At 70.7% G+C, this 57671-nt stretch carries 50 protein-coding genes, 3 pseudogenes and 1 riboswitch (1 of these 54 running past the window's edge); of the genes and pseudogenes, 30 read left to right on the forward strand and 23 right to left on the reverse strand.

The features are described 5' to 3' along the window. The first annotated feature begins 127 nt into the window (after positions 1-127). Positions 128-409, forward strand: a complete 282-nt coding sequence (locus tag I8N67_RS19370; RefSeq protein ID WP_200304403.1) for a hypothetical protein — start codon at positions 128-130, stop codon at positions 407-409. A gap of 45 nt (positions 410-454) precedes the next feature. Here the strand turns inward: I8N67_RS19370 and I8N67_RS19375 are convergent, their stop codons facing one another. From I8N67_RS19375 to I8N67_RS19405, 7 genes are all read right to left on the reverse strand, one after another. After that, complete coding sequence (locus tag I8N67_RS19375) at positions 455-976, reverse strand: DUF4240 domain-containing protein (protein ID WP_200304468.1); 522 nt, start codon at positions 974-976, stop codon at positions 455-457. Between the two features lie 56 nt (positions 977-1032). Then, on the reverse strand, positions 1033-2028 hold the full coding sequence (locus I8N67_RS19380; protein ID WP_200304404.1) for a helix-turn-helix transcriptional regulator: 996 nt from the start codon (positions 2026-2028) through the stop codon (positions 1033-1035). A gap of 149 nt (positions 2029-2177) precedes the next feature. Next, a complete protein-coding gene (gene aceE, locus I8N67_RS19385; RefSeq protein ID WP_200304405.1) occupies positions 2178-4883 on the reverse strand; it encodes a pyruvate dehydrogenase (acetyl-transferring), homodimeric type in 2706 nt (901 codons plus the stop codon). Positions 4884-5253: 370 nt separating this feature from the next. Next, a complete protein-coding gene (locus I8N67_RS19390) occupies positions 5254-5895 on the reverse strand; it encodes a GntR family transcriptional regulator (RefSeq protein ID WP_200304406.1) in 642 nt (213 codons plus the stop codon). A 319-nt stretch (positions 5896-6214) separates the two neighbouring features. Further along, positions 6215-8020: a 2-oxoglutarate dehydrogenase, E2 component, dihydrolipoamide succinyltransferase gene (sucB, locus tag I8N67_RS19395; RefSeq protein ID WP_200304407.1), complete on the reverse strand. Its 1806-nt coding sequence runs from the start codon at positions 8018-8020 to the stop codon at positions 6215-6217. Positions 8021-8144: 124 nt separating this feature from the next. Continuing rightward, positions 8145-9533, reverse strand: coding sequence for a dihydrolipoyl dehydrogenase (gene lpdA, locus I8N67_RS19400; RefSeq protein ID WP_200304408.1), 1389 nt, complete (start codon positions 9531-9533; stop codon positions 8145-8147). A gap of 276 nt (positions 9534-9809) precedes the next feature. After that, positions 9810-11345: a leucyl aminopeptidase gene (locus I8N67_RS19405; RefSeq protein WP_200304409.1), complete on the reverse strand. Its 1536-nt coding sequence runs from the start codon at positions 11343-11345 to the stop codon at positions 9810-9812. A 497-nt stretch (positions 11346-11842) separates the two neighbouring features. Between I8N67_RS19405 and I8N67_RS19410 the strand changes: the two genes are divergently transcribed. The 5 genes and pseudogenes from I8N67_RS19410 to I8N67_RS19430 all read left to right on the forward strand — a co-directional run bounded on the left by I8N67_RS19410 (position 11843) and on the right by I8N67_RS19430 (position 18570). Beyond that, positions 11843-14167, forward strand: coding sequence for a hypothetical protein (locus tag I8N67_RS19410; RefSeq protein WP_234045943.1), 2325 nt, complete (start codon positions 11843-11845; stop codon positions 14165-14167). Further along, positions 14089-15537 (forward strand): annotated as a pseudogene (pelF, locus tag I8N67_RS19415) (GT4 family glycosyltransferase PelF); the annotation flags it as partial. The gene I8N67_RS19410 and the pseudogene pelF, both read left to right, overlap by 79 nt. Further along, positions 15534-17033, forward strand: coding sequence for a hypothetical protein (locus I8N67_RS19420; RefSeq protein ID WP_200304411.1), 1500 nt, complete (start codon positions 15534-15536; stop codon positions 17031-17033). The pseudogene pelF and the gene I8N67_RS19420, both read left to right, overlap by 4 nt. Positions 17034-17077: 44 nt before the next feature. Next, complete coding sequence (locus I8N67_RS19425) at positions 17078-17758, forward strand: spherulation-specific family 4 protein (RefSeq protein ID WP_307835288.1); 681 nt, start codon at positions 17078-17080, stop codon at positions 17756-17758. After that, the gene (locus I8N67_RS19430; protein WP_200304413.1) at positions 17755-18570 is read left to right on the forward strand and encodes an endo alpha-1,4 polygalactosaminidase; all 816 of its coding nucleotides are present in this window, start codon (positions 17755-17757) and stop codon (positions 18568-18570) included. Before I8N67_RS19425 ends, I8N67_RS19430 begins: the two co-directional genes overlap by 4 nt. Positions 18571-18592: 22 nt before the next feature. Here the strand turns inward: I8N67_RS19430 and I8N67_RS19435 are convergent, their stop codons facing one another. Continuing rightward, entirely contained in the window at positions 18593-19411 is an 819-nt protein-coding gene (locus tag I8N67_RS19435) for an adenosylcobinamide-GDP ribazoletransferase (RefSeq protein ID WP_200304414.1), read from the reverse strand. A gap of 61 nt (positions 19412-19472) precedes the next feature. Between I8N67_RS19435 and I8N67_RS19440 the strand changes: the two genes are divergently transcribed. Further along, positions 19473-20279 carry a hypothetical protein gene (locus I8N67_RS19440; protein WP_200304415.1) on the forward strand — a complete coding sequence of 269 codons (807 nt, stop codon included), beginning with the start codon at positions 19473-19475 and terminating at the stop codon, positions 20277-20279. Here I8N67_RS19440 and I8N67_RS19445 read toward each other — a convergent pair. Further along, on the reverse strand, positions 20180-20923 hold the full coding sequence (locus I8N67_RS19445; RefSeq protein ID WP_200304469.1) for a hypothetical protein: 744 nt from the start codon (positions 20921-20923) through the stop codon (positions 20180-20182). The genes I8N67_RS19440 and I8N67_RS19445 overlap by 100 nt on opposite strands. A 273-nt stretch (positions 20924-21196) precedes the next feature. Further along, a complete protein-coding gene (gene cobT / locus I8N67_RS19450; RefSeq protein ID WP_200304416.1) occupies positions 21197-22312 on the reverse strand; it encodes a nicotinate-nucleotide--dimethylbenzimidazole phosphoribosyltransferase in 1116 nt (371 codons plus the stop codon). 242 nt (positions 22313-22554) lie between these two features. Between cobT and I8N67_RS19455 the strand changes: the two genes are divergently transcribed. Next, entirely contained in the window at positions 22555-23454 is a 900-nt protein-coding gene (locus tag I8N67_RS19455) for a class I SAM-dependent methyltransferase (protein ID WP_200304417.1), read from the forward strand. Here I8N67_RS19455 and I8N67_RS19460 read toward each other — a convergent pair. After that, positions 23443-24648 carry a bifunctional adenosylcobinamide kinase/adenosylcobinamide-phosphate guanylyltransferase gene (locus I8N67_RS19460; RefSeq protein ID WP_200304418.1) on the reverse strand — a complete coding sequence of 402 codons (1206 nt, stop codon included), beginning with the start codon at positions 24646-24648 and terminating at the stop codon, positions 23443-23445. The genes I8N67_RS19455 and I8N67_RS19460 overlap by 12 nt on opposite strands. A 123-nt stretch (positions 24649-24771) precedes the next feature. Between I8N67_RS19460 and I8N67_RS19465 the strand changes: the two genes are divergently transcribed. Next, on the forward strand, positions 24772-24975 hold the full coding sequence (locus I8N67_RS19465) for a hypothetical protein (RefSeq protein WP_200304419.1): 204 nt from the start codon (positions 24772-24774) through the stop codon (positions 24973-24975). Positions 24976-25212: 237 nt separating this feature from the next. Here I8N67_RS19465 and I8N67_RS19470 read toward each other — a convergent pair whose 3' ends face one another. Together I8N67_RS19470 and I8N67_RS19475 are read right to left on the reverse strand one after the other, a co-directional pair. After that, positions 25213-25926, reverse strand: coding sequence for a class I SAM-dependent methyltransferase (locus tag I8N67_RS19470; protein WP_200304470.1), 714 nt, complete (start codon positions 25924-25926; stop codon positions 25213-25215). A gap of 80 nt (positions 25927-26006) precedes the next feature. After that, positions 26007-26636, reverse strand: a complete 630-nt coding sequence (locus I8N67_RS19475; RefSeq protein WP_200304420.1) for a DUF3043 domain-containing protein — start codon at positions 26634-26636, stop codon at positions 26007-26009. Positions 26637-26994: 358 nt separating this feature from the next. Between I8N67_RS19475 and I8N67_RS19480 the strand changes: the two genes are divergently transcribed. From I8N67_RS19480 to I8N67_RS19500, 5 genes are all read left to right on the forward strand, one after another. After that, positions 26995-27786, forward strand: a complete 792-nt coding sequence (locus I8N67_RS19480) for a PspA/IM30 family protein (protein ID WP_234045945.1) — start codon at positions 26995-26997, stop codon at positions 27784-27786. Positions 27787-27806: 20 nt separating this feature from the next. Then, a complete protein-coding gene (gene pspAA, locus I8N67_RS19485) occupies positions 27807-28085 on the forward strand; it encodes a PspA-associated protein PspAA (RefSeq protein ID WP_200304421.1) in 279 nt (92 codons plus the stop codon). 190 nt (positions 28086-28275) lie between these two features. Further along, positions 28276-29532: a sensor histidine kinase gene (locus I8N67_RS19490; protein WP_200304422.1), complete on the forward strand. Its 1257-nt coding sequence runs from the start codon at positions 28276-28278 to the stop codon at positions 29530-29532. Positions 29533-29554: 22 nt separating this feature from the next. Next, positions 29555-30244 (forward strand): response regulator, encoded by a 690-nt coding sequence (locus tag I8N67_RS19495; RefSeq protein ID WP_200304423.1) that lies wholly within the window; start codon positions 29555-29557, stop codon positions 30242-30244. Positions 30245-30792: 548 nt separating this feature from the next. Further along, complete coding sequence (locus I8N67_RS19500) at positions 30793-33504, forward strand: efflux RND transporter permease subunit (protein ID WP_234045946.1); 2712 nt, start codon at positions 30793-30795, stop codon at positions 33502-33504. Between the two features lie 72 nt (positions 33505-33576). Here I8N67_RS19500 and nadA read toward each other — a convergent pair whose 3' ends face one another. Beyond that, positions 33577-34761 carry a quinolinate synthase NadA gene (nadA, locus tag I8N67_RS19505; RefSeq protein ID WP_200304424.1) on the reverse strand — a complete coding sequence of 395 codons (1185 nt, stop codon included), beginning with the start codon at positions 34759-34761 and terminating at the stop codon, positions 33577-33579. Between the two features lie 399 nt (positions 34762-35160). Between nadA and I8N67_RS19510 the strand changes: the two genes are divergently transcribed. Then, complete coding sequence (locus I8N67_RS19510; protein WP_200304425.1) at positions 35161-35517, forward strand: HesB/IscA family protein; 357 nt, start codon at positions 35161-35163, stop codon at positions 35515-35517. A gap of 133 nt (positions 35518-35650) precedes the next feature. Here the strand turns inward: I8N67_RS19510 and I8N67_RS19515 are convergent, their stop codons facing one another. Then, the gene (locus I8N67_RS19515; protein ID WP_200304426.1) at positions 35651-37414 is read right to left on the reverse strand and encodes a hypothetical protein; all 1764 of its coding nucleotides are present in this window, start codon (positions 37412-37414) and stop codon (positions 35651-35653) included. Between the two features lie 84 nt (positions 37415-37498). Further along, positions 37499-37708, reverse strand: coding sequence for a hypothetical protein (locus tag I8N67_RS19520; protein WP_200304427.1), 210 nt, complete (start codon positions 37706-37708; stop codon positions 37499-37501). Between the two features lie 135 nt (positions 37709-37843). Between I8N67_RS19520 and I8N67_RS19525 the strand changes: the two genes are divergently transcribed. After that, positions 37844-38818 (forward strand): carbohydrate kinase family protein, encoded by a 975-nt coding sequence (locus I8N67_RS19525; protein ID WP_200304428.1) that lies wholly within the window; start codon positions 37844-37846, stop codon positions 38816-38818. A gap of 137 nt (positions 38819-38955) precedes the next feature. On the opposite strand, the gene I8N67_RS19530 is transcribed toward I8N67_RS19525, so the two are convergent. Continuing rightward, the gene (locus I8N67_RS19530) at positions 38956-40332 is read right to left on the reverse strand and encodes a cysteine desulfurase/sulfurtransferase TusA family protein (protein WP_200304429.1); all 1377 of its coding nucleotides are present in this window, start codon (positions 40330-40332) and stop codon (positions 38956-38958) included. A gap of 289 nt (positions 40333-40621) precedes the next feature. On the opposite strand from I8N67_RS19530, the gene ctaC reads away from it, so the two are divergent. The 4 genes from ctaC (at position 40622) to I8N67_RS19550 (ending at position 45138) form a co-directional block, all read left to right on the forward strand. Then, positions 40622-41614: an aa3-type cytochrome oxidase subunit II gene (gene ctaC, locus I8N67_RS19535; RefSeq protein WP_372443750.1), complete on the forward strand. Its 993-nt coding sequence runs from the start codon at positions 40622-40624 to the stop codon at positions 41612-41614. Beyond that, positions 41611-43353 (forward strand): aa3-type cytochrome oxidase subunit I, encoded by a 1743-nt coding sequence (ctaD, locus tag I8N67_RS19540; protein ID WP_200304431.1) that lies wholly within the window; start codon positions 41611-41613, stop codon positions 43351-43353. Before ctaC ends, ctaD begins: the two co-directional genes overlap by 4 nt. Further along, on the forward strand, positions 43350-43748 hold the full coding sequence (locus tag I8N67_RS19545) for a cytochrome c oxidase subunit 4 (RefSeq protein ID WP_200304432.1): 399 nt from the start codon (positions 43350-43352) through the stop codon (positions 43746-43748). Before ctaD ends, I8N67_RS19545 begins: the two co-directional genes overlap by 4 nt. A gap of 130 nt (positions 43749-43878) precedes the next feature. Continuing rightward, positions 43879-45138, forward strand: coding sequence for a L,D-transpeptidase (locus tag I8N67_RS19550; protein ID WP_200304433.1), 1260 nt, complete (start codon positions 43879-43881; stop codon positions 45136-45138). A 28-nt stretch (positions 45139-45166) separates the two neighbouring features. Here the strand turns inward: I8N67_RS19550 and I8N67_RS19555 are convergent, their stop codons facing one another. Continuing rightward, positions 45167-45568, reverse strand: a complete 402-nt coding sequence (locus I8N67_RS19555) for a response regulator (RefSeq protein WP_200304434.1) — start codon at positions 45566-45568, stop codon at positions 45167-45169. A 144-nt stretch (positions 45569-45712) separates the two neighbouring features. Between I8N67_RS19555 and ctaE the strand changes: the two genes are divergently transcribed. The 6 genes from ctaE to I8N67_RS19585 all read left to right on the forward strand — a co-directional run bounded on the left by ctaE (position 45713) and on the right by I8N67_RS19585 (position 52977). After that, positions 45713-46333, forward strand: a complete 621-nt coding sequence (gene ctaE / locus I8N67_RS19560; protein ID WP_200304435.1) for an aa3-type cytochrome oxidase subunit III — start codon at positions 45713-45715, stop codon at positions 46331-46333. A 97-nt stretch (positions 46334-46430) separates the two neighbouring features. Beyond that, on the forward strand, positions 46431-47240 hold the full coding sequence (qcrC, locus tag I8N67_RS19565) for a cytochrome bc1 complex diheme cytochrome c subunit (RefSeq protein ID WP_200304436.1): 810 nt from the start codon (positions 46431-46433) through the stop codon (positions 47238-47240). Then, positions 47237-48310 (forward strand): cytochrome bc1 complex Rieske iron-sulfur subunit, encoded by a 1074-nt coding sequence (gene qcrA / locus I8N67_RS19570; RefSeq protein WP_200304437.1) that lies wholly within the window; start codon positions 47237-47239, stop codon positions 48308-48310. Before qcrC ends, qcrA begins: the two co-directional genes overlap by 4 nt. Continuing rightward, positions 48307-49950: a cytochrome bc1 complex cytochrome b subunit gene (gene qcrB / locus I8N67_RS19575; protein ID WP_200304438.1), complete on the forward strand. Its 1644-nt coding sequence runs from the start codon at positions 48307-48309 to the stop codon at positions 49948-49950. Before qcrA ends, qcrB begins: the two co-directional genes overlap by 4 nt. Positions 49951-50079: 129 nt before the next feature. Then, positions 50080-51144, forward strand: a complete 1065-nt coding sequence (trpD, locus tag I8N67_RS19580; RefSeq protein ID WP_200304439.1) for an anthranilate phosphoribosyltransferase — start codon at positions 50080-50082, stop codon at positions 51142-51144. 186 nt (positions 51145-51330) lie between these two features. Further along, a riboswitch (SAM riboswitch) is annotated at positions 51331-51447 on the forward strand. Between the two features lie 168 nt (positions 51448-51615). After that, the gene (locus I8N67_RS19585) at positions 51616-52977 is read left to right on the forward strand and encodes an aminotransferase class V-fold PLP-dependent enzyme (protein WP_200304440.1); all 1362 of its coding nucleotides are present in this window, start codon (positions 51616-51618) and stop codon (positions 52975-52977) included. Here the strand turns inward: I8N67_RS19585 and I8N67_RS19590 are convergent. From I8N67_RS19590 to I8N67_RS42720, 3 genes and pseudogenes are all read right to left on the reverse strand, one after another. Continuing rightward, positions 52938-53411, reverse strand: a pseudogene (locus I8N67_RS19590) (glycerate kinase); the annotation flags it as partial. The gene I8N67_RS19585 and the pseudogene I8N67_RS19590 overlap by 40 nt on opposite strands. Before the next feature lie 4 nt (positions 53412-53415). Continuing rightward, positions 53416-53967 (reverse strand): annotated as a pseudogene (locus tag I8N67_RS42715) (two-component sensor histidine kinase); the annotation flags it as partial. Beyond that, positions 53897-54118, reverse strand: a complete 222-nt coding sequence (locus I8N67_RS42720) for a small secreted hydrophilic protein (RefSeq protein WP_307835289.1) — start codon at positions 54116-54118, stop codon at positions 53897-53899. The pseudogene I8N67_RS42715 and the gene I8N67_RS42720, both read right to left, overlap by 71 nt. On the opposite strand from I8N67_RS42720, the gene I8N67_RS44235 reads away from it, so the two are divergent. Continuing rightward, positions 54048-54218 carry a hypothetical protein gene (locus I8N67_RS44235; protein WP_200304442.1) on the forward strand — a complete coding sequence of 57 codons (171 nt, stop codon included), beginning with the start codon at positions 54048-54050 and terminating at the stop codon, positions 54216-54218. The two genes, I8N67_RS42720 and I8N67_RS44235, sit on opposite strands and share 71 nt — an antisense overlap. An 83-nt stretch (positions 54219-54301) precedes the next feature. Here I8N67_RS44235 and I8N67_RS19605 read toward each other — a convergent pair whose 3' ends face one another. Beyond that, entirely contained in the window at positions 54302-54583 is a 282-nt protein-coding gene (locus I8N67_RS19605) for an Lrp/AsnC family transcriptional regulator (protein WP_200304443.1), read from the reverse strand. Then, positions 54580-55347, reverse strand: coding sequence for a rhomboid family intramembrane serine protease (locus tag I8N67_RS19610; protein WP_200304444.1), 768 nt, complete (start codon positions 55345-55347; stop codon positions 54580-54582). Before I8N67_RS19610 ends, I8N67_RS19605 begins: the two co-directional genes overlap by 4 nt. A gap of 165 nt (positions 55348-55512) precedes the next feature. On the opposite strand from I8N67_RS19610, the gene I8N67_RS19615 reads away from it, so the two are divergent. The 3 genes from I8N67_RS19615 to I8N67_RS19625 all read left to right on the forward strand — a co-directional run. Further along, positions 55513-55752 carry a hypothetical protein gene (locus tag I8N67_RS19615; RefSeq protein ID WP_200304445.1) on the forward strand — a complete coding sequence of 80 codons (240 nt, stop codon included), beginning with the start codon at positions 55513-55515 and terminating at the stop codon, positions 55750-55752. A gap of 33 nt (positions 55753-55785) precedes the next feature. Further along, positions 55786-57135 carry an NYN domain-containing protein gene (locus tag I8N67_RS19620; protein WP_200304446.1) on the forward strand — a complete coding sequence of 450 codons (1350 nt, stop codon included), beginning with the start codon at positions 55786-55788 and terminating at the stop codon, positions 57133-57135. 320 nt (positions 57136-57455) lie between these two features. Then, positions 57456-57671 carry the 5' portion of a C40 family peptidase gene (locus I8N67_RS19625; protein ID WP_200304447.1) on the forward strand. 816 nt of this gene lie beyond the right edge of the window, so 216 of the gene's 1032 nt are visible here — the first part of the coding sequence; it begins with the start codon at positions 57456-57458; its stop codon lies off the right edge, out of view.

The raw sequence follows: 57671 nt of genomic DNA on the forward strand, positions 1-57671 counted from the left end.
TAGACGCTGCTCTCATCTGGTTGAGGCGGTTCTCATGACGTTCACAGACAGCGCGCCGGGCTCTCACAGACTTCTCCAAGATCCGCGCCCTACTTTCGTCATGTCACGCCGACCGGAGGTGGGGAAAATGATCAGCAGTCGTACGAAGAACACGGCCCGCAACCCGAAGAAGTCCTGGTCCTCGGCCCTGTGGAGCCCCTGGACGGTGGCCTGCGCGACCGCCGTCGTCGTGCTCGGCCCGTCCGCCGTCACCGCGTCCGCACTGGAGCGCGCCAACTCCGCGCCGCTGCACGGCGCCTCGGCCCCCGAGCACCCGGCCCCGGGCAGGCACCGCCCGCACGCCCAGCCGCAGACGGCCGAGCAGTACGCGTACCTGCCGCGCGACACGAGCCGCGGGCTGCGGGCCTGAACAGGCCCGAGCGGAACAGATCTGCGGAACAGATCCAGAACAGGTCTACGCCCGGAAGCGTTCCCAGAGTTTCGGATAGCGCTCCGCGAGCGCGGTCTCGTTCTCGAAGTCGATCGGGGTGCCCTCGGGTTCGCCGGGCTGGGGCGGGAGGCCGAGGTCCGGGGCGACCACGCCGGTGAGCTGCTCGTACGCCTCGTCAGCGGCGTAGCCCAGCTCCTCGCCGTCCCCGTCGATCTCCTCGTCGAAGTCGTCCAGGAGGTCGGCGAGCGAGTCCGGGTCGCCGTGCAGGGCGCCCTCGAAGACCTCGCGGCCCTGGCCGATCAGCCAGCACCGGAAGGAGTCGAAGGCGTCGTCACTGGCCCCGTCCAGGAGCAGCCAGGCGGCGCCCCACAGGTCCCAGCGGTATGCGCGGTTGTAGCGGGACTCGAAGTGCCGGGCGAAGTCGAGGACCGAGTCCGGGTCGAGCTGGAGCAGCCGATCGACCAGCAGATCGGCCTGGTCCTCGGGGTCACCCCCGGCGGCCTCACGGGTCGCGTCCACCAGCTCCCAGAACTCCGTCTCGTCCATCACGGGTCAAGCATCGGGCCTGGGCGGGTGGGGCGCACGTGGAGTGTGGCGGATTGTTATGGGCGGGATGACGCGCCCCGGGGGTCGTACAGCGCGGCCAGCCGTATCGCGTCGCTCGCGAACCGCGCCCGCAGTTCCTCCGGCGCCAGTACCTCGGCCTCAGGCCCGAGCGCCGCGAGCTGGGTGTGGGCGACCTCTTCGGACTCCACCGGGAGCGTCAGCGTCACCCACCCGTCCCCGTCCGGGGCGCCGGCCGCCTCCAGCGCCTCCCGCGCGGACTGCGGATCGACGGCGTACGGCAGTCTGCGCACCCCGCCCGGGGACATCCGCACCACGACCTCGGCCAGCAGAATGGACCGCGCGAACTGCTCGGCCCGCTCGTCCCAGAAGCCCGGCAGATCGAACCGCTCGTCCCGCTCGAACCGCTCGTCACCGGAGTCCACGGCGGTGAACCGGTCGATGCGGTACACCCGGTACGACCCGTGTCCCGCGACCCGGGCGCACACGTACCAGACCCCCGCCTTCAGCACGAGCCCGTACGGTTCCAACTCCCGCTCGACCTCGGCCTCCCCGCGCCGGTACTGGGCGACGATCCGCCGGTCGTCCCACACCGCGTCGGCCACGGCGGGCAGCAACTCGGGGGTCTTCGGCTCCTTGAACCAGCTCGGGGCGTCGAGATGGAACCGCTGAGCGGCGGTACGGGAGGCGTCGCGGAGGGAGGGCATGAGGGCCGCCGACACCTTCAGCCGGGCGGCGGAGGCGGCGTCCTCCAGGCCCATCTCCCGCAGCGCCCCCGGCACACCGCTGAGGAACAGCGCCTCGGCCTCGCCGCGGGCCAGGCCGGTGAGGCGGGTCCGGTAGCCGCCGATCAGCCGGTATCCGCCGGCCCGGCCCCGGTCCGCATACACCGGCACCCCCGCCTCCGACAGCGCCTGGGCGTCCCGGGTGACCGTCCGCTCCGACACCTCCAGCTCCCGGGCCAGCTCGGCGGCGGTCATGGACGGACGGGACTGCAGCAACAGCACCATCTTGATGAGGCGGGCAGCACGCATGTGTTCATGATGCCGGGCGGGTGGGTGCGGGTGAGTGGGGGCTGGTCGCGCAGTTCCCCGCGGCCCCAAAGACGAAAGGCAGGGGCGCAGCCCCGTCTTTCAGGGGCGCGGGGAACTGCGCGACCAGCCCCCACCGACCGGCAGTGAAACTACAACCCGTACTTCTCCCGCGCTTCCTTCACCGCGGAAGCCTTCAGCTCTCCGCGCCGCGCGAGCTGCGCGAGGGCCGCGACCACGATGGACTGGGCGTCGACCCCGAAGTGACGGCGGGCCGCCTCGCGGGTGTCGGAGAGGCCGAAGCCGTCCGCGCCCAGTGACGAGTAGTCCTGTTCGACCCACTGCGCGATCTGGTCGGGGACCTGACGCATGTAGTCGGAGACGGCCAGCACCGGACCCTCGGCACCCTGCAGGGCCTGGCGGACGAACGGCACCCGCTCCTCGCCGCGCAGCAGGGCCGCGTCCGCCTCCAGGGCGTCCCGGCGCAGCTCGCTCCAGGAGGTCGCGGACCAGACGTCGGCCGCCACGCCCCACTCCTCGGCGAGGAGTCTCTGCGCCTCCAGGGCCCAGTGGATCGCCGTGCCGGAGCCGAGCAGCTGGATGCGGGGAGCGCTCGCGGCGGACACGTTCAGGCCCGCCGACTCGACCGTGTTGAAGCGGTACAGGCCCTTGACGATGCCCTCGTCGATACCGAGTCCGGCCGGCTTCGCGGGCTGCGGCATCGGCTCGTTGTAGACGGTGAGGTAGTAGAAGACGTTCTGGTCCTCGCCGGGCGCGGCCTCGCCGTACATACGGCGCAGCCCGTCCTTGACGATCGCCGCGACCTCGTAGGCGAAGGCCGGGTCGTACGTCATGGCCGCCGGGTTGGTCGCCGCGATCACCGGGGAGTGGCCGTCGGCGTGCTGGAGGCCCTCGCCCGTCAGGGTCGTACGGCCGGCCGTGGCGCCGACGAGGAAGCCGCGGCCGAGCTGGTCGCCGAGCTGCCACATCTGGTCGGCCGTGCGCTGCCAGCCGAACATCGAGTAGAAAATGTAGAACGGGATCATCGCTTCGCCGTGCGTGCTGTACGCGGTGGACGCGGCGATGAAGTCCGCCATGGAGCCGGCCTCGGTGATCCCCTCGTTGAGGATCTGGCCGTCCTTGGCCTCCTTGTAGTACATCAGCTGGTCGCGGTCGACCGGCTCGTACGTCTGGCCCTTCGGCGAGTAGATGCCGAGGGACGGGAAGAGGCTCTCCATGCCGAAGGTGCGCGCCTCGTCGGGGACGATCGGCACCCAGCGCCGGCCGCTCTCCTTGTCGCGGACCAGGTCCTTGATCAGTCGTACGAAGGCCATGGTCGTGGCGATGTTCTGCGAGCCGGAGCCCTTGTCGAACGACGTGAACGTCTTCTCGGCCGGGGCGGGCAGGGGAGCGAGCGCGTGCGTACGGCGGGCCGGGGCGGGGCCGCCGAGGGCCGCGCGGCGCTCCTGGAGGTAGCGGACCTCGGGGGAGTCCGTGCCGGGGTGGCCGTACGGCACGACTCCGTCGACGAAGTCGCTGTCCTTGATCGGCAGTTCCAGCAGGTCGCGCATTGTCTTGAACTCGTCCACCGTCAGCTTCTTCATCTGGTGGTTGGCGTTCTTCGACGCGAAGCCCTCGCCGAGGGTGTGACCCTTGACGGTCTGGGCCAGGATGACGGTCGGGGCGCCCTTGAACTCGACGGCCGCCTTGTACGCCGCGTACACCTTGCGCGCCTCGTGACCACCTCGGGAGAGGTGGAAGCACTCGAAGATCTTGTCGTCGCTCAGCAGCTTCGCCATCTCGACGAGCGCCGGGTCGGCGCCGAAGAAGTCCTGGCGGATGTAGGCGGCGTCGCGGGTCTGGTACGTCTGGACCTGGGCGTCGGGTACCTCGCGCAGCCGGCGTACGAGCGCGCCCGTGGTGTCGAGCTGGAACAGCTCGTCCCACGCCGAGCCCCACAGCGACTTGATCACGTTCCAGCCGGCGCCGCGGAACTGGGCCTCCAGCTCCTGCACGATCTTGAAGTTCGCGCGGACCGGGCCGTCGAGGCGCTGGAGGTTGCAGTTGATGACGAAGGTCAGGTTGTCGAGACCTTCGCGGGAGGCGAGGGCGAGTGCCGCCGTCGACTCGGGCTCGTCCATCTCGCCGTCGCCGAGGAACGCCCAGACGTGGGAGTTCGAGACGTCCTTGATGTTGCGGCTGGTCAGGTACCGGTTGAAGCGGGCCTGATAGATCGCGGACAGCGGGCCGAGGCCCATCGACACCGTCGGGAACTCCCACAGCCAGGGGAGGCGGCGGGGGTGCGGATACGACGGCAGGCCGTTGCCGGCGGACTCCCGGCGGAAGTTGTCGAGGTGGTGCTCGGTCAGGCGGCCGTCCAGGAAGGCGCGGGCGTAGATGCCGGGGGAGGCGTGGCCCTGGATGTAGAGCTGATCGCCGGAGCCGTCCGCCTCCTTGCCCCTGAAGAAGTGGTTGAAGCCGGTCTCGTAGAGCCAGGCCGCGGAGGCGAAGGTGGCGATGTGGCCGCCGACGCCGTATTTGCTGCCGCGGGTGACCATCGCGGCCGCGTTCCAGCGGTTCCACGCGGTGATCTTCCGCTCCATCTCCTCGTCACCGGGCGCGCTCGGCTCGGCGGCGGTCGGGATGGTGTTGACGTAGTCCGTCTCCAGCAGCTTGGGCAGCGCGATGCCGTTGCCCTCCGCGCGCTCCAGGGTGCGGCGCATCAGGTATGCGGCACGGTGCGGCCCGGCCGCTTTGGTGACGGCGTCCAGCGAGGCCTGCCATTCGGCGGTCTCCTCCGGATCGCGGTCGGGGAGCTGGTCGAGCGCGCTCGGCTGGATGGCGTTGGGGTCGGTCATAGCGCCGCCTTCCTCAGTCGAAGGGGTTCCCTCATCGGTATGGGGTAGGGGGTTGCCCTTTGTCTTTGGCAGGACAGGGCGGCGGGCTTCGGTGGAAGCCCGTCGGTGACTGTAACTCGCTGATCGATGATCGATCAAAGGGTTGCCGGGCAAAACCTCTTGATCACGAGAAAGTCGGCACGGGGTGCCTCCGGCGGAGACACCGGGTGCCGTGGCGGGGTGGGGTTTTTGCAGGTGGGGCGGCGTATCAGCGGGGCCGTCCCTGGGGGCTGCGCATCAATCCAGCCCCTCCGGCGTTTGAGGAGCGGGGTCCGGGGCGGAGCCCCGGGGATGGGAGGGGTAGGGGCGGGCGGGGGCGAGGAAACCCGTGTTACGAGGGGTCGTCGCCCGTGTGCGGGGCGCAGCCCAGGACGTGGGCCTTGACCAGGTCCGCGATACGCGGGTCGCGGCGGCGGAAGGCGGCGACCAACTCCTCGTGCTCCTCGGCGTAGGACTGCTGGACGGTGCCGAGCCAACGGATGGACAGGGCGGTGAAGACCTCGATGCCCAGCCCCTCCCACGTGTGCAGCAGCACCGAGTTCCCGGCCGCCCGCACCAGCTCACGGTGGAACGCCACCGTGTGCCGCACCTGCGCCGTACCGTCGGAGTCCCGGTCCGCCTCGTACAGGGCGGCGACATGCGGCTCCAACGCCGAGCAGTCCCCGGCCAACCGCTCCGCCGCCAGCTCCGCCGCGATCGCCTCGAGCCCGGCCCGCACCGGATAGCTCTCCTCCAGATCCGCCGCCGTCAGATTCCGCACACGTACGCCCTTGTTCGGCGCGGATTCGATCAACCTCAGCGACTCCAGCTCGCGCAACGCCTCCCGCACGGGAGTCTGGCTGACCTCCAGCTCCGTCGCGATCCGCCGCTCCACGATCCGCTCACCCGGCTGCCACCGCCCGCTCACGATCCCCTCCACGATGTGCTCGCGGATCTGTTCGCGCAGCGAGTGGACGACGGGCGCGGTGGTCATGCGGGCTCCTTCGGCGGGGGACAGAGCCCCAAGGGCGTTGACCTCTAGACAATAAAGCCGCGACCCCGCCGGTGAGAGGCGCACGGGGACGCTTTCTCGCAGGTGAGACGAGACTTACACGCCGCCAGGAAAGGCAGTTCTGTAAAGGCCCGTACCGGCCAGGCTTTGGCGCGACCCCGCCCACCGGGCCACCGTCGGCGCACGGCATGACGAAGGTGCCCCCGTCCGGAAGCTCCGGACGGGGGCACCTTCGTACTGTGATCAGAAAGCCCTGACCAACGGCTGATCGGTGGCCGATCAGTGGCTGATCAGCGAGGCTCTACAGGCCGAGCTCGACCTCGAACTCGCCCGCCTCCAGGATCCCCTTGACCGCCGTCAGGTAACGGGCCGCGTCGGCGCCGTCGACCAGGCGGTGGTCGTACGAGAGGGTGAGGTAGGTCATGTCGCGGACGCCGATGACCGTGCCCTCCTCCGTCTCGATGACGGCGGGGCGCTTGACCGTCGCGCCGATGCCGAGGATCGCGACCTGGTTCGGCGGCACGATGATCGTGTCGAAGAGCGCGCCGCGCGAGCCGGTGTTGGAGATGGTGAAGGTCGCGCCGGAGAGCTCGTCCGGGGTGATCTTGTTCGCCCGGACCTTGCCCGCCAGGTCGGCGGTGGCCTTGGCGATACCGGCGATGTTGAGGTCGCCCGCGTGCTTGATGACCGGGGTCATCAGGCCCTTCTCGGAGTCCACCGCGATACCGACGCTCTCGGTGTCGAAGTAGGTGATCGTGCCCTCGTCCACGTTGATCCGGGCGTTGATGGCCGGGTGGGCCTTCAGCGCCTGGGCCGCCGCCTTCACGAAGAACGGCATCGGGGAGAGCTTGACGCCCTCGCGCGCGGCGAAGGAGTCCTTGGCCTGGCCCCGCAGACGCATCAGGCGGGTCACGTCGACCTCGACGACCGAGGACAGCTGGGCCTGCTCGCGCAGGGCCTTGACCATGTTGTCGCCGATGACCTTGCGGATCCGCGGCATCTTGATGGTCTGGCCGCGGAGGGGGGAGACCTCCAGGACCGGAGCCTTCTTCGACGGGGCGGCGGCAAGGCCCCCGGCAGTCACAGCGGCGACCGGGGCCGGAGCCGCGGCAGCGGCCTTCGCGGCCTCGGCGGCGGCGATGACGTCCTGCTTGCGGATACGGCCGCCGACGCCGGTGCCCTTGACGGCGGCCAGGTCGACACCGTTCTCGGCGGCGAGCTTGCGCACCAGCGGGGTGACGTAGGCACCCTCGTCGGTGGCCTGCGCGGCGGCCGGAGCGGCGACAGCCGGAGCCGGGGTGACCGGGGCGGGCGCGGCAACCGGCGCGGCCGGAGCAGCGGCGGGCGCCGGAGCCGGAGCGGCCGGGGCGACCGGCGCGGGGGCCGGAGCGGCCGGGGCGACCGGCGCGGCCGGAGCCGGGGCAGCGGCGGCGGGCGCCGGCGCCGGGGCGGCCGGAGCGGCGGCGGGCGCGGCACCCGGGGCGCCGATGACGGCCAGCTTGGCACCGACCTCGGCGGTCTCGTCCTCGGCGACCACGATCTGCAGGAGCACACCGGAGGTGGGCGCCGGGATCTCGGTGTCGACCTTGTCCGTGGAGACCTCGAGCAGCGGCTCGTCGGCCTCGACGGAGTCGCCGACCTCCTTGAGCCAGCGGGTGACGGTGCCCTCGGTGACGGACTCGCCGAGCGCCGGGAGGACCACGTCGGTGCCCTCGGCGGAGCCACCGCCGGTGGCGGCCTCGGCGGTCGGGGCCGGCGCGGGAGCGGCCTGCTCGGTGGAGGGCGTGGACTGCGGGGCGGGCTCCGGCTCGGCGGCCGGAGCCGGAGCCTCGGCAGCGGCGGGGGCCGGGGCGGCGGCGGGCGCGCCCGTGCCGTCGTCGATGACGGCCAGCTCGGCGCCGACCTCGACGGTCTCGTCCTCGGCGACCTTGATGGACGCCAGGATGCCGGCGGCGGGGGAGGGGATCTCGGTGTCGACCTTGTCGGTCGAGACTTCGAGCAGCGGCTCGTCGGCCTCTACGCGCTCACCCTCGGCCTTCAGCCAGCGGGTGACAGTGCCCTCGGTGACGCTCTCGCCGAGCGCCGGAAGGGTTACGGAAACCGCCATGGTTTCTGTTGCTCCTTAACGATTGCGGAAGTCTGTGGTCGTCGACGCGCCCACTGCGACGCGGTGACTGGGGGCCGGGCGGCCGGCCTGCCCGGGAAAGTCCGGGCGACCGGCCGGTGGCGGGTCAGTCGTGCGAGTGCAGCGGCTTGCCCGCGAGGGCCAGGTGGGCCTCGCCGAGCGCCTCGCTCTGTGTCGGGTGGGCGTGGATGAGCTGGGCGACCTCGGCGGGCAGCGCTTCCCAGTTGTAGATCAGCTGGGCTTCGCCGACCTGCTCGCCCATACGGTCGCCGACCATGTGGACGCCGACCACGGCACCGTCCTTGACCTGGACGAGCTTGATCTCGCCCGAGGTGTTGAGGATCTTGCTCTTGCCGTTGCCCGCGAGGTTGTACTTCAGAGCGACGACCTTGTCCGCGCCGTAGATCTCCTTGGCCTTGGCCTCGGTGATACCCACGGAGGCGACCTCCGGGTGGCAGTACGTCACCCGGGGGACACCGTCGTAGTCGATCGGGACGGCCTTGAGACCGGCCAGACGCTCCGCCACCAGGATGCCCTCGGCGAAGCCGACGTGCGCGAGCTGGAGCGTCGGGACCAGGTCACCGACGGCCGAGACGGTGGGGACGTTCGTCCGCATGTACTCGTCGACGAGGACGTAGCCGCGGTCCATCGCGACGCCCTGCTCCTCGTAGCCGAGACCGGCGGAGACGGGCCCGCGGCCCACCGCGACCAGCAGCAGCTCGGCCTCGAACTCCTTGCCGTCGGCGAGGGTGACCTTGACGCCGTCGGTGGTGTACTCGGCCTTGGAGAAGAAGGTGCCCAGGTTGAACTTGATGCCGCGCTTGCGGAAGGCGCGCTCAAGAAGCTTGGAGGAGTTCTCGTCCTCGAGGGGCGCCAGGTGCTTGAGGCCCTCGATGATCGTGATGTCCGTACCGAAGGACTTCCAGGCGGAGGCGAACTCGACGCCGATGACACCGCCGCCGAGGACGATCGCCGACTTCGGTACCCGGTCCAGGACGAGGGCGTGGTCCGAGGAGATGATCCGGTTGCCGTCGATCTCCAGGCCCGGCAGCGACTTCGGCACGGAGCCGGTCGCCAGCAGGACGTGGCGGCCCTGGACACGCCGGCCGTTCACGTCGACGGAGGTGGGGGAGGACAGCCGGCCCTCACCCTCGATGTACGTCACCTTGCGGGAGGCGACGAGCCCCTGGAGGCCCTTGTACAGGCCGGAGATCACACCGTCCTTGTACTTGTGGACCCCGGCGATGTCGATGCCCTCGAAGGTGGTCTTGACACCGAACTGCTCGCTCTCGCGGGCCTGGTCGGCGATCTCACCCGCGTGCAGCAGGGCCTTGGTGGGGATGCAACCCCGGTGCAGGCAGGTGCCGCCGACCTTGTCCTTCTCGATCAGGGCGACGTCCAGTCCCAGCTGCGCCCCGCGCAGGGCCGCGGCGTAACCACCGCTACCACCGCCGAGGATCACTAGGTCGAAAACGGTGCTGGCGTCGTTCGCCACGTCACGTCCTCCATGCATGTGCGCCGTACGCCGGTCGTCCACGACCGCGCGGCGGCTGGTGTCCGGCCGCTCTTCTTCGGCCCTGTGGTGGGGGCCCTGTCCTGCCGAGCCCCATCTTCGCACTTGTCACCACCGAACGAGACGCCGGGCTGCTGTGTGAGACGTCCCACAGAAAACCCCGCGCCCCTTTTGAGGGGCGCGGGGAACCGCGCGATCAACCACATACGGCCGCGAGCCGCCGTAGCAAGGGCATGGATCGGGCTATCGGGCGCGGCCTCAGCCCAGGTCACCCGAGGCGGCCAACTCCGCCAGCCGCACCAGGGTCCGCACAGCCGTCCCGGTCCCGCCCTTCGGCGTGTACCCGAAGGGCCCTCCCTCGTTGAAGGCCGGACCCGCGATGTCCAGGTGCGCCCAGGTGATGCCCTCGCCCACGAACTCCTTCAGGAAGAGACCGGCGACCAGCCCACCGCCGTACCGCTCGCCCATGTTCGCGATGTCGGCCGTGGGGGAGTCCATCCCCTTGCGCAGGTGGGAGGGGAGCGGCATGGGCCACGCCGGCTCACCGGACTCCTCGGCGGCCTCGTGCACCGCGGAGCGGAAGGTGTCGTCGTTCGCCATGATCCCGAACGTCCGGTTGCCCAGCGCCAGCATCATCGCCCCGGTCAGCGTCGCCACGTCGACGATCGCGTCCGGCTTGTCCTCGGACGCCTTGGCGAGCGCGTCGGCCAGCACGAGCCGGCCCTCGGCGTCGGTGTTCAGCACCTCCACCGTCTTGCCGCTGTACATGCGCAGCACATCACCCGGGCGGGTGGCGGAACCGGACGGCATGTTCTCGGCGAGGGCGAGCCAGCCGGTGATGTTGACCTCGAGGCCGAGCCGGGCGGCCGCGACGACCGCGGCGAACACGGCGGCCGCGCCGCTCATGTCGCACTTCATCGTCTCGTTGTGCCCGGCGGGCTTCAGCGAGATGCCGCCCGAGTCGTACGTGATGCCCTTGCCGACGAACGCCAGGTGCTTCTTCGCCTTGGAGCTGGTGTACGACAGCTGCACCAGGCGGGGCGTGGCCGCGGAGCCCGCGCCGACGCCGAGGATGCCGCCGTAGCCGCCCTTGGCGAGGGCCTTCTCGTCGAGGACGGTCACCTTGATGCCGTGCTCCTTGGCCGCGGCCTGCGCGACGGCGGCGAAGGCCTCCGGGTCGAGGTCGTTCGGCGGCATGTTGATCAGGTCGCGGGCCCGGTTCAGCTCCTCGGCCACCGCGACGGCACGGTCGGCGGCGGCCTTGTGGGCGCGGTCGCGGGACTTGGCGCCGAGCAGGGCGACCTCGGCGAGCGGGGCCTTGCCGTTCTTCGCCTTGGCGGCCTTGTCCGAAGGCGCGTTCCCCTTGTAGACGTCGAAGGAGTACGCGCCGAGCAGCGCGCCCTCGGCGACGGCGCCCACGGCGGCGGCGTCCGCTAGGGGCAGCGTGAACGCGGCCTTCTTCGAACCGGACAGCGCGCGGGCCGCGGCACCGGCCGCCCGGCGCAGCTCCTCCGCGCCGAACGAGCCGTCCTTCTCCGGCACCGCTCCCAGGCCCACCGCCACCACGAGCGGCGCCTTGAAGCCGGACGGCGCGGGCAGCTTCGTCACCTCGCCCTCGGCGCCCGAGGCGCCGAGGGTCTCCAGGACGCCGGCCAGCTTGCCGTCGTACGCCTTGTCCACGGCCTCGGCGCCCGGCGCTACGACCGGCCCCTTGGCGCCCTTCGCGACGCCGACCACGATTGCGTCGGCACGGAGGCCCGACGCGGCGGCGGTGCTGAGAGTGAGAGCAGTCACGGTGGTGAAATCTCGCTTCCGATTGAGTTTCGGTGGCCGAACGGATGGGTTGCCGTGCAGAGAACGAGCCTAGGCCCTGTTCGGCCCATCGGATCTGGGGCGCGAGGCCGGTTCCGTACTCGGCGTCCGCACACGGTCCGCGCGGCGTCCGCAGCGACCAGCCTCCCTGAATTTCGGCGCCGTCCGTGCAGGGAGATCCCCATGTCTTCGCCATAGGGGGATCCCTTGTCGCCGGGCCGGCTTCGCGAGTTCGCAGGTCTTCGCGCGTAGCTTCGAGAGTCTCCGCGCGTAGCGTCGAGGCCCCGATTTCGATCACTCCTGCGGGCGTTCACCCCTATGTGGCGTCATGGTCATTTTCGCGCCCTCGTATGCCATGACCTGGGTCACACTCGTCCCGCCGGTGAGTGATCAGCTCATCGGTTTGCATCATTTCCACAGATTCCCCTCGGCGCGGACGTTCAGTCCGGCCTCGGCGGATCTTCTTGGGAGGGGCGAACATGGCGCACCGCGTGCCCGGATGGAGAAACGCCGCCACCGTCGTGGCGACCGCGAGCCTGCTGGCGGCGGGCCTCGGCATACCGGGGGCGTCGGCGGCCGGCCGGCCCCGTATCGACCTCAAGGTGCTGCTGGTCGACAACGGCGACAGCCCCGTCCAGGCCATCGCCGCCGAACTGCGGAGCACCGGCATCCCGTACACCCGCGTGAACCTCGCCGACGCGAACCGCCCGACCATCGACGCCGCCTTCCTCAGCGACACGGTGGGCGGCACCCCACGCGCCAAGTACCAGGGCGTGGTCCTGCCCAACGAGGCCCCGTTCGGCGCGGACTCGGCCGAGCAGAGCGCCCTGGAGACGTACGAGCGGACGTACGGCGTCCCGCAGGTCGACGCCTACACCTGGGCGCACCCCGGTGTCGGCCTCGACCACACGAGCGAGGGCGGCTGGGCCGGCACCCTCGACGGCCGCGAGGCCGAGGTCACCGACGCGGGCCGGGGCGGCCACTTCGGCTACCTGGACGGACAGCTCGCCTTCGAGGACAACTCGGCCACCCTTCATGAAAGTTACGGCTTCGTCGCCCGGCCCCGGACGGGCTACACCAGCTATCTCGACATCGCGGTGCCCGGCGGCAGCGGCCGGGGCAGCCTGGTCGGCGAGTACGCCCACGACGGGCGCCGTGAACTGGTCGTCACCTTCGCCTACAACCAGCACCAGCGGCAGTTCCGGGTACTGGCCCGCGGGATCGTCGAGTGGCTGACGGGCGGGGTGCACCTCGGGCGGAGCCGGAACTACTTCGCCGTCCACGTCGACGACGTCTTCGCCCCCGACAGCCGCTGGGACACCACGGACAACTGCACGACCGGCGGCTTCGACTGCGGCGGCGGGGAGGCCGGGGACACCGAGCCGATCCGGATGACCGCCGCCGACGCGGTGTACGCCAGGCAGTGGCAGCAGGCCGGCGGCTTCACCCTCGACCTGGTCTACAACGGGGGCAGCGGCGAGGAGTGGAAGGCAGCGCACGGCGGCACCGACGCCCTCACCGACCGACTGCTCGCCGACCGGAACGCCTACCGCTGGGTCAACCACACCTACACGCACCAGTACCTCGGCTGTGTCCAGGACACCTCGACCGTCCCGTGGAGCTGCGCGAAGAACCCGGACGGAACCACCCGCTACCTCGGCCGAGCCGAGATCGCCGAGCAGATCCGCGACAACCACGACTGGGCGGTCGCGCACGGCCTCCCGGTGCGGCAGGGCGAGCTGGTGACGGGCGAGCACTCCGGTCTGCGGACGCTGCCGCAGCAGCCGGACGACAACCCGAACCTCGCGGGCGCCCTCGCCGACAACGGTGTCACATGGATCGCCGCCGACAACTCCCGTGAGTCGGCCCAGCGTCCGGTGGGGCCCGCGCTGACCGTGCCGCGCCATCCGATGAACGTGTACTTCAACGTGGGCACGGCCGCGGAGATGGTCGACGAGTACAACTGGGTCTACACCTCGGCGGCCGACGGCGGCAGCGGGGTCTGCGAGAACAACGCGGCCTCCACCTGTCTGGCCGCCCCGCTCGACCCGGCCACGGGCTACGCCTCGCACATCGTCCCGCAGGAGGCCCGTACCGCCCTGCTGCACGCCGTCGGCAACGACCCGCGACCGCACTACGCGCACCAGTCCAACCTGGCCGAGGACCGGCTGCTCTACCCGGTCCTGGACCGGGTGCTCGCCGACTACCGGGGCCTCTTCGCCGCCGACACCCCGCTGGAGAACCCCCGGCAGAGCGCGATCGGCACCGAGCTGAAACGCCGGGCCGCCTGGCAGAGCGCCGTCGCGAACGGCACGGTGACGGCGTACCGGATCGGCACGACGGTGACGGTGACCGCCCCGTCCGGGACTCAGATCCCAGTGACCGCACCGGAGGGCACCACCAAGCAACTCCCCGTCGGGACCACCGCGTTCGGTACGCCGTACGCGGGAGGGCGCTCAGCTTGGACCACGCCCGCACCGTTGCAGACCGCTGTCGAGCTCAAGCTGCCTCAGCGCGCGACGAGGCCCAGCGGCAGCGCCCCCAAAGGGGCGCGGGGAACTGCGCGACCAGCCCCGATGGACCCGCAGCCGGGGTCCGGGGCCGCAGTTCCCCACACATCATCCGCACAACAGGGGGGAGCGGCGCAGCGATGCGCAACGGCCGTCATGTCACCATGCTCACCGAAGGCACCTACCCGCATGTCCACGGCGGGGTCAGCACCTGGTGCGACCAGCTCGTCAAGGGCATGCCCGACGTCGAGTTCCATCTCGTGTCGCTCACCGGCACCGGCCGCGAACCCGTGACCTGGGAACTGCCGCCGAACGTGTACCGGCACACCTCCGTACCGACCTGGGGCCCGCGCCCCGGCCGCGCACACGCCCCGTACGGCGGGGCCCGCCGCCGCTTCACCGACTCCTACGAACGGCTCCTGCTCGCCGTGCTGGACCCCGACGCGTCCTGCGACTTCGGCGAGGCACTGTACGAACTGGCCGAACTGGCCCGCGCCGGATGCCTGTCGGCGGCCCTGCGCACGGAATCCGCGCTGCGCTCGCTGATCTGGATCTGGACCATGCCGCACCTGACGACCGCCGCCGCGTGCCCCACGGTCCACGACGCGCTCACCGCGACGGACCTGCTGGAACACGCCCTGCGCCCGCTCGGCGCCCGTATCCCCGAGGACTCCGTGGCCCACGCCGTCAGCGGCGGCCTGGCGACGCTGCCCGCGCTCGCCGCCCGCGAGCTGGACGGCGTGCCGTTCCTGCTCACCGAGCACGGCATCTATCTGCGCGAGCGCTACCTCGGCCACCGCGCCGGCGACCAGCGGTGGCCCGTGAAGGCCTTCATGCTCGGCTTCCACCGCGAGCTGACCGCCCTCGGCTACCGCGCCGCCGACCTCATCACGCCCTGCAACCAGTACAACCGCCGCTGGGAGGAGCGCGGCGGCGCCGACGCCGACAAGATCCGTACGGTCTACAACGGCGTCGACCCGGCCGCCTTCCCGCACGCCGGCCCTGAGCCCGACATCCCCACCCTCACCTGGTGCGGCCGCGTCGACCCCGTCAAGGACCTGGAGACGCTGCTGCACGCGTACGCCCTGGTCCGCGCCGAACTCCCCGCGACCAGACTGCGGTTGTTCGGACCCGTGCCGCCCGGCGGCGAGGCCTACCGCACCGAGCTGGAGAAGCTCGCCGCCGAACTGGGCGTCACGGACGGGCTCACCTTCGAGGGCCGCGTCGACGAGGTGTGGCGGGCGTACGCGGCCGGGCACCTCGTGATGCTCTCGTCCATCTCCGAGGGCTTCCCGTTCTCGATCATCGAGGCCATGTCCTGCGGCCGTACGACCGTCTCGACCGACGTCGGCGGGGTCCGCGAGGCGGTCGGCGACACCGGCCTCGTCGTGCCCCCGCGCGAGCCGGAGCAGCTGGCCGACGCCGCGCTCACCCTCCTCCACGACGAGGAACGCCGCCTGGAACTGGGCGCGTCCGCCCGTCGGCGGGTCATCGACCGGTTCACCCTCCGCCGTTCCGTGGACGCCTTCCGCACGATCTACCGGGAACTCGCGGGCCGCGACGAGGCCGTGTACGAGCCCACGCCGGAGACGGTCGCCGACTGGACCGTGGAACTGCGCGACCCCTGGTACCAGACCGGGGCGACGGACGGAAGCGGCTGGTGAGCGGCGGCCTCTCGACGCCCCCGGGTGCCCGGCGGGACACCGGTTCGCCGGCTCCCCGGCAGCGCCGCCGGCCGCCGCGCTGGGACCGGCCCGACCCCATCGACCAACTCGCCGAGCGGTTCCGGGAGTCCGCGGCAGCCGCCGTCCACCCCGACGAGCTGGCCGCCCTGCTGGAGTCCGACGGCATGACGGACGACCAGATCCGCGAACGGTACGGCTGCCGCAACTCCTTCGCCCTCGCCGAGGAGTTGTACGAGCGCGTCGAGCGCGGCCGTCCCGAACCGGACGGCCCGGCCCCCGACCCCTGGCGGATCGATCTGCTGGGCTGCCTGCTGAGAGGCGTGGTCTTCGCCCTCCCCGGCCTCGGCTACCTCCTGGGCGCCCCCCTCCTCACCGGCCCCCACGACGGCTTCGGCCTCCCCGCCGGCACGGTCCCGCTGCTGGCCGGCGCCCTGTGCGGCTGGATGTGGAACCAGGGGCTCGCCCACCGGGCGTACTCCTGGCTCGGGTTGGGCGACCGCGACGCCGCCCGCCGCTCCCTGGCCGTCGGTGCTCCGGCGGGCGTGCTCCTCGGCGCGGTGGCCGCTTTCCTCGCGGCCGGCGGCGGCGCTCCGGGCGCGGTGGCCTTCGCCGCCGGACAGTCCTGCTACCTCGGCGCCGCGACCGTCCTGCTGGTGATGGGCCGTGAACGGGCGCTGCTGTACTGCCTGTCGCCGATGGCGGCGGGCGCGCTCCTCGCCCTGGTACGGCCGGTGCCCGACTGGTCACGACTCGCCCTGCCGGCCGGCTCCCTGGCGGTGGTCGTCATTCTCGCCGGACTCGAAGTAGCGCCTGCGGTGAGGGGGTTGGGCGCAGGGAACCGGGCGGCCGCACTCGTCGCCCTGCTGCGCCTCGGCACCCCCGGCGGCTCTCCCCGGCTCTCCGCCTCCCTCCCGTACGCCTTCTGCGGCCTCGGCACCGGTGTGCTCGTGCTGTACGCGGCGCTCGGGGACCTGATCGCCCACGAGGGACACGGCGCGGTCGCCGCACCCGCCGCCGTGGCACTCACGCTCAGCATGGGACCCGCCGAATGGCTGCTGTACCGCTTCCGCAGCGAAGGCCTGGCCGGACTGCGCTCCACCAGCACAACCGGTGCCTTCCGGCGCGCCGCGTCCGTGACCCTGGTGCAGTGCCTCGCCGGCTACCTCGCCACCCTGCTGATCCTGGCCCACGCCACGGCCGCGCTGTGGCCCGGCGCCCCGGACCTCGACGCGGTCCACCTCGCCGGCCTGCTCCTGCTGGGCGCGGTGCTCTGGACCGGCCTGCTGCTCCAGTCGTTCGGCGCGGTCCCGGGCGCCGCCGCCGTGTGCTGCGCCGCCGCCCTCGCCCAGACCGTCGCCCTGGTGACGTACTCGGGCGACCCGCATCTGACCGGCCTGCTCGTGTACGGCGTCGCGGCCGGCCTCCAGACGGCCCTCGTCTGCGGCCTGCTGGGAAGGGCGACGGCCCACCGATGACAACGCCGGACAGAACACCGAAGAGAACACCGAAGAGAACACCGGTGAAGCCGGCGGTCTCCACCCGCGCCTCCCTCCTCGTCCCCTATTACGAGCACCCCTCCCACCGCCCCGCCGAATGGAACGCCCTCATCGCGGCCGCACCCCTGCTGTACGGCGTCGTCCTGAACCCGGCCGACGGCCCCGGCGACGCCCCCGACCCGGCCTTCATCCAGGTCGCGGGCCGGCTGCGGACCGCCGGCGTACGCCTCCTCGGCTACGCCGACACCGACTACGGCCGCAGACCCGTCACCGACGTCGTACGCGATCTGACCCGGTACCGCGCCTGGTACGGCACCGACGGCACGTTTCTCGACCAAGTGGCCTCGGGGCCGGGCGAGTTCGACTACTACCGGCGGCTCGCGGCGGCCGTCTGGAGCGCGGGCCACGCCACGCTCGCCCTCAACCCCGGCACCCCGCCGCACCCCGCCTACGCCCGTGTCGCCGACCTCATCGTCACCTTCGAGGGCAGCTGGGAGACGTACCGGGACGAGCCGTTCACGCCGTGGCCGGGCGGCCGTGGCGGCCTCGGCGTGCGGGCGTGCCATCTGGTGCACGGGGCGCCGCCGGACGCCGACGTGGCCGCCCTCGCCCGGACCCGCGGCGCCTCCGTGCACTGCGCGGTGCCCGGCGTGGGGGATCATCCCTGGGGTACGTTGCCGCACGCCCTGGAGCCCACCCGATGAGCCGCGTCCTCACCCGCAGCGCCCTGCTGTCCCTCCTCCTGCTGGCCGCGGGCTGCACGGCCGCCCCCGACGACAAGCCGGGCACCGGCCGGGAGACCGGCACAGGCGCGGGCGCCCGCTGGCAGCCGGAGCCCGGCACGGACTGGCAGTGGCAGCTCAGCGGGCGCCTGGACACCTCCGTCGACGTCGCCGTCTACGACATCGACGGCTTCGACCGGTCCGCCGACACGGTCGCCGAGCTGCACGACGACGGCCGCAAGGTCATCTGCTATCTGTCGACCGGCGCCTGGGAGGACTGGCGCCCGGACGCCGACGAGTTCCCGAAGTCGGTCATAGGCAAGGGCAACGGCTGGGAGGGCGAACGCTGGCTCGACATCCGCGAGACCGACGTCCTCGAACCCCTCATGGCCGCCCGTATCGACATGTGCGCGGAGAAGGGCTTCGACGCGGTCGAGCCGGACAACATGGACGGCTACCGCAACGAGACCGGCTTCCCCCTCAAGGCCACCGACCAACTGCGCTACAACCGCCTCATCGCCCGCCTCGCCCACGAACGGGGCCTCGCGGTCGGCCTGAAGAACGACCTCGACCAGATCCCGGAACTCGTCGACGACTTCGACTTCGCGGTCAACGAGCAGTGCGCCCAGTACGAGGAGTGCGAGGACCTGACGCCCTTCATCGACGCCGGCAAGGCCGTCTTCCACGTCGAGTACGAGAGGGAGACGGACGACTTCTGCCCCGAGGCCCGGCGCCTGGAGCTCAGCTCGCTGCTGAAGAAGTGGGAGCTGGGGGTGTGGCGCGAGGCCTGCTGATCACCCGAGGGCCCCTAGGGGATCACCCGAGGGTGAACACGACCAGCGCCGCCGTCGCCGCGGTCTCCGCCAGCCCGCCGAACACATCACCGCTCACCCCGCCGAACCGCCGCGTGCAGTGCCGAAGCAGCGACTCGGCGGCACCACAGGCGAGGACGACCGCGACGACCGTACGGCCCATGTCGTACGGCCCGAGAAGCGCCGCCGTGCCCGCCGCCGCGCAGAGGACCAGGCCGGCGACGAGCAGCGCTCGCCGTACCGGCACCACGCCCGCCACCGCCGCCCCGAGACCCTCGGGCCGGGCGGCCGGAACACCCCCGCGCGCGGCCAGCGTCAGGGCCAGCCGGGCGGCGGTCGCCGAGACGGCCGCCGCGAGCGCGCCCAGCGCCCAGGACTGCCCGTACGCCTCGGCGAGCGCGGCGACCTGGGCGAGCAGGACGAGCACGAGGGCGATGACACCGAACGGCCCGATGTCCGACTGCTTCATGATCCGCAGGGCGTCCTCGGCCGGCTTGCCGCTGCCGAGCCCGTCGGCGGTGTCGGCGAGCCCGTCCAGGTGCAGGCCCCGGGTGAGCACGGCCGGTACGGCGACGGAGGCCACGGCGGCGAGCAGCGGCCCCGCGCCCAGGAGCAGGAGGAGGCCGCCGAGCGCGGCCGAGACCAGGCCGACGACCAGCCCGGCGACGGGCGCGCAGAGCATCCCGACGCGTGCCGCCTCGCGGTCCCAGCGGGTCACGCGGACCGGCAGCACGGTCAGGGTGCCGAAAGCGAAACGGAGGCCGTCGCAGAGCGTGGGGCGGGCGGACGGATCCGTCGGCTCGGGCTCGGGGGTCGTGGACACCGGCGCAGGCTATCCGGCGGGCTCGGCGGCGCCCGGAGCCGGTGGTGGATAAAGTTCACATATGGGTCACTGGTGGGAACGGAACGTCATCGAGCCGGGCAAACTGCCGCTGCTCCTCGCCCTCACGGCCTTCATCCTCACCTTCCTGATCACCAGGCTCATCACCCGGCTGATCCGAGCGGGCAAGGGCCCCTTCCGCAACGTCAGCGGCAGCGGCGGCGTGCACATCCACCATGTCGTCCCCGGCGTCGTCCTCACCGTCGCCGGCGGCTTCGGCTCGGTGGCCGGCGACGGGCACGGCCTGGGCACGCTGATCTCCGCCGTGCTCTTCGGCATGGGGGTGGGCCTGGTCCTCGACGAGTTCGCCCTGATCCTGCACCTCGACGACGTGTACTGGAGTGAGGCGGGCCGCCAGAGCGTCGAAGTGGTCGTACTCACGGCCGCCCTCGTGGGCCTGATGCTGGTCGGCTTCGTCCCGCTCGGCGTCAACGACCTCAGCGACGAGGAACTCCAGAACCGCGGCGCCGTCCTGCTCAGCATGGGGACGAACTTCGCCATCGCCCTGATCGCCCTCAGCAAGGGCAAGGCCCGCACGGCGATCTTCGGCGTGATCATCCCGTTCATCGCCGTCATCGGCGCGATCCGCCTGGCCCGCCCCACCTCCGCCTGGGCCCGCCGCTTCTACCGACGCCGCCCGCGTGCCCGCGCCCGCTCCTGGCTGCGCGCCTACCGCCACGACCGCCGCTGGATCGGACCGAGCCGCCGCCTTCAGGACTGGATCGGCGGCACCCCGGACGTGACACCGGCACCGGAACTGGAGCCGGGAGCCGGTCGGGCGGGACCGTCCGGCCCGGCGGAACGCCGCTGACGTACGGCGACGACCCCGCACAGCACCAGCACCGCCCCGATCGCCGCCAGATGCTCCTTGCCCGCCAGGTTCTCCTTCACCAGCACCTCGACGACCATCGCCACGACCACCGCGCCCGCCGTCACATACGCCCGGCAACGCCACCCCACGAACACGGCGAGCCCGACCACCGCCGCCGACGGCCCGGTGTCCACGACCCGCGCGTCCGACGCGGGCAGCCCCACGAAGAAGACGTCCGGCCCGAGCGCGATGCCCACCCGCGCGTACAACGTGCCGGCCAGCGTGGCGAGGTACGCGACGGCCAGTGTCCGCCGTCTGCCCAGGCAGATCTCCGCGATCCCGAACACGACCAGGATCTGCGCGAGCGCACCCCACACGGGCAGATCCAGCGCCGGTACGAAGAGGGAGAGCGGCGTGCGCAGCAGTGCGAGCCGGAGCGGGTCCTCGGCGCGTACGGCACCGACGTTCTCGACGAGCCGGTAGCCCCAGGACTGGTTGTGCACGAGGTGGACGACAGTCGTCAGACAGACGGCGGCGACCGTCATGGGCACCGCCCGCAGGCGCCGGTGGACGACGGCCGGGCGCACGGCCCCGTACAGGAGCCCCCATTCGACGCGGGCCCAGCGGACGACGGCCCCCTTCATGTACACGCCCTCATCCGTGATCCCCACAGCCGCAGCACCGACCCCGCGTCGAGGTGCCCACCACATTCGAAGACCGACCGGAACACGGCGAAGTTGAGCGAGACCTGCGTGATCCCGATCTCGCTATGGGGCCGCGTCCCGTAGGCGGTGCGTGGGCGGGCCCTCAAGGCGGAAGCCTGGGGGCACCCCCTGCTTTTAAGGGGCGCGGGGAACTGCGCGACCAGCCCCCACGCACCCGCAGCCGAAGAGCGCACCCCTCGGGCGCCGCGGAGCCTACGTCGCGTCGTACTCCTCGGCCGGCTTCCGCTCCGGTTCAGCCTCCGGCTCCGGCTCCGCCGACTCCCGCTCCCGCTCGGGAATTTCCGCGGCCAGCGCCGCCGCGGCCTGCACCAGAGGCAGCGCCAGCAGCGCCCCCACCCCCTCGCCGACCTTCACCCCGTGGTCGAGCAGCGGCTCGATGGCCATCCGGTCCAGCGCCTTGGCCTGGGCCGGCTCCCCGCTGCTCTGCCCGGCGAGCCACCAGTCCGGCGCCCGGAACGCGACCCTCTGCGCGACCAGCGCACACGCCGCCGACACGACCCCGTCGAGGATCACCGGCATCTTCCGCACCGCGCTCTGCAGCAGGAACCCGGTCATGGCCGCGAGATCCGCGCCGCCCACGGTCGCCAGCAGCTGCAACTGGTCCCCGAGCACCGGCCGGGCCCGCCGCAGCGAGTCCCGTACGGCCGCGCACTTACGCATCCACGCCAGGTCGTCGATCGCCCGGCCGCCTCGCCCGGTGACGACGGACGCGTCGGTCCCGCACAGCCCGGCGACGAGGACCGCCGCCGCCGTGGTCCCGCCGACACTCACATCACCGAGGACGACGAGGTCGGTGCCGGAGTCCGCCTCCTCGTCCGCGAGGGCGACGCCCACCCGGAACGCGGCCTCCGCCTCCTGCGCCGTCAGCGCGTCCTCGACATCGATCCGCCCGGACCCACGCCGCACCCGGTGCCGTACGACCTCCGCGGGCAGCGCGTCCGGGTCGCAGTCGAGCGCCAGGTCCACCACGCGTACGGGTACGTCGAGCCGCCGGGCCAGCACCGACACCGGGCTGCTGCCGTCGAGGACGGCCCGCACCAGCTCCTCCGCGGTGCCCGCCGGCCGCGCCGAGACGCCGAGTTCGGCGATCCCGTGGTCGCCCGCGAACAGCACCACCCGGGCCTGGCTGATCGGCCGCACCGGCACGGCCGACTGCGCCGCCGCCAGCCACTCGCCCAGTTCGTCGAGGCGGCCCAGCGCCCCGGGCGGCACGATCTGCCTCTCCCGCCGCGCCTCGGCGTCGCGGCGCACCCCACCGTCGGGGCGCTCGATCAGATCGGTGAAGTCGTCGAGATTAAGCGAGCTCATTCGCCGAACAGTACCGGCAGCGATCGAACACGACCGCGCCACACCGAGACCCCGGGACGTACGAACGCCGCACCGCGCCACCGGCACGTCATTGCACCAGGGATCACGACCACGTACGTACCTTTTAGGGGCGAATGTCCATGCACGCTTGTCGTCCCCGTCGTCCCCGTCGTCCCCGCCTCCCCTCCCCTCGCCTCCCCTCCCCATCCCTCCCCTTCCCGTTCTTCTCAGGAGTCGCCGCCATGTCCCCCACTCCGCGGCCGGACCCCGGCCCGCTCGCCCCGGGTGCCGACCCCTTCCACGAACCGCGCCGGGACGACTGCCCGTGGTGCGGCTCGCGGCAGTTGCGTACGCGGGTGCGTGCGCCGGAGGGGAAGCGGCGCACGCCGGGCACGTTCGTGTTCGACGAGTGCCGGGACTGCTCACACGCCTTCCAGAACCCCCGGCCCACGCCGGACGGGCTGCTGCTCCGCCATCACCAGCACCCCACCCAGGCCCACATCCGCTCGAACCTCGCCGGCCGGCTGCGCCGCAGGCACCACCGCGTCGCCGCCCGCGCGATGCTGCCGTACCCCGAGCCGGAGAGCTGGCTCGACGTCGGCACCGGCCACGGGTACTTCCCGGAGGCCGCGCGCGAGGTGCACCCGTACACCTCCTTCGACGGCCTCGACCCGACCCCGCGCGTCGAACGGGCGCTGGCGGCCGGGCGGATCGAGGAGGCGCACGAGGGCCTGCTCACCGACCCGGCGATCGTCGCCCGGCTGCGCGCCCGCTACGACGTGGTCAGCATGTTCCACCACCTGGAACACACCGCCGACCCCCGCGAGGAACTCCGCGCCGCCCGCGCCGCGCTGCGCCCCGGCGGCCACCTCCTCGTCGAAGTCCCGGACCCCGCCCGTCCGTTCGGCACCCTTCCCGTCGGCGGGAGGTGGCCCTGGAAGCAGTCCGAACGCCCCCGCCCCCTCCACCTCATGCCCCTGCGCAACCTGCTCGCCGAACTGGAGTCACTGGGCTACGAGGTGCTCACCACCCGCGCCTGCGCCCCCCTCCCGCCCCGCGCACACCGCATCATCGCGCGCCGCGCGACACAACCGTCCGCCCCCTCGGCCCCATCGGTCCCCTCAGGTCCCTCAGGTCCGTAGGGGCAGCGACTGCCCCGCCACCACCAGCAGCACGTGCTCGCACTCCGCCGCGAACGCCGCGTTCAGCCGCCCGAGTTCGTCCCGGTAGCGGCGCCCGGAGGCGGTGGCCGGCACGATCCCGGAGCCCACCTCGTTGGAGACGGCGACCACCGTGCGGCGCGTGTGCCGTACGGCGTCCGTCAGCTCGGTGACACGCGCCCGGAGCGCGCGCTCCCCACCACCGGCCCACTCCGCGTCGTCCCAGGCACCCACCGAGTCCATCGCATCGGTCAGCCACAGCGACAGACAGTCGACGAGCAGCGGCGCCCCCTCGTCGTCCTTCAACAGCGGTACGAGGTCGCAGGTCTCGACCGTGCGCCAGGATCCGGGCCGCCGTTCCCGATGAAGCGCGACCCGCGCGGCCCACTCCCCGTCCCCGTTGCGCAGCCCGCCCGTCGCCACGTACAGCACGTCCGGGAACGCCTCCAGCCGCCGCTCCGCCTCCACCGACTTCCCCGATCGCGCCCCGCCGAGCACCAGAGTCCGACGCGGCACATCCGGTACGTCCTCGTAGACGCCCACCGTCAGCGTCGTCCCGTCCGGCACGGCGCGCGCCCCCGCCGCCGCGAGCCGGCGCAGCAACTCGCCGCCCGGCGGCACCTCGTGGCCGATGTGCACGGCGACGACATCGGTCGTCGGCCCCACGGCCCCCGCCGCCCGCAGCCGCGCCAGCGCGTCCGGCCGCCCCAGCACATCGCCGAGCACCATGTCGTACGGCTCCACCGACTGCTCCTCCACCCCGGCCGGCCCGCCCCCCGGCGGCAGATACAGCACCCGTTGCCCGTCGGGCCCGGTCACCGCGTACCCCGTCCCCGGCGCGTCCAGCGCCAGCGCCCGCACCCGGTGCCCGGTCAGCAGCGCCAGCTCCCTTCCGTCCGGCACCCGCCCCGGCTGCGGCAGCCCCGCCGGCACCTCCACGGCGGGCCCGTCGTGCGGATGAGACAGCAGCACCTGCCGTACGCCGGTCAGTGAGCGCCCGGCGCGCGCGGCCGCGAGAGCGGCGCCCGGCGTGAGATCGAGCAACAGCGTGCCGTCCACAAGCAGCGCGGTCGCCCCGCGCGCGGCAGCGCCGAGCGCGGTCGCGCACACCGCGCACGGACAGTCGGGGCGGGGGAGTCCCGCCGGGGCACCAGTGCCGAGCAGAGTCATTTCCACGCCCCGATTTTCGCGTGTCTTCATGAACACCCGCAGGTCTTGCGCGTCCGACTAGGCTCGGGGGGAACCGGATCTTGCTCGGTGCCGTGCGTACGGTGCCCGGCGATACTTACGGAGGCTCACATGGCGGCATGGATGTGGCGGTTCGAGAAGGCCGACGGGGCGGAAGTCCAGCCCGCGGTCCAGCCCGAGGAGTTCACGACCCAGGGGGATGCCGAGTCGTGGATCGGCGAGTACTGGAAAGACCTCCTCGAAGGCGGCGCCGACCAGGTACGGCTCTTCGAGGACACGACGGAGATCTACGGGCCGATGAGCCTCCACGCGTAGCGCTCCGCGGGGCGGGGCCTGTGTACGGGGCTCCGCCCCGATCCCCGCGCTCTTGCTCGGGGGGTGCGGGTGCGTTGGCGGGTGCGGGTTCGGTGGGGGCTGATCGCGCAGTTCCCCGCGCCCCTGAAACGCAGGGCGTGCCCCCGGGCCCTTGTTTTTCAGGGGCGCGGGGAACTGCGCGATCAGCCATGAACCACCCGCACATTCGTACCCACCGCAGACAGAACGGCGCGCCTCTCAGCCCCGCACACCGCACAGATGCAGCAGAGCCGCCACCTGCCGATAGGGATCCGTCCGCCCGGCCCGCTCCTCCGCGCAGAGCAACCCCTCCAGGTCACCCTGACCGTCGGGGACCCCCGCGTCGTCGGCCGCCAGATCCGTGAACACCCGCACCCCGTACCAGGCGTGCAAGGGCGCCCCGATGCCCGCGAGCGTGTCGGTCAACGCGCCCAGCCGGTCCGCCCGGACATCGAGGCCGAGCCGATTCCGGTACGCGGTGGTGTCGAAGGCGACCAGCGCCCCCGCCCAGTCCCCGGCCAGCCCCGGCCGCATCGCGAGCGCGTCCGCGTTCCGCACGAGCAGCGAGAGCAGCCCGCCGGGCGCCAGCATCCGGGCCAGCCCGGCCAGCAGCGCGTCGGGCTCCTCGACGTGCATCAGGACACCGTGGCAGAGGACCACGTCGAAGCTGCCCGGCAGGAAGTGGACGCCCGTGTCGCGGCCGTCGCCCTCGACGATCCGCACCCGTCCCCGGATGCCCTCGGGCTCGGCGGCGACCGCCTCCCGCGCCACGGCGATCAGCTTCGCCTCGCGCTCGATGCCGGTCACCGCGTGCCCGGCCCGGGCGAGCCGCAGTGCCTGCGTGCCCTGCCCCATGCCGACGTCGAGCACCCGGAGCCGCTGCCCGACCGGGAAGCGTCCGGCTATCTGCTCGTCCAGCTGGCGGGCGACCAGCTCCTGTCGTACGACCTCGCGCAGCGTGCCCAGCCGGTTCAGCCAGGCCTGAGCGGCACCTCCGGAGAAAGTGGTCGTGCTCAGGGCCGCTCTCCGCGCTTGACCTGCGGCTTCGGCAGCCGGAGGCGACGCATCTGGAGCGTGCGCATCAGGGCGTAGGCCACGACGCCCTTCTTGTTCGCGTCGGGGAAGCGCGCGTTCAGCTGCTTCTTCAGACGGATGCCGAGGCTGATCGAGTCGACCACGATCAGGATGATCACGAAGAGCCACAGCAGCAGCGCGATGTTCTGCAGCGAGGCCACCCGCACCATGCTCAGTACGAGGATGATCACGGCCAGCGGCAGGAAGAACTCCGCGATGTGGAATCGCGAGTCCACGAAGTCGCGGGCGAACTTACGCACCGGGCCCTTGTCCCTCGCGGGCAGATAGCGCTCGTCACCGGTGGCCAGCGCCTGGCGCTGCTTCTCCATCACGGTGCGACGCTCTTCGCGGGAGCGTTTGGCGGCCTCCTTGCGCGTCGTGGGCGTATTGGCCACGCTACGGCGCTGGGACTGGGCCTCACTCCGCTTGGGAGTGGGCCGCCCCTTGCGGGCCTGCGGGTCACGGGTCGACTTGGAGTCGGTCACCGGCGCCTGATCGGCGGCCGATGCCTTCTCGTTCTTGGCGCGGCTACGAAACACAAAACCCAAGGGTACGGGGTGCCGGGGCATGGACCCCAGCCGAGTGGGGAACGATCCGGCAACACCCGACGTCTGTGCTGGAGACAGAGCGGGGACGGAAGTGGCCTGAACACTCGGGAACACTTTGAGAAGTCGGAGAAGAAGGGGGACGGCGGTGACGGTTCGCCCGTAGTGGGGCTGAGGTATTCCGGGGATCGGCCCGTACGTAACCCCGGGAGCCATCTACTCCCTGCGCCGGAGCGATGCCGTACACAGTCGTCCTTGGGGATGAGCGCATCGGTCCCCGAACAGTGCGGTAATAGATGCAGGGCCCGTACTGTGGGTTCTGTCGCAGACCTGTGAGCTGGAGTCCGTCAGAAGGGGGCGCGCGAAGCCCATGAGCGGTGTCATGAAGCGTATGGGGATGATCTTCCGCGCGAAGGCGAACAAGGCCCTTGACCGGGCCGAGGACCCGCGCGAGACCCTCGATTACTCGTACCAGAAGCAGCTGGAGCTGCTCCAGAAGGTGCGCCGTGGTGTGGCCGACGTGGCCACGTCCCGTAAGCGCCTGGAGCTCCAGCTCAACCAGCTCCAGTCGCAGTCCTCGAAGCTGGAGGACCAGGGCCGCAAGGCGCTCGCGCTCGGCCGCGAGGACCTGGCCCGCGAGGCCCTCTCGCGCCGGGCCGCCCTCCAGCAGCAGGTGACGGACCTGGAGACGCAGCACTCCACCCTCCAGGGCGAGGAGGAGAAGCTCACCCTCGCCTCCCAGCGCCTTCAGGCCAAGGTCGACGCCTTCCGCACGAAGAAGGAGACGATCAAGGCGACGTACACCGCCGCCCAGGCCCAGACCCGGATCGGCGAGGCCTTCTCCGGCATCTCCGAGGAGATGGGCGACGTCGGCCTCGCGATCCAGCGCGCCGAGGACAAGACCGCGCAGCTCCAGGCCCGCGCCGGCGCCATCGACGAGCTCCTCGCCTCCGGCGCTCTCGACGACTCCTCCGGCCTGCACAAGGACGACATCCAGACCGAGCTGGACCGCCTCTCCGGCGGTACGGACGTCGAGCTGGAGCTCCAGCGCATGAAGGCCGAGCTGGCGGGAGGTCCGTCCGCGCAGAAGCAGGCCATCGAGGGCGGCGCCGGCCAGTCGGCCCCCCAGCAGCAGTCCCAGCAGCAGGACACCCCCCGCTTCGACAAGCAGTAGCCACGCCTGAGGAGGGCGACATGATCGTACGGATCATGGGGGAGGGGCAGGTGGAGCTGGCCGACAGCCACTTCACCGAGTTGAACAAGCTGGACGACGTACTCCTGGCGGAGATGGAGGTCGGCGACGGCCCGGGCTTCCGCCACACCCTCCACGCCCTCCTGGACAAGGTCCGGGAACTGGGCACGCCCCTCCCGGACGACTCCCTGCAACCCTCCGAACTGATCCTCCCGGCGCCGGACGCGACGCTGGAGGAGGTCAGGGAAATGCTGAACGACGACGGCCTGATCCCGGGCTGAAGGCCGGCGCAGGCCGGTGCGGGCATCGGCCCGAAGTGCCCTGCAGGGCGCGGGGCTGTATCCATGTGCGGCTGAGCCGCGTGGGCGCGACCAGCCACGGACGACCCGCGGCCGAACGAATACCGACCCTCGCCCCCGGTACCGCTACCACCGTTCCCCCACCTGCGAGAACCCCGTACGGTTGGCAACCGTGAGCACCTTCCAGCGCGCGAGGGCATGGCTGACGGCGCACCCCATGGCGCTGGACGCGGCCCTCGCCCTCGGCGTCCTCGTCACGATGATGGCGGGCTCGTTCATCGACCCGCACGCCGAGCACGGCGGCAAATGGGGCGCCCGCACCCCCGACGCGCTCAGCATCGCGCTCATGGTGGCCGCCGCCGCCCTCCTGGTGGCCCGCCGCCGGGCCCCCATGCCCGTACTGGCGGCGACCTCCGCCCTCACCATCGCCGAGCTGGTGACCGGCGACCCCCGCGCCCCCGTCGCGATGTCCGCCGTCGTCGCCCTCTACACCGTCGCCTCCACCACCGACCGCCCCACCACCTGGCGCGTCGGCCTGCTCACGATGACGGTCCTGACCGGCACGGCCATGCTCGCCGGCCCCCTCGCCTGGTACGACCAGGAGAACCTCGGCATCTTCGCCTGGACCGGCATGGCCGCCACGGCGGGGGACGCCGTACGCAGCCGCCGCGCCTTCGTGCACGCCATCCGGGAACGCGCCGAACGGGCGGAACGCACCCGCGAGGAGGAGGCCCGCCGCCGGGTCGCCGAGGAACGCCTGCGGATCGCCCGCGACCTGCACGACGTCGTCGCCCACCACATCGCCCTCGTCAACGTCCAGGCCGGAGTCGCCGCCCACGTCATGGACAAACGGCCCGACCAGGCCAAGGAAGCCCTCGCCCACGTCCGCGAGGCCAGCCGCTCCGCACTCAACGAACTCCGCGCCACGGTCGGCCTGCTCCGCCAGTCCGGCGACCCCGAGGCCCCCACCGAACCCGCCCCCGGCCTGGAACGGCTCGACGAACTCGTCGGCACCTTCCACAGCGCGGGCCTCGCCGTCGAGGTGGCCCGCACCGACGAGGGCACCCCCCTCCCGGCGGCCGTCGACCTCGCCGCGTACCGCGTCATCCAGGAAGCCCTCACCAATGTGCGCAAGCACGCGGGCCAGGAGGCGAAGGCCGAGGTCAGCGTCGTACGCGTCGGCCCGAACATGGAGATCACGGTCCTCGACAACGGCACCGGCCTCGACACGAGCACCGGTCAGGACGACGCCGCCGAGGGCGCCGGCGGTGGCCACGGCCTGCTCGGCATGCGCGAACGCGTCGCCGCCCTCGGCGGCGCCCTCACCACCGGCCCCCGCTACGGCGGCGGCTTCCGGGTCCATGCGATCCTGCCGCTCAAGACCTCAGCGACCGCCGTGGAAGAAGCGGAAGCAGCCGTACGACCGTGACCAGCGCCCCGGGGGACCCCGTATGACCATCCGTGTCCTGCTCGCCGACGACCAGGCCCTGCTGCGCAGCGCCTTCCGGGTGCTCGTCGACTCGGAGCCGGACATGGAGGTCGTGGGGGAGGCCGCGGACGGGGCGCAGGCGGTGCGGCTCGCGAAGGAGGAGCGCGCCGACGTGGTGCTGATGGACATCCGGATGCCCGGCACCGACGGACTCGCCGCCACCCGCATGATCAGCGCCGATCCGGCCCTCGCCCATGTCCGGGTCGTCATCCTCACCACCTTCGAGGTCGACGACTACGTCGTGCGGTCGCTGCGCGCGGGCGCCTCCGGCTTCCTCGGCAAGGGCTCCGAGCCGGACGAACTGCTCAACGCGATCCGGGTCGCCGCCGGCGGCGAGGCGCTGCTGTCACCCACCGCGACCAAGGGCCTGATCGCCCGTTTCCTCGCCCAGCCGGACGACTCGGCCGACGGCGAGGGCGGTGCCGCCGCCCGCTCCCAGCGGCTCGGCACGCTGACGACCCGGGAGCGCGAGGTCCTCGTCCAGGTCGCGGCCGGGCACTCCAACGACGAGATCGCCGAGCGTCTCGCGGTCAGCCCGCTGACGGTGAAGACACACGTCAACCGGGCCATGGCCAAGCTCGGCGCGCGCGACCGCGCCCAACTGGTGGTCTTCGCGTACGAGTCGGGACTGGTACGCCCAAGGGTGGACTGAAAGCCGCCCCGCTCTACTGCGACCGGAGTATGCGCCGGATAAGGAAATGGACCTGGGGAGCGAGGGATCGGGGCCCTCCCATGGCCCAGGGTGTGGAGTGAGCGCGCACAACTGCGTCACAGAGACGACACAGGTGCGCTCGGCACGCTCGTCCTCCGCTCACGCCACACGCCACAGAAGAGAGACCCTGACCCATGTCCTGGCTGTCTCGGTTCAGCGTCTCTGATCGGCTTGGTTTCCTGGGTCGTCCTGGGTGATCCGGGGCGACGTCGGGTGGTCGGCTCGCGGTGGTGCCAGGCGGGGGTTGGAGTCCCGTCGGGTGCGAGCCGGTTTCCGGCCGCGAGGCGCGGGGCCGGTGCCGATCGCGTTCGGCTCCTGCTGCTGTTCACGTCGCTGGCGGCGACGTGTCTGGCGCGGTGGAGGCCGCCCTGCCGGACGCTTTCCGTTCCGGTGTGGACCCGGATGGGGATGGGATCCCGCGTCGCTTCCCGGGCGCGGGGTGTTGTGTTGCGGGAGCGGTGTTTCCGGTCCCTGAAAGCGCCGCCGGTATGGAGACTTGGCGACCTGCTAACCAACCTGACGCCGACCGCCTCGCCCGCCACCCCGGCCCTGGACGCACCACTCGAATCGGTCGCGCCCTGAACATCCGTGCGATCATCCGAGGCCAGGTCACCGTCGCCGGCGTCCGGGACGTCCAGGTCGCCGTCACCCCCGACGACGCGAAGCTGGCGAAGGCGGGCCTGACCACGATGGCGCTCTCGCAGGCCCTCCAGGTCGGCGGCGTCACCGTCCCCGCGGGCTCCTTCGACGAGGACGGCGCCAACCGCACGGTCCAGGTAGGCGGGGGCTTCACTTCGCTGGAGCAGATCGAGGACCTGATGGTGCGGGGCGAGGGCGCCAAGAAGCCCGTACGCCTCGCCGACGTCGCCACCGTCAAGGAGGAGCAGGCCAAGGCCGACTCCATCACCCGGACGAACGGCGAGCCCAGCCTCGCGATCACGGTCACCATGGACCGGGGCGGCAGCGCGGTCGCCATCTCCGAGGCCGTCGAGGACAAGCTGCCGGACCTGCGCCGCGACCTGGGCTCCGACGCCACCGTCACCGTGGTCAGCGACCAGGGCCCGGCGGTCTCCAAGTCCATCGACGGCCTGACCACCGAGGGCGCGCTGGGCCTCCTCTTCGCGGTCCTGGTCATCCTGGTCTTCCTGGCGTCGATCCGCTCCACGCTGGTGACGGCGGTGTCGATCCCGCTGTCGGTGGTGCTGGCCCTGATCGTCCTGTGGACCCGCGACCTCTCCCTCAACATGCTGACGCTCGGCGCGCTGACCATCGCCATCGGCCGTGTCGTGGACGACTCGATCGTCGTCCTGGAGAACATCAAGCGCCACCTCGGCTACGGCGAGGAGCGCCAGGAGGCCATCCTCAAGGCGGTCCGCGAGGTGGCCGGCGCGGTCACCTCCTCCACCCTGACGACGGTCGCGGTCTTCCTCCCGATCGGCCTGACCGGCGGCATGGTGGGCGAGCTGTTCGGCAGCTTCTCCCTGACCGTGACGGCGGCCCTGCTGGCCTCCCTGCTGGTCTCGCTGACCGTGGTCCCCGTCCTGTCGTACTGGTTCCTGCGCGCCCCGAAGGGCACGCCCGAGGACGCCGACGAGGCGCGCCGCAAGGCGGAGGAGAAGGAGGCGAAGAGCCGCCTCCAGCGCTTCTACGTCCCCGTCCTGCGCTTCGCCACGCGTCGCCGGCTGACCAGCGTGGCCATCGCGGCCGTCGTCCTGATCGGCACGTTCGGCATGGCCCCGCTGCTGAAGACGAACTTCTTCGACGCGGGCGAGCAGGAAGTCCTCAGTCTCAAGCAGGAGTTGAAGCCCGGCACCAGCCTGGCGGCGACGGACGAGCAGACGAAGAAGGTCGAGAAACTGCTCGCCGGCACCGAGGGCGTCAAGGACTACCAGGTCACCATCGGCTCCTCCGGCTTCCTGGCCGCGTTCGGCGGTGGCACGGACTCCAACCAGGCGTCGTACTCCGTCATGCTGGGCGACTCGGCCTCGGCGTCGGACGTCCAGGACCGCGTCGAGAAGGGCCTGGCCGGACTCTCCGGCGTCGGTACGACGACCGTCGTGGCCGGTGACGGCTTCGGCAGCCAGGACCTGAGCGTGGTCGTGACGGCCGCGGACGCCGAGGTGCTGCGCAAGGCGGCCGAGCAGGTCCGCGACGCGGTCTCGACCCTGGACGACGTCACGGACGTCACGAGCGACCTCGCCCAGAGCGTGCCCCGCATCTCGGTCAAGTCCACCGACAAGGCGGCCGCGGCCGGCTTCGACGATCAGACCCTCGGCGCTGCCGTCGCCCAGGCCGTACGCGGTACGACCAGCGGCCGGGCCGTCCTGGACGACACCGAGCGGAACGTCGTCATCAAGTCGGCGAAGCCCGCCGAGACCCTTCAGGAGCTGCGGGACCTGCGGCTGGGCGCGGTGCGGCTGAGCGACATCGCGGATGTCGAGCTGGTGGACGGCCCCGTCTCCATGACCCGTATCGACGGCCGGCGGGCCGCGACGATCACGGCGAAGCCGACGGGCGACAACACCGGCGCGGTCAGCTCGGACCTCACGGCCAAGCTGAACGCCCTCGACCTCCCCGAGGGCGCCACCGCCGACATCGGCGGCGTCTCCCAGGACCAGGACGAGGCCTTCGCCTCCCTCGGCCTCGCGATGCTCGCGGCGATCGCGATCGTCTTCATGCTGCTGGTGGCGACCTTCCGGTCCCTGATCCAGCCACTGATCCTGTTGGTCTCCATCCCGTTCGCCGCCACCGGCGCGATCGGTCTGCTCATCATCACCGGCACCCCGATGGGTGTCCCCGCGATGATCGGCATGCTGATGCTCATCGGCATCGTGGTGACCAACGCGATCGTGCTCATCGACCTCGTCAACCAGTACCGGAGTCAGGGCTACGGCGTTGTCGAGGCGGTCATCGAAGGCGGCCGCCACCGGCTCCGCCCCATCCTGATGACAGCCCTCGCGACCATCTTCGCGCTCCTCCCCATGGCCCTCGGCGTCACCGGCGAAGGCGGCTTCATCGCCCAACCCCTGGCCGTGGTCGTCATCGGCGGCCTCATCACCTCCACCCTCCTCACCCTCCTCCTGGGCGCGACCCTCTACACGATGATCGAGCTCCGGAAGGAACGACGGGCGAAGCGGAAGGCCCTGAAGGGCGCCGACACGCCGTCTCCGTCACCGGAGCCGGAGCCCGCGGGGGTCTAGCCGGGGGAGATTCGCCCCCCCCCGAAATGAAAAAGGGGTGCCCCTCACACAGAGGGGCACCCCGAATTCGCGTTACGGCAGAGCCAACATCCGCTCCAGCGCCAGCTTCGCGAACGCCTCCGTCTCCTTGTCGACCTCGATGCGGTTGACGAGATTGCCCTCGGCGAGGGACTCCAGAGCCCACACCAGGTGAGGAAGGTCGATGCGATTCATGGTGGAGCAGAAGCAGACCGTACGGTCGAGGAACACGATCTCCTTGCCCTCGGGCGCGAAACGGTTCGCCAGCCGCCGCACCAGGTTCAGCTCGGTCCCGATGGCCCACTTGGACCCGGCGGGAGCGGCTTCGAGCGCCTTGATGATGTATTCGGTCGACCCGACATAATCCGCCGCCGCCACGACCTCGTGCCGGCACTCGGGATGGACGAGGACGTTCACCCCCGGAATCCGCTCCCGGACGTCGTTCACGGACTGCAGACTGAACCGCCCGTGCACGGAGCAGTGCCCCCGCCACAGAATCATCTCGGCGTTCCGCAACTGCTCGACCGTGAGCCCCCCACCCGGCTTGTGCGGGTTGTAGAGGACACAGTCGTCGAGCGACAGCCCCATGTCCCGCACGGCGGTGTTGCGCCCCAGGTGCTGGTCCGGCAGGAACAGCACCTTCTCACCCTGCTCGAAGGCCCAGTCCAGCGCCCGTTTCGCGTTCGACGAGGTGCAGATCGTGCCGCCGTGCTTGCCGGTGAAGGCCTTGATGTCGGCGGAGGAGTTCATGTACGAGACGGGCACGACCTGCTCGGCTATGCCCGCCTCGGTCAGTACGTCCCAGCACTCGGCGACCTGCTCGGCGGTGGCCATGTCGGCCATGGAGCACCCGGCGGCGAGGTCGGGCAGCACGACCTTCTGGTCGTCGCCGGTCAGGATGTCCGCCGACTCGGCCATGAAGTGCACACCGCAGAACACGATGTACTCGGCCTCGGGCCGCGCCGCCGCGTCCCGGGCCAGCTTGAAGGAGTCGCCCGTGACGTCCGCGAACTGGATGACCTCGTCGCGCTGGTAGTGGTGGCCGAGCACGAAGACCTTGTCCCCGAGCTTCTCCTTGGCCGCGCGGGCGCGCTCCACCAGGTCGGGGTCGGACGGGGAGGGGAGGTCGCCGGGGCAGTCGACACCGCGCTCGCTCCTCGGGTCGGCCTCCCGGCCGAGCAGCAGCAGGGCGAGGGGCGACGGCTGTACGTCGAGCTCCTGGGTCTGGGCGGTGGTCACGACACGCACCCTTTCTGTTCTGCGGCTCGCCGGCCCAGAGATGGGCCGGCGGGACATTCGGGCTAGCCTTTTCGTCGAAATGACGCTATCTATCATAACCGCTTCACGTCACGTTGACGATGCCCATAGCGTCGATGTGACGTGAATCCCGGTGGTGTGAATCCCGACGGCGCCATGAGCGTGCCCGGCTCGGCGCCATGACCGTGCCCGGCGCGGCGCGGCGACCATGCCCCACGTGGCGTTGTCCACAGTGGCCGGCGACCCGGTGCCCACTCCCCGGGCCATGTGCGAGCATGAAGAGTGACGCGAAGGAAATCCGCTTGGCCCCGGAATGAATGCGGGGCCCCGGCGGTTGCACTCGTCGGAAAGCAGTCTCCGTACAACCCGGGAGAGATGTAGATGTCCGTATCGGACGAGTCCACCACCGTCACCGACGGCATCGTCCTGTCCGACGCCGCGGCGGCGAAGGTCAGGGCCCTGCTCGACCAGGAAGGCCGTGACGACCTGGCGCTGCGTGTCGCTGTTCAGCCCGGCGGCTGCTCCGGCCTGCGCTACCAGCTCTTCTTCGACGAGCGCTCCCTCGACGGTGACGTCGTCAAGGACTTCGACGGGGTCAAGGTCATCACCGACCGCATGAGCGCTCCCTACCTGGGCGGCGCCTCCATCGACTTCGTCGACACCATCGAGAAGCAGGGCTTCACCATCGACAACCCCAACGCGACGGGCTCCTGCGCCTGCGGTGACTCCTTCAACTAGAGTCCCCGCGCACGCGACGCGAGTACGGCACGACGAAGGCGGCGTCCCCCTCCGACGGGGACGCCGCCTTCGTACGTCTGGTTGGTAGGTCCGGACACCGGAACGCGGTGGAGACGGTGTGCGGCGGAGCCGCCTACCGCGGCTCCAGCTCCGCGATCCCGCCCTTCGCGATCTCCTTGCCGTCCGACCCGACCACTTCGCGGTCGCCGAGCGGCTCGTCCAACTGCACGGTCCGCTCCATCGCCTTGGCGATCATGATGCAGACCTTGCCCTCCCACGGTGTGTCGGTCACGGTGACCGTCACCTCGCCCGACTCCTCGCTCACCGAGGCCGCGTAGTCGCTGCACACGCCGCCCCAGAAGGTGACGGTCAGCTTCTCGCCGTCGACCTCGTAGCCCTGGACGCGTACATCCCGCGAGGACGGACCCGTGGAGGGCGTGTCGCCCGGTTCGGCGGACTCCTCGGTCGGCTCCGCCGGCGGCTCGGGGGCGGCCAGATACGTCGGGTCGATCGCCGGATGCGTCACCGTGAAGGTGGCCTCGGCCCCCTGCGGCCGTACCTCGAACATCCAGGACGGCACCAGCGCCGGCCGGCCGTCCACCTGGTGCGAGGCGAGCCCGAACACCGCGTCCTCGACGGTGACCGCCTCCGGCGTCGGCGCCGTGGTCACCCGCTCGCACGGCGTCCCGGTCGCCACGGCCGTCCCGCCGTCCGCACCCTCCAGCGGTACGGGACCGGTGCAGCCGCCCACGCCCCCGCGCGCGGTGCCGGCGCCCTGACCCGAGCCGTTCATCAGCTCCAGCGCCCGCTCCGCGTCGACCACGGGATACGTGTCGCTCTTCACCGGCGTCTTCAGGTTGCCGCTGCCGCCGAGCACTTGGCCGTCGGCGCCGACCTGGACACCGGTCGACCAGCCGTACGTGGGCAGCCCGCCGACCTCGGGATCGGCGTTCACCACCCGTATGGCGCCCAGGAGTTGCGTCGCGTCGAGCTTGGCCTCGTCCTGGCCGGCGGCCTTGAGCACCGGGGCCGCCGCCTTCTTGGCCGCCGCCTCACTCACCGCCTCGCCGCCCTCGGCCACGCTGCCGGAGGTGCAGACATCGACCTTCTGGCAGTTGTCGGTGCCCGGCGTGTACCGGTTGAACGTCCAGGTCCCCGGTGACCGCTTGTCGACCCGGAGAACCGGTCCCGAACCGTCGCCCGCGCTCCCCACCCGCCAGGCCTCACCCTCGGCCGTCGGCGTACCTTCCACACCGAGCGCCTTCGCGAGCCGGGCCACCTCGGCGGCCGTCACGTCGCCCTTGACCGAGTACACGGGAGCGGAGCCGGGACCGTCGGGCAGATCGCCGGCCGCTCGATAGGTCACGCCGTTCGGGTTCGGCTCGCCCGGAGCGATGCCGGCCGAACCGCCGTCGGTGTACCCGTCGAGCGCCAGCGGCGGGGGAGTGCCGTCCCCGCCGGGCGAACCGGTCCCTTCGGACCCACCGGAAGCGGTGGCGGCGAGCAGCGCCCCGCCACCCCCGACCAGCAGCACCGCGGCGGCCACCGACGCCACGACCACCCGGGAACGCCGGCGGCGCGGCCGCTCGGCACCGCCGACTTCTACGACGTGACTCTCATCGCCACGTTCATCGCTGCTCTCGTCGCCATGCTCATCGCCACTCTCGCCGCCGCTGTCGTCAGCGGCCCGCGCATCCTCGTCCCTCTCGGAGCCCGCACCGTCGTCCGCGTCACTCCCCGCAGCCGCATCGGCCTTGTTGTCACCGGCGGCCTCGTCGGCTTCCTTGGCCCCCTCGGCCTCAGTGACGTCATCCCCGGCAGCCCTGAGCTCCTCGGTGGCTTCGGGCTCGGTGCCCTCGTCCGGGTTCTCGGGGTTGTCGGGTCGCTCGGAGTTCACCGCATCGCTCCTTCGGCAGGTCGTACACCGCATCCCCTATACGGGGGACAGCGATGGGACGCGGCGGAGGAGCCGACGGTTCCCTCAGTCGCCGTAGTCGGACATCGCGTCCACCAGTCGCGCGGAGGTCACCGGCACCGTCACCCCGTGAATGAGCGAAGGGGACACCGGAGCCGTAATGACCTTCGCGGGGGCCGCCCAGTGCGGAGCCATCCGCGCGCAGTCGCCGCGCAGCGCCGCCAGGCCCGCGTCCGGGTCGAACGGGACGGTGCCGGGGATCTTGGGGTTCGTCATAACCGCACCGTATGCATCGCGAACCCCACGAAGAAAGACCTACTATCGGGTAGTTTTGCCTGCTTCAGAGCGAGTGGACGACCCGGTAGCGTGAACTGTCAATCCCCTCTTCCTTCGCAGGAGCGTGTCCTCGCCGTGCGTATCGCAGTCTCCGGCTCCATCGCCACCGACCATCTGATGACCTTCCCGGGCCGCTTCGCCGACCAACTCGTCGCGGACCAGTTGCACACGGTCTCCCTCTCCTTCCTCGTCGACCAGCTCGACGTACGCCGGGGCGGTGTCGGCGCGAACATCGCGTTCGGCATGGGACAACTCGGCACGCGCCCGATCCTGGTCGGCGCGGCGGGCTCGGACTTCGACGAGTACCGCGCGTGGCTCGACCGGCACGGTGTGGACACCACCTCCGTGCGTATCTCCGAGACGCTGCACACGGCCCGCTTCGTGTGCACCACGGACGCCGACCACAACCAGATCGGCTCCTTCTACACGGGCGCCATGAGCGAGGCCCGCCTCATCGAGCTGAAGACCGTCGCCGACCGCGTCGGCGGCCTCGACCTCGTCCTGATCGGCGCGGACGACCCGGAGGCGATGCTGCGCCACACCGAGGAATGCCGTTCGCGCGGCATCCCCTTCGCCGCCGACTTCTCCCAGCAGATCGCCCGCATGGACGGCGACGAGATCCGGATACTGCTGGACGGCGCCACGTACCTCTTCTCCAACGAGTACGAGAAGGGCCTCATCGAGTCCAAGACCGGCTGGTCGGACGCGGAGATCCTCGCCAAGGTCGGCCACCGGGTGACCACCCTCGGCGCGCAGGGCGTACGCATCGAGCGCGTCGGACACGACCCGATCGAGGTCGGCTGCCCCGACGAGGAGCGCAAGGCCGACCCCACGGGTGTCGGCGACGCGTTTCGCGCGGGGTTCCTCTCGGGGCTGGCCTGGGGCGTCTCGCTGGAGCGCGCCGCGCAGGTCGGGTGCATGCTCGCGACGCTGGTCATCGAGACGGTGGGGACGCAGGAGTACCAGTTGCGGCGCGGCCACTTCATGGAGCGGTTCACCAAGGCGTATGGGGATGAGTCCGCGGAAGAGGTTCGCGCGCACCTCGGCTGAGGCGTGCCCCCTCGGCGACGTCCGGGTCGCCCCGGACGGTGCGTTGTCGGCCGCGGGTTCGTCGTGGCTGGTCGCGCGGTTCCCCGCGCTCCTTTTGGGCCTTCGGCCCTCAAGGGCGCGGGGATTCCCGTCTCGGCTCAGCTCACCCTTCGCACCACATACGCCGAACCCCGTTCCGCCGGTTCCTCGCCCACGTACTCCTGGCCTCGCATCTCGCACCACGCCGGGATGTCCAGGCGGGCGGCCTCGTCGTCGGAGAGGACTCGGACCGTGCCGCCGACCGGTACGTCGCCGATCACCTTCGCCAGCTCGATGACGGGGATCGGGCAGCGCTTGCCGAGGGCGTCCACGACGAGTACGTCCTCGTGCACGACGGTCGCGGGCACCGGTGCCCCCAGCTTCTCCCGCACGGCCGCGACCGCCCCCGGCAGCACCGTCAGGAATCGCTCGACGTCGTCCGCGGGCGTCCCCGGCGGCAGCGACACCCGGACGTTCCCCTCGCTGAGCACCCCCATGGCCTTCAGGACGTGGCTGGGCGTCAGTGTGCTGCTCGTGCAGGACGAACCCGAGGAGACGGAGAAGCCCGCACGGTCCAGTTCGTGCAGCAATGCCTCCCCGTCGACATAGAGACAGGAGAAGGTGACGACGCCCGGCAGCCGGCGCTCCGGGTCCCCCACCACCTCCACGTCCGGCACCAGCGACACCACCCGCGCCCGGATCCGCTCCGTCAACTCCCGCAGCCGTACGGCCTCCGCGGCGGCCTCCGCCCGTACGGCGCGCAGCGAGGCGGCGGCCGCCACGACGGCCGGGATGTTCTCGAACCCCGCGGCCCGCCCCGACTCCCGCTCGTCGGCGGGCCCTTGCGCCGCGAACCGCACACCCTTGCGTACGACGAGCAGCCCCACCCCGGACGGGCCACCCCACTTGTGGGCGCTGCCGGTCAGCACCGACCAGTCCCCGTCCACCCGCCCCCACCCGAGCGACTGCGCCGCGTCCACCAGCAACGGCACCCCGGCCGCCCGGCACGCCGCCGCCACCTCGGCCACCGGCTGCTCGGTCCCCACCTCGTGGTTGGCGGACTGCAGACACGCGAGCGCGGTGTCCTCCCGCAGGGCCTCGGCGTACGAGGACGCGGCGACCGCCCCGGTACGGCCCACGGCCACCTGGGTGACCGTCCCACCCCCGGCCTCGTGGGCATCCGCCGCATGCAGCACCGAAGAGTGTTCGACCGCCGACACGATCAGGTGACCGCCGACCCGCCGCCGACCCGCCAGCACCCCGGCGATCCCGGAGTGCACGGCCCGCGTCCCCGACGACGTGAACACCAACTCGTCGGCCCGGCATCCCACCGCCTCGGCAGCCGCCTCCCTGGCGGCGTCCAGCAGCAACCGGGCCCGCCGGCCTTCCTTGTAGAGCCGCGCGGGATCGGCCCACCCCTCCTCCAGCGAGGCGAGAAGTGCCTGCCGGGCAACGGGATGCAGGGGAGCGGAGGAAGCAGCGTCGAAGTAGACCACAGGGCAACGCTATAAGCAGGGGCCGAGGGGAGCGCCCTCAAGGGACGCGGGGAACCGCGCGAACAACCACAACGCACGCGCAACCGCCAAACCACCCGAACTTCCGAGCTATTAGGCGCCCGGAATGACCCACGGAGTGTTGGCACCCCCTCCCCGCGCGACCCCAAATCGCGTCCAGTAGGGTTTGGTCCGCATAAACATCCAAACCCCTGCCCGTCGCAGGGCGGCGACCGACCAGCGAGAAGGCCGCAGCCATACCGCGCGGGCGAGACTCTCGGGAAGGCGCTACGTGAGTCCCAACGGCTCCGACCTCCCCCGCTGCCTAAAGGGCGCGGGTGGTACCCCCATGCCGCGGCGCCCGATGCGGCGGAAGCTGCTGCAGGCACTGACTGCGGGCCTGGTCCTGGCGACCGCCACCGGTTGCACATACAAGGACTTCCCCCGTCTTGGTATGCCCACGCCGACCACGGAAGAGGCTCCGCGGATCCTCTCCCTGTGGCAGGGCTCGTGGGCCGCCGCGCTCGCCACGGGCGTACTGGTCTGGGGCCTGATCCTGTGGAGTGCCTTCTTCCACCGGCGTAGCCGCACCAAGGTCGAAGTTCCCCCACAGACCCGGTACAACATGCCCATCGAGGCGCTGTACACGGTTGTCCCGCTGATCATCGTCTCGGTGCTCTTCTACTTCACCGCCCGCGACGAGTCGAAGCTTCTCGACACGTCGAAGAAGCCCGACCTCACGGTCAACGTGGTCGGCTTCCAGTGGAGCTGGTGCTTCAACTACATCGAGAACGTCGACGGCTCCGAAGGCGACGCGAAGACCGACGAGAACCTGGCCGCCATCCCGGACCGGTTCAAGACGGCCTTCCCGGACAACGCCGGCGGCGTGTACAACTGCGGCATTCCCGGCGACGAGAACCCGCAGACCGGCAACCCCGGCCCGACCCTCTGGCTCCCCAAGGGCAAGACGGTCCGCTTCGTCCTCACCTCGCGTGACGTCATCCACTCCTTCTGGGTGGTGCCGTTCCTGATGAAGCAGGACGTCATCCCGGGCCACACCAACGCCTTCCAGGTGACCCCCAACCAGGAGGGCACCTTCCTGGGCAAGTGCGCCGAACTGTGCGGCGTGGACCACTCCCGGATGCTCTTCAACGTGAAGGTCGTCTCTCCCGAGCGCTACGAGCAGCACCTCAAGGAGCTCGCGGAGAAGGGACAGACCGGTTACGTCCCGGCCGGCATCGAGCAGACGACCCACGAGAAGAACCGGGAGACGACGAACCTGTGAGCATCCTCAACGAACCCCAGGGTGCTGCCGCCGAGAGCTCGTACGAAGACGAGTTGCCGGTCCGGCGCAAGCAGCCCGGCAATGTCGTGGTGAAGTGGCTGACGACCACCGACCACAAGACGATCGGCACGCTGTACCTGGTCACGTCGTTCGCGTTCTTCTGCATCGGCGGAGTCATGGCGCTCCTCATGCGCGCCGAGCTCGCCCGCCCGGGTACGCAGATCATGTCGAACGAGCAGTTCAACCAGGCGTTCACGATGCACGGCACGATCATGCTGCTGATGTTCGCGACGCCGCTGTTCGCCGGTTTCGCCAACTGGATCATGCCGCTGCAGATCGGCGCGCCCGACGTGGCGTTCCCGCGGCTGAACATGTTCGCCTACTGGCTCTACCTGTTCGGCTCGCTCATCGCGGTCGGTGGCTTCCTCACCCCGCAGGGCGCGGCCGACTTCGGCTGGTTCGCCTACAGCCCGCTGTCGGACGCGGTCCGCTCGCCGGGCATCGGCGCCGACATGTGGATCATGGGTCTGGCCTTCTCCGGCTTCGGCACGATCCTCGGCTCGGTCAACTTCATCACCACGATCATCTGCATGCGCGCGCCCGGCATGACCATGTTCCGCATGCCGATCTTCACCTGGAACGTGCTGCTGACCGGTGTCCTGGTCCTGCTCGCCTTCCCGGTCCTCGCGGCCGCGCTGTTCGCCCTGGAGGCGGACCGCAAGTTCGGTGCGCATGTCTTCGACGCGGCGAACGGCGGCGCGTTGCTATGGCAACACCTCTTCTGGTTCTTCGGCCATCCAGAGGTGTACATCATCGCGCTACCGTTCTTCGGCATCATCTCCGAGGTCATCCCGGTCTTCTCCCGTAAGCCGATGTTCGGCTACTTCGGCCTGATCGGCGCGACCATCGCGATCGCCGGCCTCTCCGTGACGGTGTGGGCGCACCACATGTACGTCACCGGAGGCGTGCTCCTACCGTTCTTCTCCTTCATGACGTTCCTCATCGCCGTACCTACCGGCGTGAAGTTCTTCAACTGGATCGGAACGATGTGGAAGGGCTCGCTGTCCTTCGAGACACCGATGCTCTGGGCGACCGGCTTCCTGATCACCTTCACCTTCGGTGGTCTGACCGGCGTCATCCTGGCCTCGCCGCCGATGGACTTCCACGTCTCGGACTCGTACTTCGTGGTGGCGCACTTCCACTACGTGGTGTTCGGCACCGTGGTGTTCGCGATGTTCTCCGGCTTCCACTTCTGGTGGCCGAAGATGACGGGCAAGATGCTCGACGAGCGTCTCGGCAAGATCACCTTCTGGACGCTGTTCATCGGCTTCCACGGCACGTTCCTCGTCCAGCACTGGCTGGGCGCCGAGGGCATGCCGCGCCGGTACGCGGACTATCTCGCGGCCGACGGCTTCACCGCGCTGAACACGATCTCCACGATCGCCTCGTTCGTACTCGGTCTGTCGATCCTCCCGTTCCTCTACAACGTGTGGAAGACCGCCAAGTACGGCAAGCCCGTCGGCGTCGACGACCCGTGGGGCTACGGCCGTTCGCTGGAGTGGGCGACCTCCTGCCCGCCGCCGCGGCACAACTTCCTCACCCTGCCGCGGATCCGCAGTGAATCCCCGGCGTTCGACCTGCACCACCCTGAGGTCGCCGCGCTCGAACAGCTCGCGCACGGCGGCCCCGCCGCCGGCGAGCTGGCGAGCAGCGGCAGCGGCAAGGAGGCCGGCAAGTGAAGATCCAGGGCAAGATGTTCATCTGGCTGAGCGTCTTCGTGCTCGCCATGGCGATCGTCTACGGCTACTGGTCGAAGGAGCCGGCCGGAACCACGGCGCTCTTCCTGGCCTTCGGCCTGTGCATCATGGTCGGCTACTACCTGGCCTTCACGGCCCGGCGGGTCGACGTGGGCGCGCAGGACAACAAGGAGGCCGACGTCGCGGACGACGCCGGTGAGCTGGGCTTCTTCAGCCCGCACAGCTGGCAGCCCCTCGCCCTCGGCGTGGGTGGCGCGCTCGCTTTCATGGGCGTCGTCTTCGGCTGGTGGCTGCTCTACTTCTCGGCCCCGATCCTCCTGATCGGCCTGTGGGGCTGGGTCTTCGAGTACTACCGCGGCGAAAGCCAGAACCAGTAACACGCGCTCGACACACGGAAGCCCGGACACTCCGACAGGAGGTCCGGGCTTCCCCCGTTTGCCACGCCGCACGTACCTCACTCGGATCACCCGGCGCGCCACGCTTGACTACGGTTCCTACGTTGAACTCATGAGCACCTCACCCCGACACCGCACGCTCGTCAGCTGCATCCTGCTTGTCGCCTCCCTGGGAACGGGCGCCATAGCCTGCGGTTCCGGCGGCCACCCGCTCTCGGCCGAGCCGTACGACGCGGCCGACCAGATCTCCTTCAACACCGCCTCCGGCGACAGCGCGAAGGCCGATCCGGACAAGCCGCTGGAAGTCACCGCCGACGACGACGGACGCATCACCGACGTCACCGCCGTGGACGCCGCAGGACGGTACGTGGCGGGCGAACTCTCCGCCGACGGCACTCGCTGGCACTCGACCTCACCGCTCGCCGCCAACGCCCGCTACACGGTCCGGGTGAGCACCGAGGACGAGGACGGTGCCCCCGGCCGCGAGGGCCTCGTCTTCGACACCGGCCGCCCCCTCACCAAGAAGCGCCTGAACGTCACCTTCGGCCCCAAGACGGGCACGTACGGCGTCGGCCAGCCCGTCACCGCCACCCTGAACGTTCCGGTCAAGGACAAGGCCGCCCGCGCCGTCGTCGAACGCGCCCTGAAGGTCGACTCCACGCCCTCCGTGGAAGGCGCCTGGCACTGGGTGGACGACAAGGAGCTCCACTACCGGCCCAAGGAGTACTGGCCCACCGGCGCCACCCTCCAGGTCCGCAGCAACCTGGAGGGCATCAAGATCGGCGACCGTCTCTGGGGCGGCAGGGCCAAGCCGGTGAAACTCACCACCGGCGACAAGGTCGTCGCCGTCACCGACGCCGCCACCCACCAGATGACCGTCTACAAGAACGACAAGGTCATCAACGAGATCCCGATCACCACGGGCAAGCCCGGTTTCGACACCCGCAACGGAGTCAAGGTCGTTCTGGGCAAGGAGTACTTCGTACGCATGCGCGGCACCAGCATCGGTATCGCCCGCGGCAGCGCCGACGACTACGACCTGCCCGTCTACTACGCCACCCGGGTGACCTGGAGCGGCGAATACGTCCACGCCGCCCCCTGGTCCACCGGCTCCCAGGGCTACGCCAACGTCAGCCACGGCTGCACCGGCATGAGCACCGGCAACGCCGAGTGGTTCTTCGACAACGTACGCGAAGGCGACATCGTCAAAGTAGTCAACTCACACGGCGCCACCATGGCCCCCTTCGGCAACGGCTTCGGTGACTGGAACCTCGACTGGCAGAAATGGCGCGAAGGCAGCGCCCTGGCCGGCGGCACGAAGGAAGCACCGAGCCCGCAGCAGCAGGCCCGCCTGAGACCGGAGTCGGCCTGAGGGGGCGCGCACCGAAGGGCTGGGGCGCTTAGGCGTTCAACGCCTGCTTCCTGCGGAGCAAGGACGCCAACGCCGAGGCGAACTCCACCGGCTCCACCGGCAACGTCACCGCCGCGTCGGCCCGACTCCAGGTCGCCAGCCACGCGTCCTGCGGCCGCCCGATCAGCACCAGCACCGGCGGACACTCGAAGATCTCGTCCTTGATCTGCCGGCAGACCCCCATGCCCCCCATGGGTGCGGCCTCACCGTCCAGCACACAGACATCGATCCCGCCCCTGTCCAGCTCCTTGATGACAGCGGCGGGCGTGGCGCACTCCAAGAACTCGACCTGCGGTACATCAGGAGCCGGTCGTCGGCCCGCGGCCAACCGCACCTGCTCGCGGGTGTTGGAATCGTCGCTGTAGACCAGCACCGTGGCGGTCGGCTGCATTGTTCCTCCGTGACGTCAGCGTCGTAAGGACAGGCCCGATGCGCGGATGCTACTCCCTTGAACACCACGTCAACAGCGGTACGGAAGGGAGCAACACTCCGAACGGCACCCCCCGGAGTGAGGGCGGGATAAGCGACCGACATAATGTCGGTCGTGGCGACAGCAACGACAGTAGAAACCGGGCACGCGCACCCGTCGGTCAACCGGCCGAACCTCACCAGCGTCGGAACCATCATCTGGTTGAGTTCCGAGCTGATGTTCTTCGCGGCCCTCTTCGCGATGTACTTCACCCTGCGATCGGTGACCGGTCCGGAGTTCTGGCACGAGAAGGCCAGCACCCTGAACTTCCCGTTCTCGGCGACCAACACCACGATCCTGGTGCTCTCCTCCCTCACCTGCCAGCTCGGCGTCTTCGCCGCCGAGCGCGGGGACGTGAAGAAGCTCCGGATGTGGTTCATCGTCACGTTCGTGATGGGTGCGGTCTTCATCGGCGGTCAGGTCTTCGAGTACACCGAGCTGGTCAAGCACGAGGGCCTGTCGCTCTCGTCCGATCCGTACGGCTCGGTCTTCTACCTGACCACCGGCTTCCACGGCCTGCACGTGACGGGCGGCCTCATCGCCTTCCTGCTGGTCCTCGGACGCACCTACGCGGCCAAGAGGTTCACCCACGAGCAGGCGACCGCGGCCATCGTCGTGTCCTACTACTGGCACTTCGTCGATGTTGTCTGGATCGGCCTCTTCGCCACGATCTACATGATCAAGTAATCGGGCGGCCGGGCCGGGCGGACCGAACGCTCGCCGTGACCCGAGAACGACCCTTCCAGAAGCACCGACGCAGAAGATCCTGACACCGGGGTAATCCGTGAAAAAGCTCTCCGCACGACGACGCCATCCGCTGGCGGCGCTCGTCGTCCTATTCATCGCGCTGGCGACCACGGGGGTGCTGTTCACCGCCTTCGCGCCCGCGGACCGGGCCGTAGCCGATGAAACCGCCCAGACCCTCACCATCGAGGAGGGCAAGAAGCTCTACTCCGTGGGCTGCGCCAGCTGCCACGGCACCGGCGGTCAGGGCACCACCGACGGGCCTTCCCTGGTGGGCGTGGGCGCGGCAGCCGTCGACTTCCAGGTCGGCACCGGCCGTATGCCGGCCCAGCAGCCGGGCGCGCAGGTCCCGGACAAGCCGACCATCTACTCGCAGGCCGAGATCGACCAGCTCGCGGCGTACATCTCCTCCCTGGGCGCCGGCCCGGAGGTACCGACCGAGAACGAGTACAACCCCGAGGGCGCGGACATCGCCGAGGGTGGCGAGCTGTTCCGCACCAACTGCGCTCAGTGCCACAACTTCACCGGCAAGGGTGGTGCGCTGTCCGAGGGCAAGTACGCGCCGTCTCTTGAGGGTGTCGACCCGAAGCACATCTACGAGGCCATGCAGACGGGCCCGCAGAACATGCCGTCCTTCCCCGACACCACGCTGTCGGAGGAGAACAAGAAGGACATCATCGCGTACCTCGAAGCGGTCAACGGCGATGACACCGTGGAGCCCGGTGGCCTCAGCCTCGGCGGACTCGGTCCGGTCAGCGAGGGCCTGTTCGGCTGGGTCTTCGGTCTCGGCGCGCTGATCGCCGTCGCTGTATGGGTCGCCGCTCGGACCGCAAAGGCCAAGAAGTCATGAGTAGCCAAGAGATTCCAGAAGAGAACCTGCCTGCTGAGCAGTCCGCGGGACTGGATCAGCAAGAGCATGGCGCGGTGAAGGTCGCGGACGAGAAGAACCCCTTCGCGGACCCCGGCCTCCCGCCCCACGAGCACCGGATCCAGGACATCGACGAGCGGGCCGCCAGGCGGTCCGAGCGCACGGTCGCCCTGCTGTTCACGGTGTCCATGCTCTCCACGATCGCGTTCATCGCCGCCTATCTGGCGATCCCCGTGGACAAGGCGATCTACGTCTTTCCGATCGGGCACATCAGCGCGCTGAACTTCGCGCTGGGCTGCACCCTCGGTCTGGCCCTGTTCAGCATCGGCGCGGGCGCGGTCCACTGGGCCCGCACCCTGATGTCGGACGAGGAGATCGCCGACGAGCGGCACGCGATCGAGGCCCCGCCCGAGGTCAAGGCCAAGGTCCTGGCCGACTTCAAGCAGGGCGCCAAGGAGTCCGCGCTCGGCCGTCGCAAGCTCATCCGCAACACGATGTTCGGTGCGCTGGCCCTGTTCCCGCTCTCCGGTGTCATGCTGCTGGGCGGCCTCGGTCCGGCGCCCGGCACCAAGCTGCGGCACACCACCTGGGCCAAGGGCAAGAAGCTCGTCAACATGAACACCAACGAGCCGCTGCGTCCCTCGGACGTCGCGGTCGGGTCGCTGACCTTCGCCATGCCGGAGGGCCTGGACGAGCACGACCACGACTTCCAGAAGAACATCGCCAAGGACGCCCTGATGATCGTCCGGATCCAGCCGGACGACATCAAGGACCCCCGCGAGCTGGAGTGGTCGCACGAGGGCATCGTGGCGTTCTCGAAGATCTGCACCCACGTGGGCTGCCCGATCTCCCTGTACGAGCAGCAGACGCACCACGTCCTCTGCCCCTGCCACCAGTCCACCTTCGACCTCGCCGACGGCGCCCGGGTCATCTTCGGCCCCGCGGGTCACGCTCTTCCGCAGCTGAGGATCACTGTCGGTGAAGACGGCTACCTCGAAGCGGTCAGCGACTTCGAAGAGCCCGTCGGTCCTGCCTTCTGGGAGCGCGGATGAGTACTGCGACCAACACCGCCACCGACTCGCGTTCGCGTGAGAAGGCACCGGCCGGCGAGCGAGTCGCCGACTGGGCCGACGGTCGGCTGGGGATCTACTCCCTGGCCAAGTCCAACATGCGCAAGATCTTCCCCGACCACTGGTCGTTCATGCTGGGTGAGATCTGCCTGTACAGCTTCATCATCATCATCCTCACGGGTGTGTACCTGACGTTGTTCTTCCACCCCTCGATGAACGAGGTGGAGTACCACGGCCCGTACGTCCCGCTGCAGGGCCAGCTGATGTCCGAGGCGTTCAACTCGACGATGCACATCTCGTTCGAGGTCCGCGGTGGTCTGCTCATCCGGCAGATCCACCACTGGGCGGCGCTGATCTTCCTCGCCGGCATGTTCGTGCACATGATGCGCGTGTTCTTCACGGGTGCGTTCCGCAAGCCGCGTGAGGTCAACTGGCTGTTCGGCTTCCTGCTGTTCGTCCTGGGCATGTTCACCGGCTTCACCGGTTACTCCCTCCCGGACGACCTGCTCTCCGGCACCGGTGTCCGCTTCATGGAGGGCGCGCTCCTGTCCGTGCCGATCGTCGGCACGTACCTGTCGTTCTTCCTCTTCGGCGGCGAGTTCCCGGGCGGCGACTTCGTGGCCCGCTTCTACTCGGCCCACGTCCTGCTGCTGCCGGGCATCATGCTCGGCCTCGTGGTGGCGCACCTGATCCTGGTCTTCTACCACAAGCACACGCAGTTCGCGGGCCCCGGAAAGACGAACAACAACGTCGTCGGCATGCCGCTGCTGCCCGTGTACACGGCCAAGGCCGGAGGCTTCTTCTTCCTGGTCTTCGGGGTCATCTCGGTCATCTCGGCGATCGCCTCGATCAACCCGATCTGGAGCATGGGCCCCTACCGTCCGGACCAGGTGTCGACCGGCGCCCAGCCCGACTGGTACATGGGCTTCTCCGAGGGTCTGATCCGTGTCATGCCGGGCTGGGAGATCGACTTCTGGGGTCACACGCTCGTCCTGGGCGTGTTCATCCCGCTGATGGTCTTCCCGCTGGTCCTGGTCGCGATCGCGGTCTACCCGTTCATCGAGTCGTGGGTCACCGGCGACAAGCGCGAGCACCACATCCTGGACCGCCCGCGCAACGTCCCGACCCGTACGGGCTTCGGCGTCGCGTGGATCACCTGGTACATGGTTCTGCTGATCGGTGGTGGAAACGACCTCTGGGCGACCCACTTCCATCTGTCGATCAACGCCATCACCTGGTTCGTCCGGATCGCGTTCTTCGTGGGCCCGGTCGTCGCGTTCATCGTCACCAAGCGGATCTGCCTCGGCCTGCAGCGCCGGGACCACGACAAGATCCTGCACGGTCGCGAGACCGGCATCATCAAGCGTCTGCCGCACGGTGAGTTCATCGAGGTCCACGAGCCGCTCAGCCAGGAGCAGCTGCACACGCTCACGGCGCACGAGCAGTACGTGCCGGCCGAGATCGGTGCCGCGGTCGACGAGAACGGTGTCGCCCGCAAGGTCACGCGCCGCGAGAAGGTCCGCGCCAAGCTGAGCAAGGGCTACTACGGCGGGGACAGCCAGATCGTCAAGCCCACCGTCGAGGAGTACAAGGAGATCACGAGCGGCCACGGCCACCACTGATCGCCTCGCTTCGCCACACCACGGTCGAAGGGCCCCCGTCCGATCTTCGGACGGGGGCCCTTCGCCGTGCCCGTGGCTGGATAGGGTGGGGTTCACACTGTTCTGATCTACGGCAACCAGGAGCGACTCATGAGCGCTGTGACCCCCGCTGGAGGCGACACCGCGGCGGGCCGTTCCTGGCCCGCGGTGCTGAACGCGCTGCTGTCCGGACACGACCAGGACGCCGGGGCCACGTTCTGGGCGATGGACCAGATCATGCGCGGCGAGGCGACGGACGCGCAGATCGCCGGGTTCGTGGTGGCGCTGCGGGCCAAGGGCGAGACCGTCGAGGAGATCACCGGGCTGGTCGAGGCGCTGTACGAGCACGCCAATGTGATCGAGGTGTCGGGCAGGACGGTCGACATCGTCGGTACGGGCGGCGACGGCGCCAAGACGGTCAACATCTCCACGATGTCGTCGATCGTCGTCGCCGGTACGGGCGCGAAGGTCGTCAAGCACGGCAACCGGGCCGCTTCGTCGGCGTCCGGCGCGTCCGATGTGCTGGAGAAGCTCGGCGTCAATCTGGAGCTGACTCCGCAGCGGGTGGCCGAGGTCGTCGAGGAGGCCGGGATCACCTTCTGCTTCGCCGTGAAGTTCCACCCGGCGCTGCGTCATGTGGCCGCAGCACGCGGGCAGTTGGGCATCCGCACCGTCTTCAACGCGCTGGGGCCGCTGGCCAACCCGGCGAAGGTCAGAGCCCAGGCGGTCGGCGTCGCCGACCCCCGGATGGCCCCCATCATGGCCGGCGTCCTCGCCGAGCGCGGCCACTCGTCCCTCGTCTTCCGGGGCGACGACGGCCTCGACGAGCTGACGACCACGGCGACCTCGCGGGTGTGGATCGTACGGGACGGCAAGGTCACCGAGGAGGCTTTCGACCCCCGCGATGTCGGACTCGACCTGGTGCCGGTGGAGGCGCTGCGAGGCGCTGACGCGTCCTACAACGCGGATGTCGCGCGGCGGTTGCTGGGAGGGGAGACGGGGCCGGTGCGGGATGCGGTGCTGTTGAACTCGGCGGCGGCGTTGGTGGCGTTGTCGCCGGGCGCGGGGTCGTTGGCCGAGCAGCTACGGGACGGCATGGAGCGGGCCGCGGAGGCGATCGACTCGGGGTCGGCGAAGAGGGTGTTGGAGCGGTGGGTGGCGGTCAGTAACAGGTAACGCCTGCGGCGGGCTGGGGGTGTGTTTTCGGGTGCGGGTCCGGTGGGGGCTGGTCGCGCAGTTCCCCGCGCCCCTGAAAAGCAGGGGCTGCGCCCCGTGCTTTTCGCCACCCGACAACGCGCCGCAGGGTCCCGCAATGCGGACACGAGTTGCGGGCCGGTGATCGGTACGCGTACGTTTCTGGCAGGTCATGAGTGACAGCCACAAGGCCCCGGCCGGCTGTCCGGCAACCCTCCGTCCGTGGCGGGGTGCCCCGGGTGAAGACCAGGTCGTAGGCAGAGAGGTCTGCGACAAGCGCGGACCCCTCGTGAACCCAGGGGTCCTGGTCGTTCGAGGGAGCCTCCCGTGAGCAAGCGAATGCGATAGGGCCGCAGAGCCCCGCTTCGGCTTTTCCCCTTTCCCCTCACCGTCGCCGAGCCGTGTCATGCCCGCTCACCGGTGAATTCCGCCTGCCTTCACGGGAGTCCCGCCATGTCTGTCTCCACCCTTGCCGCTGACCGTTCCGTTTGTGCCCCGCTGCCCGTTCTGGGCCGGGATGTCACCGTCCCGCTCGTGACCGGCGGTGAGGTCACGTACGCCGCGCTCGACTACGCGGCCAGCGCCCCCGCGCTCCAGCGGGTCTGGGACGACGTGGCGGCGTACGCCCCGTACTACGGGAGCGTGCACCGGGGGGCCGGGTACCTGTCGCAGCTGTCCACCGATCTCTTCGAGAACGCCCGCCGTACGGTCGCCGAGTTCCTCGACTGCCGGGAGGACGACCAGGTGGTGTTCACCCGGTCGACCACCGACTCCCTGAACCTGCTCGCCGCCGCGCTGCCCGCCGACTGCCAGGTCTTCGTCTTCGAGACCGAGCACCACGCCTCGCTGCTGCCGTGGCGGGACGCGCGGGTCACGTACCTGGACGCGCCCCGGACGCCGCGGGAGGCCGTCGCCGCGCTGGAGGGCGCCCTCGCGGCCCGTGACCCGCAGGGGCCGGCGCTGGTCTGTGTCACCGGTGCCTCCAACGTCACCGGGGAGATCTGGCCGGTGCGCGAGCTGGCCGCCGCCGCGCACGCGAGCGGCGCGCGGATCGTGCTGGACGCCGCCCAGCTCGCGCCCCACCACGCCGTCTCCGTGCAGGAGTTGGACGTCGACTGGATCGCGTTCTCGGGGCACAAGTTGTACGCGCCGTTCGGGTCCGGTGTGCTCGCCGGGCGGGCCGACTGGCTGCGTGAAGCGGACCCGTACCTCGCGGGCGGCGGCGCCAGCCGCAAGGTGACCCGGCGCGGGGACGGGGGTGTGGACGTCGAGTGGCAGGAGAGTGCCGCCCGCCACGAGGCCGGCTCGCCCAACGTCATCGGCGCCTACTCCATCGCCTCCGCCTGCAAAGCCCTCACCGAGGCCGGGTTCGAGACGCTGGTCGCGCGTGAGCGGTACCTGATCGACCGCGTCCGCGCCGGGCTCGCCGAGGTGCCCGAGGTCCGGGTCCTCTCCCTCTTCGGGGACGACGCCCCGCGCGTCGGCGTCATCTCCTTCGTCGTCGAGGGCTGGAACAGCTCCCACTTCGCCGCCGCCCTCTCCGCCGAGTACGGCATCGGCGTACGCGACGGCCTCTTCTGCGCCCACCCGCTCGTCCGCAGCCTCCTCGGCAGCGACCCGCAGTCCCAGGGCGAGTGCGGCGCCCCCGAGGCCGCGCCCGGTGAGCGGTCCCTCAACGCGATCCGGGTGAGCTTCGGGGCCGGTACGCCCGACGAGCACGTGGAGCGGTTCGTGGGCGCGGTGAAGGAACTCGTGCGGGACGGCGCCAAGTGGAACTACCGCACGGAGGACGGCCGTTGCGTCCCCGCCGTCTGATCCGGCGCTGTCCCGTCCGTCGCCGCCCGAGCCCCTGAGCTGTTCACCCGCGCCCCCAGCACCATCATCCGCAGGGCCCGTTCGGTGGCGTCCGTGAGGAGTTCGCTCGCGCGGAACATGGCCTCGGCGAGGGCCATCGGGGCGGGCAGGATGCCGGTGCAGGCGTCCACACCCGGTACCTCGTGCGCGCCCTCGCCCAGGGTGCCCGCGAGGGCGAGGACCGGGCGGCCGTGCAGCTTGGCGCGGCGGGCCACCTCGGCGGGGATCTTGCCGCGGGGGGTCTGGTGGTCGAGGGCGCCCTCGGCCGTGATGACCAGGTCGGCGCGGGCGAGCCGGGCGTCGAGGTCCAGGTGGCTGAGGAGTACCTCGAAGCGGGGGAGGAGGCGGGCGCCCAGGGCGGCCAGGCCCGCACCGAGGCCGCCGGAGGCGCCGGTCCGCGTCGTCCCCGTACCGGGCCACCTCCACCTTCGCCCAGTGGATCTCCCCGGCCGCCCGCTCCAGCGTCCCCGTGGAGTCGGGCGAGTCGAAGATCCGCTGCCGGTCGGCGGTGTCCTTGTGCAGGGGCAGCGGGACGGGGATGTCCCGCTGCTGGATGATCTGCGTGGGGGCGCCGCCGGTCCGGCCCACGAGCCCGATCAGTTCCTCGTCGAGGTCGGCGTTCTGCCGTTGCAGGAAGACCCGCAGCAGCCGCGACGGTTCGGTGAACGGCCGCCCGGTCTCCGGGTCGACCCCCTGGGCCTGGAGGTTGGTGAGCTCCCCGGCCTCCTGCACGAGCAGCTCGTTGATCCGCTGGTCCACGTCCCGCAACAGGATCGAACGTGTCGTCGTCGCCACCGAGGCCAGCGCCACCGCCACCGCCATCACCAGCAGCAGCCACAGCAGAATCCTGACCCGGGCCGAGACCCGCCGGGCCGGCGCCTCAGCCGTCGTCACCGGCTCCGTCGTCGTCGCCTTCGGCGTCCTGTCCGTCCTGCCCGGGGTTGTCGTCATCGTCATCACTCGCCGGGCTGTCGGTCACCGGAGGCCGCGACACGACCTCGTCACTCGGTGTGGGTTTCGCCCGTGAGGGCGTGGGGCCCGGCGACCCACTCTCCAACTCCACCCTGGGCGGCACCTTCGGCGCCTGGGGGCTGTCGGTCAGGGCGAAACTGGTGGCGGCGATCCCCAGCGGAATCGCCACGACGGCGGCCAGGGCCGCGATCCGGCGAGAGAAGACCATGGGCACGATCCTGCGAGGGTGACCGGTCGGCGAGGATGAGCGCAGGATGAGGACTTCTTCATCTTCTTCGACTTCTTCGTCTTCGGGGCGTGCCGAACGGAACCCTCAGCCGTCCAGCCCGATGGCGAACGCGGCTTCCAGGTCGTGCTGGGAGTAGGCGCGGAACGCGACATGCGTGTCCGTACCCAGGACCCCGGGAATCTTGCTGATACGGCCGGGGATCACATCGGCGAGGTCCTCATGGGCCTTCACCCGCACCATGGCGACCAGATCGTACGTACCGGTCACGGAGAACACCTCGGTCACGGACTCGATGGCGGCGATCGACTCCGCGATCTCCGGAATCCGGTCCACGCTGGTCTTGATGAGCACGATCGCGGTGATCACGGTTGGTGTTCTCCCTCGGGGGCCGGCGCTGAGGCATGCGCTGTCACTCTAGCCCTACGCCCATAACGCACCCACGCGTAGACGAACCCCAGTCCGAACCCCACCAGATGCGCCAGATAGGCGACCCCCGGCCCCGAGGTCTGCCGCCCGGCGGCCAGCCACTGAAGGCTCACCCAGAACGGCAGGGTCACCCAGGCCGGGAAGCGCAGCGGAAGGAAGAAGAGGAACGGGAAGAGGCTCGTCACCCGCGCCCCGGGGAACAGGAAGAGGAACGCGCCGAGGACGGCGGAGATCGCCCCGGACGCGCCGACGAGCGACTGCGGGGACCCGGCGTGCGCGGCGGCGTACGCGACCAGTGCGAGATAGCCGCAGCCCACATAGAAGAGGGCGAACTCCACGTGGCCCATGCGCTCCTCGGCCATCGCCCCGAAGACGTAGAGGAAGAGCATGTTGCCGAGGAGATGCAGCCAGCTGCCGTGGACGAAGAGCGCGGAGAGGGGGGTGAGCGCGGCGCGGGGGGAGCCGTCGAAGAGTTCGACGGGTACGACGCCCCAGCGGCGGAAGTAGGCCCGCTGCGCGGCGAGCAGCTCGTCGCCGGTGCCGTGGACGGGGTTCAGCCCCGCCGCCGGACCGATCAGGAAGATCAGACAGCAGACGATGATCAGCCCGTACGTCACCGGCCCTGCCTCGTTCCGCGCCGGCACCGACTCGTTCCGTACCCCGTCGCCGGCCCTCACACCCCGTACGCTCCACTTGCCGATCATGATCAGAGCATGACGTAACCGGACCGAACCGCCCAGACCGCCTCGCCGGAGGCCCCGCGCGTCGCGGTCGGAGGCGATGGGTACCGGTCAGGCCGTAGGGTTACGAGCCACACGCACCGGGCGGCCGGTGCATCACGGAGACTGGAAGAAGGAAGAGCAGCCACGATGACGGTTCCCCTGCCGACGGACACGACCCGCTGGCGCTGCGCCCTCTGTGGCAACCTCACGCGGTTCGACGTGACCCGCTCGTCGAAGGTCGTCGAGTACGTTCACCTCGACCTCGCCGGGGAGCCCGAAGTCGAGGAGCGCGAGGTGGTCAGTGAGACCATCGAGTCGGTGCGCTGCCGCTGGTGCAACGCCGTGGACCAGGTGGAACTCGTGGACAGGCCGGGCGCCGGCTCCTGAGGGAGCGGGCCCGCACAGACATTGGGGTGACGGATGGTGGAGACCGCGGGCGGGGGGCCGGGCGACGGCGCCGCTGAGGTGCTCGACCGTCCGCTGCCCGAGGGCGTGCGCAAACGGGTCGTGCAGATCGTCTCGGACGGCTTCGGCGGGCTGACGGTCGCCGAACTCCCCGCGCAGCTCAGGCAGTACGCCCGGTTCACCCCGAACCGCCGGGTGAAGTTCGCCGGCAACGCGATGGCGGCCGCCGTGGAGAGCGACACGCTTTTCAGGCAGCGCATCTCGGAGCGGTTCCGGGAGGCCCACCCGGAGCTGGCCGGCGCCCTCGACACGGCCGCACCGCCGCCGGCCGCGGACCCGCTGGACGTGGCGGCCGCCGCCTACGTCCTGCGCCCCACCGGCTGGGTGAAGCTGGTCACCGCAGCCGGCGAGGAGGCCCAGCGGGCGGACGCCGAGCGGGCCGACGAGGAGAGCCGCGCCGAGCTGGAGCGGCTGCGTGAGCAGCTCGCCGAGGCCCGCGGCCACACCAAGACCGAGACGGAACGGCTGCGCGCGGAGCTGGATTCGGCCAAGAAGGACGCCGACTCGCTGCACCGCAAGCTCCGGGCCGCTTTCAGCGACGTCAAGCGCGGCGAGGCCGCCCTGCGCAAGCTGCACGCCGAGATGGACACCGTACGCGCGGAGAGTCACGCCCAGGTGTCCGCCGCCGAGAGCGAGTCCCGGCGCCTGAAGGCCCGGCTCGGCGAGGCGGAGGCCGCCCTGGAGGCCACCCGGCGGGCCGCCCGCGAGGGGCGCAGCGTCGAGGACATGCGCGTACGGCTGCTGCTGGACACCGTGCTGGACGCGGCCCAGGGGCTGCGGCGGGAGCTGGCGCTGCCGCCGGTCTCCGTGCGGCCCGCCGAGACCGTCGACGCGGTCGAGCCGGGACGGATGACGCCGAAGGACATCGCCGCCCGCGCGCTGTCCGAGAACGACCCCGCGATCCTGGACCAGCTGCTGGCGCTGCCGCAGGCGCATCTCGTCGTCGACGGCTACAACGTCACCAAGACCGGCTATCCGCAGATGCCGCTGGAGAAGCAGCGGCTCCGGCTGCTCGGGCAGCTCTCGCAGCTCGCCGCGCAGACCGGCGCCGAGGTGACGTGTGTCTTCGACGGGGCCGAGCTGGCCGCGCCGGTGCTGCTCGCGCCGCCGCGCGGGGTCAGGGTGCTGTTCTCCAAGCCGGGTATCACCGCCGACGAGTTGATCCGCCAGCTGGTGCGTGCCGAGCCACCCGGGCGGCCGGTCATCGTGGCGTCCACCGACCGTGAGGTGGCCGACGGGATCGCCAAGGCGGGCGCCCGGCCGGTGGCCTCCGTGGTGCTCCTCAAGCGCCTGACGCGCGGCTGAAATCCGACCCCGGCCGTAAAGTCCCGTACGTCCCATTGGGTTCGTATGCGCCAAGCGCAACATCCGTCGCTTGTGCCCGAATTGGCGAAACCTTCACGCAACGTACGGTCAATCGGCCATTACCACACGTGATTCGGGCGCGAAAAACTCATCACGTGGCAGAGATTTTTCACGCGGGGATTTGAACTGATCACAACAGGGTCACTAGGGTCAGGCGTCGAACCCTCCGCTCGGTTGATCGCTTCATGGGAAGTGACGGTGGAGGGGCACCGCCCACCGGCGTGTCGGTAGGCGGCTGAAGGAAGAAGGAGCTCGCCTCCGTGGCGTCCCACCGTCGACCGAAGCAGCCGAGCCGCACCCGCGTGACCGTGCTCACCACCGCGGCGGCCGCCGCCGTGGCCCTCACCTCGCAGGCGGCCAACGCCGCGCCCAGCGAGAAGCCGAGCAAGGACGAGGTCAAGTCCAAGGTCGACAAGCTCTACGAAGAGGCGGAGAAGGCCACCGAGAAGTACAACGGGGCCAAGGAGAAGCAGGAG

Origin of the sequence: Streptomyces adelaidensis (genome assembly GCF_016598475.1) — a bacterium.
Classification (GTDB): domain Bacteria; phylum Actinomycetota; class Actinomycetes; order Streptomycetales; family Streptomycetaceae; genus Streptomyces; species Streptomyces adelaidensis.

Bases quoted from the DNA above. Each gene is read 5' to 3' on its own strand.
- I8N67_RS19370 (WP_200304403.1), top strand. From the start codon at position 128: ATGATCAGCAGTCGTACGAAGAACACGGCCCGCAACCCGAAGAAGTCC.
- I8N67_RS19375 (WP_200304468.1), bottom strand. From the start codon at position 976: ATGGACGAGACGGAGTTCTGGGAGCTGGTGGACGCGACCCGTGAGGCC.
- I8N67_RS19380 (WP_200304404.1), bottom strand. From the start codon at position 2,028: ATGCGTGCTGCCCGCCTCATCAAGATGGTGCTGTTGCTGCAGTCCCGT.
- aceE (WP_200304405.1), bottom strand. From the start codon at position 4,883: ATGACCGACCCCAACGCCATCCAGCCGAGCGCGCTCGACCAGCTCCCC.
- I8N67_RS19390 (WP_200304406.1), bottom strand. From the start codon at position 5,895: ATGACCACCGCGCCCGTCGTCCACTCGCTGCGCGAACAGATCCGCGAG.
- sucB (WP_200304407.1), bottom strand. From the start codon at position 8,020: ATGGCGGTTTCCGTAACCCTTCCGGCGCTCGGCGAGAGCGTCACCGAG.
- I8N67_RS19410 (WP_234045943.1), top strand. From the start codon at position 11,843: ATGGCGCACCGCGTGCCCGGATGGAGAAACGCCGCCACCGTCGTGGCG.
- I8N67_RS19430 (WP_200304413.1), top strand. From the start codon at position 17,755: ATGAGCCGCGTCCTCACCCGCAGCGCCCTGCTGTCCCTCCTCCTGCTG.
- I8N67_RS19440 (WP_200304415.1), top strand. From the start codon at position 19,473: ATGGGTCACTGGTGGGAACGGAACGTCATCGAGCCGGGCAAACTGCCG.
- I8N67_RS19445 (WP_200304469.1), bottom strand. From the start codon at position 20,923: ATGAAGGGGGCCGTCGTCCGCTGGGCCCGCGTCGAATGGGGGCTCCTG.
- cobT (WP_200304416.1), bottom strand. From the start codon at position 22,312: ATGAGCTCGCTTAATCTCGACGACTTCACCGATCTGATCGAGCGCCCC.
- I8N67_RS19455 (WP_200304417.1), top strand. From the start codon at position 22,555: ATGTCCCCCACTCCGCGGCCGGACCCCGGCCCGCTCGCCCCGGGTGCC.
- I8N67_RS19465 (WP_200304419.1), top strand. From the start codon at position 24,772: ATGGCGGCATGGATGTGGCGGTTCGAGAAGGCCGACGGGGCGGAAGTC.
- I8N67_RS19475 (WP_200304420.1), bottom strand. From the start codon at position 26,636: ATGCCCCGGCACCCCGTACCCTTGGGTTTTGTGTTTCGTAGCCGCGCC.
- I8N67_RS19480 (WP_234045945.1), top strand. From the start codon at position 26,995: ATGAAGCGTATGGGGATGATCTTCCGCGCGAAGGCGAACAAGGCCCTT.
- pspAA (WP_200304421.1), top strand. From the start codon at position 27,807: ATGATCGTACGGATCATGGGGGAGGGGCAGGTGGAGCTGGCCGACAGC.
- I8N67_RS19495 (WP_200304423.1), top strand. From the start codon at position 29,555: ATGACCATCCGTGTCCTGCTCGCCGACGACCAGGCCCTGCTGCGCAGC.
- I8N67_RS19500 (WP_234045946.1), top strand. From the start codon at position 30,793: ATGGAGACTTGGCGACCTGCTAACCAACCTGACGCCGACCGCCTCGCC.
- I8N67_RS19510 (WP_200304425.1), top strand. From the start codon at position 35,161: ATGTCCGTATCGGACGAGTCCACCACCGTCACCGACGGCATCGTCCTG.
- I8N67_RS19520 (WP_200304427.1), bottom strand. From the start codon at position 37,708: ATGACGAACCCCAAGATCCCCGGCACCGTCCCGTTCGACCCGGACGCG.
- I8N67_RS19550 (WP_200304433.1), top strand. From the start codon at position 43,879: ATGAGCACCTCACCCCGACACCGCACGCTCGTCAGCTGCATCCTGCTT.
- I8N67_RS19555 (WP_200304434.1), bottom strand. From the start codon at position 45,568: ATGCAGCCGACCGCCACGGTGCTGGTCTACAGCGACGATTCCAACACC.
- ctaE (WP_200304435.1), top strand. From the start codon at position 45,713: ATGTCGGTCGTGGCGACAGCAACGACAGTAGAAACCGGGCACGCGCAC.
- qcrA (WP_200304437.1), top strand. From the start codon at position 47,237: ATGAGTAGCCAAGAGATTCCAGAAGAGAACCTGCCTGCTGAGCAGTCC.
- qcrB (WP_200304438.1), top strand. From the start codon at position 48,307: ATGAGTACTGCGACCAACACCGCCACCGACTCGCGTTCGCGTGAGAAG.
- trpD (WP_200304439.1), top strand. From the start codon at position 50,080: ATGAGCGCTGTGACCCCCGCTGGAGGCGACACCGCGGCGGGCCGTTCC.
- I8N67_RS19585 (WP_200304440.1), top strand. From the start codon at position 51,616: ATGTCTGTCTCCACCCTTGCCGCTGACCGTTCCGTTTGTGCCCCGCTG.
- I8N67_RS19610 (WP_200304444.1), bottom strand. From the start codon at position 55,347: ATGATCGGCAAGTGGAGCGTACGGGGTGTGAGGGCCGGCGACGGGGTA.
- I8N67_RS19615 (WP_200304445.1), top strand. From the start codon at position 55,513: ATGACGGTTCCCCTGCCGACGGACACGACCCGCTGGCGCTGCGCCCTC.
- I8N67_RS19620 (WP_200304446.1), top strand. From the start codon at position 55,786: ATGGTGGAGACCGCGGGCGGGGGGCCGGGCGACGGCGCCGCTGAGGTG.